Annotated in this window: 52 protein-coding genes, 2 tRNA genes and 1 pseudogene (2 of these 55 cut by a window edge); 32 read left to right on the top strand and 23 right to left on the bottom strand. The window is 40.4% G+C overall.

Translation table 11 applies throughout. The annotated features are described in order from the left end of the window. The 5 genes from V7K56_RS05145 to V7K56_RS05125 form a co-directional block, all read left to right on the top strand. On the top strand, positions 1-57 hold the end of the coding sequence (locus V7K56_RS05145) for an Rrf2 family transcriptional regulator (RefSeq protein ID WP_292786631.1). It extends 384 nt beyond the left edge of the window; only the last 57 of its 441 coding nucleotides appear in the window; the start codon falls outside the window, past its left edge; its stop codon occupies positions 55-57. A 69-nt stretch (positions 58-126) separates the two neighbouring features. Beyond that, a complete protein-coding gene (cbiB, locus tag V7K56_RS05140; RefSeq protein WP_334908238.1) occupies positions 127-1,101 on the top strand; it encodes an adenosylcobinamide-phosphate synthase CbiB in 975 nt (324 codons plus the stop codon). Positions 1,102-1,214: 113 nt separating this feature from the next. Continuing rightward, positions 1,215-1,751, top strand: a complete 537-nt coding sequence (gene pyrR, locus V7K56_RS05135; protein ID WP_334908236.1) for a bifunctional pyr operon transcriptional regulator/uracil phosphoribosyltransferase PyrR — start codon at positions 1,215-1,217, stop codon at positions 1,749-1,751. A 439-nt stretch (positions 1,752-2,190) separates the two neighbouring features. After that, positions 2,191-4,773, top strand: a complete 2,583-nt coding sequence (locus V7K56_RS05130; RefSeq protein WP_334908234.1) for a GAF domain-containing protein — start codon at positions 2,191-2,193, stop codon at positions 4,771-4,773. Positions 4,774-4,885: 112 nt separating this feature from the next. After that, positions 4,886-5,746 (top strand): isocitrate lyase/PEP mutase family protein, encoded by an 861-nt coding sequence (locus tag V7K56_RS05125; protein ID WP_334908232.1) that lies wholly within the window; start codon positions 4,886-4,888, stop codon positions 5,744-5,746. A 25-nt stretch (positions 5,747-5,771) separates the two neighbouring features. Here V7K56_RS05125 and purN read toward each other — a convergent pair whose 3' ends face one another. Next, positions 5,772-6,434 (bottom strand): phosphoribosylglycinamide formyltransferase, encoded by a 663-nt coding sequence (gene purN, locus V7K56_RS05120; RefSeq protein ID WP_334908230.1) that lies wholly within the window; start codon positions 6,432-6,434, stop codon positions 5,772-5,774. Positions 6,435-6,681: 247 nt separating this feature from the next. On the opposite strand from purN, the gene V7K56_RS05115 reads away from it, so the two are divergent. The 4 genes from V7K56_RS05115 (at position 6,682) to V7K56_RS05100 (ending at position 11,444) form a co-directional block, all read left to right on the top strand. Continuing rightward, positions 6,682-9,747 carry a caspase, EACC1-associated type gene (locus V7K56_RS05115; RefSeq protein WP_334908228.1) on the top strand — a complete coding sequence of 1,022 codons (3,066 nt, stop codon included), beginning with the start codon at positions 6,682-6,684 and terminating at the stop codon, positions 9,745-9,747. Positions 9,748-9,875: 128 nt separating this feature from the next. Next, entirely contained in the window at positions 9,876-10,112 is a 237-nt protein-coding gene (locus V7K56_RS05110; protein ID WP_334908226.1) for a hypothetical protein, read from the top strand. 4 nt (positions 10,113-10,116) lie between these two features. Then, positions 10,117-10,491 (top strand): DUF3368 domain-containing protein, encoded by a 375-nt coding sequence (locus V7K56_RS05105; RefSeq protein ID WP_334908224.1) that lies wholly within the window; start codon positions 10,117-10,119, stop codon positions 10,489-10,491. A 71-nt stretch (positions 10,492-10,562) separates the two neighbouring features. Beyond that, positions 10,563-11,444, top strand: coding sequence for a carbohydrate ABC transporter permease (locus tag V7K56_RS05100; protein ID WP_334908222.1), 882 nt, complete (start codon positions 10,563-10,565; stop codon positions 11,442-11,444). Positions 11,445-11,548: 104 nt separating this feature from the next. Here the strand turns inward: V7K56_RS05100 and V7K56_RS05095 are convergent, their stop codons facing one another. Then, positions 11,549-12,115, bottom strand: coding sequence for a thermonuclease family protein (locus V7K56_RS05095; protein WP_334908220.1), 567 nt, complete (start codon positions 12,113-12,115; stop codon positions 11,549-11,551). 171 nt (positions 12,116-12,286) lie between these two features. On the opposite strand from V7K56_RS05095, the gene V7K56_RS05090 reads away from it, so the two are divergent. After that, entirely contained in the window at positions 12,287-13,030 is a 744-nt protein-coding gene (locus V7K56_RS05090) for a ferritin-like domain-containing protein (protein ID WP_334908218.1), read from the top strand. Positions 13,031-13,214: 184 nt separating this feature from the next. On the opposite strand, the gene V7K56_RS05085 is transcribed toward V7K56_RS05090, so the two are convergent. Together V7K56_RS05085 and V7K56_RS05080 are read right to left on the bottom strand one after the other, a co-directional pair. Continuing rightward, positions 13,215-13,379, bottom strand: a complete 165-nt coding sequence (locus V7K56_RS05085; RefSeq protein ID WP_334908216.1) for a hypothetical protein — start codon at positions 13,377-13,379, stop codon at positions 13,215-13,217. 440 nt (positions 13,380-13,819) lie between these two features. Further along, positions 13,820-14,092: a hypothetical protein gene (locus V7K56_RS05080; RefSeq protein WP_334908214.1), complete on the bottom strand. Its 273-nt coding sequence runs from the start codon at positions 14,090-14,092 to the stop codon at positions 13,820-13,822. A 498-nt stretch (positions 14,093-14,590) separates the two neighbouring features. Between V7K56_RS05080 and V7K56_RS05075 the strand changes: the two genes are divergently transcribed. Beyond that, entirely contained in the window at positions 14,591-15,052 is a 462-nt protein-coding gene (locus tag V7K56_RS05075) for a hypothetical protein (RefSeq protein ID WP_334908367.1), read from the top strand. Between the two features lie 413 nt (positions 15,053-15,465). On the opposite strand, the gene V7K56_RS05070 is transcribed toward V7K56_RS05075, so the two are convergent. The 3 genes from V7K56_RS05070 to V7K56_RS05060 all read right to left on the bottom strand — a co-directional run bounded on the left by V7K56_RS05070 (position 15,466) and on the right by V7K56_RS05060 (position 18,057). Next, complete coding sequence (locus V7K56_RS05070) at positions 15,466-16,275, bottom strand: prohibitin family protein (RefSeq protein WP_334908365.1); 810 nt, start codon at positions 16,273-16,275, stop codon at positions 15,466-15,468. 201 nt (positions 16,276-16,476) lie between these two features. Then, positions 16,477-17,412 carry a phosphoribulokinase gene (locus tag V7K56_RS05065; RefSeq protein WP_334908363.1) on the bottom strand — a complete coding sequence of 312 codons (936 nt, stop codon included), beginning with the start codon at positions 17,410-17,412 and terminating at the stop codon, positions 16,477-16,479. Positions 17,413-17,622: 210 nt separating this feature from the next. Beyond that, the gene (locus V7K56_RS05060; protein ID WP_334908212.1) at positions 17,623-18,057 is read right to left on the bottom strand and encodes a CoA-binding protein; all 435 of its coding nucleotides are present in this window, start codon (positions 18,055-18,057) and stop codon (positions 17,623-17,625) included. 280 nt (positions 18,058-18,337) lie between these two features. Between V7K56_RS05060 and V7K56_RS05055 the strand changes: the two genes are divergently transcribed. Further along, a complete protein-coding gene (locus V7K56_RS05055; protein ID WP_334908361.1) occupies positions 18,338-19,000 on the top strand; it encodes a class I SAM-dependent methyltransferase in 663 nt (220 codons plus the stop codon). Between the two features lie 18 nt (positions 19,001-19,018). On the opposite strand, the gene aroA is transcribed toward V7K56_RS05055, so the two are convergent. After that, positions 19,019-20,299 (bottom strand): 3-phosphoshikimate 1-carboxyvinyltransferase, encoded by a 1,281-nt coding sequence (aroA, locus tag V7K56_RS05050; protein ID WP_334908210.1) that lies wholly within the window; start codon positions 20,297-20,299, stop codon positions 19,019-19,021. A gap of 308 nt (positions 20,300-20,607) precedes the next feature. Here aroA and obgE point away from each other — a divergent pair, with 308 nt between their 5' ends. Further along, positions 20,608-21,636, top strand: a complete 1,029-nt coding sequence (obgE, locus tag V7K56_RS05045; protein ID WP_334908208.1) for a GTPase ObgE — start codon at positions 20,608-20,610, stop codon at positions 21,634-21,636. 276 nt (positions 21,637-21,912) lie between these two features. Here obgE and V7K56_RS05040 read toward each other — a convergent pair whose 3' ends face one another. Next, positions 21,913-24,912, bottom strand: a complete 3,000-nt coding sequence (locus tag V7K56_RS05040; protein WP_334908206.1) for a PAS domain-containing sensor histidine kinase — start codon at positions 24,910-24,912, stop codon at positions 21,913-21,915. Positions 24,913-25,227: 315 nt separating this feature from the next. Here V7K56_RS05040 and V7K56_RS05035 point away from each other — a divergent pair, with 315 nt between their 5' ends. Genes V7K56_RS05035 through V7K56_RS05025 form a run of 3 tightly spaced genes read left to right on the top strand, consistent with a single transcriptional unit; the run spans position 25,228 to position 26,921 of the window. Next, positions 25,228-25,833: a vWA domain-containing protein gene (locus tag V7K56_RS05035; protein ID WP_334908204.1), complete on the top strand. Its 606-nt coding sequence runs from the start codon at positions 25,228-25,230 to the stop codon at positions 25,831-25,833. Positions 25,834-25,892: 59 nt separating this feature from the next. Then, positions 25,893-26,498, top strand: coding sequence for a vWA domain-containing protein (locus tag V7K56_RS05030; protein ID WP_334908203.1), 606 nt, complete (start codon positions 25,893-25,895; stop codon positions 26,496-26,498). 27 nt (positions 26,499-26,525) lie between these two features. Then, positions 26,526-26,921 carry a salt stress protein, Slr1339 family gene (locus V7K56_RS05025; RefSeq protein WP_334908201.1) on the top strand — a complete coding sequence of 132 codons (396 nt, stop codon included), beginning with the start codon at positions 26,526-26,528 and terminating at the stop codon, positions 26,919-26,921. 84 nt (positions 26,922-27,005) lie between these two features. On the opposite strand, the gene V7K56_RS05020 is transcribed toward V7K56_RS05025, so the two are convergent. The 6 genes from V7K56_RS05020 to pyrE all read right to left on the bottom strand — a co-directional run bounded on the left by V7K56_RS05020 (position 27,006) and on the right by pyrE (position 31,935). Next, positions 27,006-27,347, bottom strand: coding sequence for a winged helix-turn-helix transcriptional regulator (locus V7K56_RS05020; protein ID WP_334908199.1), 342 nt, complete (start codon positions 27,345-27,347; stop codon positions 27,006-27,008). Between the two features lie 466 nt (positions 27,348-27,813). Then, a complete protein-coding gene (locus V7K56_RS05015; protein WP_094347280.1) occupies positions 27,814-28,293 on the bottom strand; it encodes a plasmid segregation centromere-binding protein ParR in 480 nt (159 codons plus the stop codon). Positions 28,294-28,298: 5 nt separating this feature from the next. Further along, complete coding sequence (locus V7K56_RS05010; protein WP_334908197.1) at positions 28,299-29,465, bottom strand: ParM/StbA family protein; 1,167 nt, start codon at positions 29,463-29,465, stop codon at positions 28,299-28,301. A 239-nt stretch (positions 29,466-29,704) separates the two neighbouring features. Next, positions 29,705-30,328, bottom strand: coding sequence for a DedA family protein (locus tag V7K56_RS05005; protein WP_334908195.1), 624 nt, complete (start codon positions 30,326-30,328; stop codon positions 29,705-29,707). Positions 30,329-30,965: 637 nt separating this feature from the next. Further along, positions 30,966-31,295 carry a hypothetical protein gene (locus tag V7K56_RS05000; protein ID WP_334908193.1) on the bottom strand — a complete coding sequence of 110 codons (330 nt, stop codon included), beginning with the start codon at positions 31,293-31,295 and terminating at the stop codon, positions 30,966-30,968. A gap of 16 nt (positions 31,296-31,311) precedes the next feature. After that, entirely contained in the window at positions 31,312-31,935 is a 624-nt protein-coding gene (gene pyrE, locus V7K56_RS04995; protein ID WP_334908191.1) for an orotate phosphoribosyltransferase, read from the bottom strand. A 106-nt stretch (positions 31,936-32,041) separates the two neighbouring features. On the opposite strand from pyrE, the gene V7K56_RS04990 reads away from it, so the two are divergent. Next, complete coding sequence (locus V7K56_RS04990) at positions 32,042-32,473, top strand: hypothetical protein (RefSeq protein WP_334908189.1); 432 nt, start codon at positions 32,042-32,044, stop codon at positions 32,471-32,473. Positions 32,474-32,576: 103 nt separating this feature from the next. Here V7K56_RS04990 and V7K56_RS04985 read toward each other — a convergent pair. Continuing rightward, positions 32,577-32,649 (bottom strand) — tRNA-Ile (locus V7K56_RS04985). A gap of 296 nt (positions 32,650-32,945) precedes the next feature. Here V7K56_RS04985 and V7K56_RS04980 point away from each other — a divergent pair. Together V7K56_RS04980 and V7K56_RS04975 are read left to right on the top strand one after the other, a co-directional pair. Beyond that, the gene (locus V7K56_RS04980; RefSeq protein ID WP_334908187.1) at positions 32,946-33,647 is read left to right on the top strand and encodes a hypothetical protein; all 702 of its coding nucleotides are present in this window, start codon (positions 32,946-32,948) and stop codon (positions 33,645-33,647) included. Positions 33,648-33,836: 189 nt separating this feature from the next. Then, the gene (locus V7K56_RS04975) at positions 33,837-35,249 is read left to right on the top strand and encodes a hemolysin family protein (RefSeq protein ID WP_334908359.1); all 1,413 of its coding nucleotides are present in this window, start codon (positions 33,837-33,839) and stop codon (positions 35,247-35,249) included. 42 nt (positions 35,250-35,291) lie between these two features. Here V7K56_RS04975 and queC read toward each other — a convergent pair whose 3' ends face one another. Beyond that, entirely contained in the window at positions 35,292-35,966 is a 675-nt protein-coding gene (gene queC, locus V7K56_RS04970) for a 7-cyano-7-deazaguanine synthase QueC (RefSeq protein ID WP_334908185.1), read from the bottom strand. A 338-nt stretch (positions 35,967-36,304) separates the two neighbouring features. Between queC and V7K56_RS04965 the strand changes: the two genes are divergently transcribed. Next, a complete protein-coding gene (locus V7K56_RS04965) occupies positions 36,305-37,387 on the top strand; it encodes a Gfo/Idh/MocA family oxidoreductase (RefSeq protein ID WP_334908183.1) in 1,083 nt (360 codons plus the stop codon). Between the two features lie 214 nt (positions 37,388-37,601). Here the strand turns inward: V7K56_RS04965 and V7K56_RS04960 are convergent, their stop codons facing one another. The 4 genes and pseudogenes from V7K56_RS04960 to V7K56_RS04940 all read right to left on the bottom strand — a co-directional run bounded on the left by V7K56_RS04960 (position 37,602) and on the right by V7K56_RS04940 (position 43,099). Beyond that, a complete protein-coding gene (locus V7K56_RS04960) occupies positions 37,602-38,759 on the bottom strand; it encodes a cysteine desulfurase family protein (RefSeq protein ID WP_334908181.1) in 1,158 nt (385 codons plus the stop codon). A gap of 6 nt (positions 38,760-38,765) precedes the next feature. Beyond that, positions 38,766-42,189, bottom strand: a pseudogene (locus V7K56_RS36940) (ATP-binding protein); the annotation flags it as partial. After that, the gene (locus tag V7K56_RS04945) at positions 42,174-42,494 is read right to left on the bottom strand and encodes a DUF4007 family protein (RefSeq protein WP_334908177.1); all 321 of its coding nucleotides are present in this window, start codon (positions 42,492-42,494) and stop codon (positions 42,174-42,176) included. The gene V7K56_RS04945 and the pseudogene V7K56_RS36940, both read right to left, overlap by 16 nt. A gap of 533 nt (positions 42,495-43,027) precedes the next feature. Next, positions 43,028-43,099 (bottom strand) — tRNA-Thr (locus V7K56_RS04940). Between the two features lie 366 nt (positions 43,100-43,465). Between V7K56_RS04940 and argF the strand changes: the two genes are divergently transcribed. The 10 genes from argF (at position 43,466) to V7K56_RS04890 (ending at position 53,636) form a co-directional block, all read left to right on the top strand. Beyond that, complete coding sequence (gene argF / locus V7K56_RS04935; protein ID WP_334908175.1) at positions 43,466-44,386, top strand: ornithine carbamoyltransferase; 921 nt, start codon at positions 43,466-43,468, stop codon at positions 44,384-44,386. A 241-nt stretch (positions 44,387-44,627) separates the two neighbouring features. After that, a complete protein-coding gene (gene lexA, locus V7K56_RS04930; protein WP_334908173.1) occupies positions 44,628-45,233 on the top strand; it encodes a transcriptional repressor LexA in 606 nt (201 codons plus the stop codon). Positions 45,234-45,327: 94 nt separating this feature from the next. Further along, the gene (locus tag V7K56_RS04925; RefSeq protein WP_334908171.1) at positions 45,328-46,809 is read left to right on the top strand and encodes a DNA phosphorothioation system restriction enzyme; all 1,482 of its coding nucleotides are present in this window, start codon (positions 45,328-45,330) and stop codon (positions 46,807-46,809) included. A gap of 328 nt (positions 46,810-47,137) precedes the next feature. Beyond that, on the top strand, positions 47,138-47,311 hold the full coding sequence (locus V7K56_RS04920) for a hypothetical protein (RefSeq protein ID WP_194043855.1): 174 nt from the start codon (positions 47,138-47,140) through the stop codon (positions 47,309-47,311). Further along, a complete protein-coding gene (locus tag V7K56_RS04915) occupies positions 47,308-49,380 on the top strand; it encodes an AAA family ATPase (protein WP_334908169.1) in 2,073 nt (690 codons plus the stop codon). The genes V7K56_RS04920 and V7K56_RS04915 overlap by 4 nt, the downstream gene beginning before the upstream one ends. Before the next feature lie 264 nt (positions 49,381-49,644). Further along, a complete protein-coding gene (locus tag V7K56_RS04910) occupies positions 49,645-50,214 on the top strand; it encodes a Uma2 family endonuclease (protein WP_334908167.1) in 570 nt (189 codons plus the stop codon). Between the two features lie 38 nt (positions 50,215-50,252). Beyond that, positions 50,253-50,804 carry a Uma2 family endonuclease gene (locus tag V7K56_RS04905; RefSeq protein ID WP_334908165.1) on the top strand — a complete coding sequence of 184 codons (552 nt, stop codon included), beginning with the start codon at positions 50,253-50,255 and terminating at the stop codon, positions 50,802-50,804. A gap of 115 nt (positions 50,805-50,919) precedes the next feature. Beyond that, positions 50,920-51,387 carry a DNA phosphorothioation-associated protein 4 gene (locus tag V7K56_RS04900; protein ID WP_334908163.1) on the top strand — a complete coding sequence of 156 codons (468 nt, stop codon included), beginning with the start codon at positions 50,920-50,922 and terminating at the stop codon, positions 51,385-51,387. 27 nt (positions 51,388-51,414) lie between these two features. Further along, on the top strand, positions 51,415-51,975 hold the full coding sequence (locus tag V7K56_RS04895) for a GIY-YIG nuclease family protein (RefSeq protein ID WP_334908161.1): 561 nt from the start codon (positions 51,415-51,417) through the stop codon (positions 51,973-51,975). Next, a complete protein-coding gene (locus V7K56_RS04890; protein WP_334908159.1) occupies positions 51,975-53,636 on the top strand; it encodes a DNA sulfur modification protein DndB in 1,662 nt (553 codons plus the stop codon). Before V7K56_RS04895 ends, V7K56_RS04890 begins: the two co-directional genes overlap by 1 nt. A gap of 85 nt (positions 53,637-53,721) precedes the next feature. Here the strand turns inward: V7K56_RS04890 and V7K56_RS04885 are convergent, their stop codons facing one another. Continuing rightward, entirely contained in the window at positions 53,722-55,323 is a 1,602-nt protein-coding gene (locus V7K56_RS04885) for a DGQHR domain-containing protein (protein WP_334908157.1), read from the bottom strand. Between the two features lie 160 nt (positions 55,324-55,483). Between V7K56_RS04885 and dndC the strand changes: the two genes are divergently transcribed. After that, positions 55,484-57,151 (top strand): DNA phosphorothioation system sulfurtransferase DndC, encoded by a 1,668-nt coding sequence (dndC, locus tag V7K56_RS04880; RefSeq protein ID WP_334908155.1) that lies wholly within the window; start codon positions 55,484-55,486, stop codon positions 57,149-57,151. Here the strand turns inward: dndC and V7K56_RS04875 are convergent. Continuing rightward, on the bottom strand, positions 57,148-57,393 hold the full coding sequence (locus tag V7K56_RS04875; protein WP_334908153.1) for a helix-turn-helix domain-containing protein: 246 nt from the start codon (positions 57,391-57,393) through the stop codon (positions 57,148-57,150). The genes dndC and V7K56_RS04875 overlap by 4 nt on opposite strands. Positions 57,394-57,514: 121 nt before the next feature. On the opposite strand from V7K56_RS04875, the gene V7K56_RS04870 reads away from it, so the two are divergent. Next, a protein-coding gene (locus V7K56_RS04870; RefSeq protein WP_334908151.1) for a hypothetical protein crosses the window boundary here: on the top strand, positions 57,515-57,671 show its 5' portion. 98 nt of this gene lie beyond the right edge of the window; the window shows 157 of its 255 coding nt (coding positions 1-157); the start codon lies at positions 57,515-57,517; its stop codon lies off the right edge, out of view.

The raw sequence follows: 57,671 nt of genomic DNA, 5'->3' as shown, positions 1-57,671 counted from the left end.
TACGATGCTCGTAGCCGGCAAGCTTCCCTTGGAGAAGAAGCTAGTTTTGTGGTTTAGTCAAGAGCAAAGCCGGAGACTTTGAAGCTCCGGTCAATAGTCGAAATATTAACTCTTGACTTGTGACTTATGACTAATAATATCTATATCTTAATAATTGCAGCATTTTTAGATTACTTAATTGGCGATCCTTGGGATTGGCCTCATCCAGTGCAAGTTATGGGGTGGGTAATTTCTCGCCTGACCAAATTTTTTCTTCACTTGTGTCAAAATTCTCTAACACAACGCCTAGCTGGAATTGTACTAGGTATTATCTTAATAATTGGTAGCGGTCTTGTTGGCTTTTTGATTATTCAAATTGCCAGATGGGTTCATCCACTCTTAGGAATTGCAATAGATAGCATTCTTTTGGCTAGTTGTTTTGCCGGCAGAAGTTTGCGAGCAGCAGCGGAGGCTGTTTTACAACCTTTAACAGCAGGAAATTTAAAGAAGGCTCGGAAGATTTTAAGTAATTACGTTGGTCGAGATACCCAAAACCTTTCACAAGCAGAAATTTCCCGAGCGGTTTTAGAAACGGTTGCAGAAAATGCCACTGATGGGGTAATGGCTCCACTTTTTTATGCAATTATTGGTGTCTTTATCCCAGTTGTGGGGCCAACTCCCTTGGCTTTAGCATATAAAGCTAGCAGTACCCTCGATTCAATGGTGGGCTATCGGGAAGCACCCTATACTTATTTAGGATGGTTCTGTGCGCGGTTAGAAGATTGTTTGACTTGGCTACCTTGTCGGTTAACAGTGGTAACTCTGGCGCTGCTATCGGGTAAACCGATGCATATTTGGCAAATTTGTCGTCGGGATGCAATTAACGATCCTAGTCCCAATTCTGGCTGGAGTGAGTGTGCCTATGCTGCTTTTTTGGGTGTGCAGATGGGGGGTACAAATTGGTATCGGGGGGTAGCTAAGTACAAACCACTGCTAGGAGATGCTATTTATGCCATTACTGCAAATTCTATTCAAAATGCTTTACAGCTGACTCGATATTGTTTTTTGCTATGGTTAGGGATAGCGATCGCTATATTCTTAATTCTTAATGCTCCCAAATAGGTAATTGTAAATATAAAGTTAGGAGTTAGAGACGCGATTAACCCTTGTCTGTACAGGAGTTAAGAATAAAAACTCCTAACTCTTAACTTATCACTCCTAACTTCTGACTCGCTATGTCTGCTAAAGTAGTTGAAATTCTCTCATCCCAAGAAATCCGTCGTACCTTGACTCGTCTTGCCTCTCAAATTGTCGAAAGGACGCGTGATTTGTCTCAACTGGTGCTTCTTGGTATTTATACCAGAGGTGCGTTATTAGCCGAATTATTGGCGTGTCAGATTGAGACGCTCGAAGGTGTAGCAGTGTCAGTCGGTGCTTTGGACATTACATTTTATCGAGATGACCTTGACAAAATTGGGTTGCGGACTCCAACGAAAAGCGAAATTCCTTTTGACCTTACCGGGAAAACGGTTGTACTCGTGGATGATGTGATTTTCAAAGGACGGACGATTCGCGCTGCTTTGAACGCAGTCAACGATTATGGTAGGCCAGAGGTGATTCGTTTAGCTGTGTTAGTAGACAGAGGTCATCGAGAATTACCAATTCATCCAGATTTTATCGGCAAGAAGTTGCCTACAGCTAAAGAAGAAATTGTCAAAGTTTACTTACAAAATTCTGATGGACGAGATGCAGTAGAGTTGATTGCAGATTAGGCTATGGAGGCAGGAGGCAGGAAGTACAAACTTTTTGTGTCTGATGCATGAATCCTGCATTTTGTCCCTGATGTACTTGAAAATTAATGTAAGTAATCAAGCGGACATGAGATTACGGGTAAGGGTAACTGTGAAAAGAAGTCTGTAGAACCTCGTTAAAAAATAAAGATTGTTTAGCTGTCTTGCCAGAAAACCACAACTTCTAATGAGAAAATAAGACATCCAAGCAAGAGATCGCCATTTGATTGTTAACAAACCTGTTAATCAGATCCAATTTTTTCGAGTTGAAAGCAAATAAAAATATACATTATGGGAGATGACTAAAAGATTAGTGCTCAAAATACTCCTGAAAGCTAGTCCTAGTTTAATAAGGTTTGTGTAGAATTTGGTGGTGAGGTTATTTACTTGATTCTCAATTGCAACAATCCAGGTTTCATTTATGAGTCAGTCTTTTTCTCAAAACCAAGCAAGACAAAATCGTCAACAGAGACACTGGCAACCAAAATGGAGTTTAAAAACTAAAGCAATAGTTTGGGCACTAAGTATCAGTGTGCTTCCTATAGTTGCAATTGGAATAGCTACTTACAACTATGGCACTAATTTAATTAATACAGAAATTCCGCAAGTTAGACAAGACAGGGCAAAAAGTTTTACAGAAAGTGAACTTGATCTACAAACACAATTGTCACTCCTGTTAATTGGTATGGGAGTGACAGCAATTTTAGCAGGTGCGATCGCTGTTTTTGTGACGAATCGAGTTATGAGTCGAGTCAGCAACGTTGCTGCAATCTCTAATAATATTAAAAAGAGGCTACGTCCAGACAGTGAGTTTACTCAAGTCTTCATCGCTAGCCAAGATGAATTAGTGATGTTAGAGAGAAACATCACCTTATTCACAGACCTGCTTTCGGTTTTGGTACAGGAGAAAGAAGCCGAAGCTGATTACTCTCAAATATTAATCAAAATTACCCGTTGGGTTCGAGAATCATTCAATCAAGAAGATGTTCTCAAAACTACCTCAGAAGAAATTCGTAAAGCTTTAAGCATTGATCGCGTAACTATCTTTTGCTTCAACTCGAACTATAATGGAACCTTTATCGCCGAATCAGTAGCACCTGGCTTACCGAAAATGTTGGGGGTTACAGTCTCTGAGCCGGGATTTGAGGCAGGGTATATAGACAAATATTACAATGGTAGGATACATGCTATTGATAATATCCATCAAGGCGATCTCAGTGATGGTGATATTGAGTTGCTGGAGCAATTTGCTGTCAAATCTAATTTAGTAGCACCTATTCTTAGAGGCAAACAGTTATTCGGTTTATTGATTGCACATCAGTGTTCTAGACTTCGCTTTTGGCAACAGTCTGAGATTGATTTGTTCGCTCAGATAGCCATGCAAGTAGGATTTGCCCTTGACTACGCCAAGCTTCTACAAAAAGTAGATACCAAGGCAGATAAAGCTCAGGTATTTATCGAAATTACCCATAGCATTCGCCAATCGCTCAACGAAGAAGATGTCCTCAAAACGACGGTCGAAGAGGTTCGTAAGGCATTGAGTACTGACCGAGTACTGGTTTATAGCTTTTACCCTAATTGGTCTGGAATTATAATTGCCGAATCAGTGGTTCCAGGTTATCCCAAAGTTTTGCGGTCTGAAATCCAAGACTTATGTTTCGGTCAGGGTTATGTAGAAAAGTATCAGTCTGGTCGCATTGTAGCCACAAACAACATTTATGAAGCTGGTTTGGCTGACTGCCATATTAACTTACTCGAATCCTTTGCTGTAAAAGCAAATTTGGTCGCCCCTATTCTCAAAGATGAACAATTATTTGGTTTATTAATTGCACATCAATGTTCCAGACCCCGTGATTGGCAACAATCTGAGATTGATTTATTTGGTCAGATAGCCATGCAAGTGGGGTTTGCTCTCGACCATGCAAGACTCCTACAACGCATCGAGGCTGAGGGTGTGCAAAGTCAGTTGTTAGCAGATACTATCGGCATTATTCGCCAATCACTCAACGAAGAGGATGTCCTCAAAACGACGGTCGAAGAGGTTCGCAAAGCTCTAAGTACCGACCGAGTGATGGTTTATAGCTTTGATGCTAATTGGTCTGGAACAGTAATTGCTGAATCAGTTGTTCTCACTTACCCAAAAGTTTTGCGAGCCGAAATCCAAGACCCATGTTTCGGTCAAGGCTATGTAGAAGAGTATCAGTCTGGTCGCGTTCTCGCAATCAACAACATTTATGAAGTCGGTTTAGCTGATTGTCACATTCACCTGCTTGAATCTTTTGGTGTGAAAGCAAATATAGTCGCCCCTATTCTCAAAGATAAACAGCTATTTGGCTTGTTAATTGCACATCAATGCTCTAGACCCCGTAATTGGCAACAATCTGAGATTGATTTATTTGGCCAGATAGCGATGCAAGTAGGATTTGCTCTCGACCATGCAAGACTCCTACAACGCATCGAGGCTGAAAGGATGCGAAGTCAGTTACTAGTGGATATTATCCGCAGCATTCGCCAATCCCTCAAGTCACAGGATATTATCAAAACTACTGTGGAAGAGGTTCGCAAAGCACTGTGTACTGACCGAGTGTTAGTTTATAGCTTTTACGCTAATTGGTTCGGAATTATCATTGCTGAATCGGTGCTTCCAGGTTATCCCAAAGTTTTGCGGTCTAAAATCCATGACCCCTGTTTCACTCAAGGCTATGTAGAAAAGTACCAATCTGGTCGCGTTGTCGCAATCAACAACATTTATGAGTCTAGTTTGGCTGATTGTCATATTAAACTGCTCGAATCTTTTGGTGTGAAAGCAAATTTAGTAGCACCAATTATCAAAGATGAGCAGCTATTTGGCTTGTTAATTGCACATCAGTGTTCTGAACCCCGTGATTGGCAACAATCTGAGGTTGATTTATTTGCCCAGATAGCGATGCAAGTAGGTTTTACTCTCGATTATGCTAAGCTCCTACAAGCGTATCAAACTGCTGAAGCTAACTCTGATGAATAAATAGCTTTGTGAGAGATTAGCAAAAGTAGCGCCGTTATTAGCAAGAATTGGTAGAGTGTGCGTAAATCCTACTCAAGTTTCTACAATTTTGAATTTTAAATTTTGAATTTTTATGTCTTCTTCTCAAAAACTGCGGCAGTTACTTGCACGTCCTGAAATTATCGTCATCCCAGGTGTTTACGATTGTCTGGGAGCCAAGCTAGTTGAACAGACAGGTTTTGAAGTAGTGGTTACAAGTGGCTTTGGGATTGCCGCTTCCACGCTGGGTTTACCAGACTACGGTTTTGTTACCGCTACCGAAATGCTCTATAGTGTGGGACGAATTGCTCAGTCGGTGAACATTCCCCTAATTGCAGATTTAGATACTGGTTATGGCAACGCTTTAAATGTTGTCCGCACGATTAAGGATGCTGTACAGTTGGGGGTGGCTGGTGTACTACTAGAAGACCAAGAATGGCCAAAAAAATGTGGACACTTTGAGGGCAAACGAGTTATTTCCCAGGCAGAACACGTTGGTAAAATCAGGGCAGCTGTGGAGGCGCGGAGTGATAGCGGTTTAGTGCTCATTGCTCGCACTGATGTACGTGCGTCACTAGGTTTAGAGGAAGCGATCGCTCGTGGTCGGGCTTACCTTGCCGCTGGTGCAGATATACTATTTGTAGAGGCTCCCCAGTCTATTGAAGAATTAAAAGCGATCGCCGCAGCTTTCCCGGATGTGCCACTAGTAGCTAATATCGTTGAAGGTGGTAAAACTCCCGAAGTTTCTGTGGCAAAGTTACAACAGTTGGGCTTCAAAATTGTGTTTTTCCCTCTGACTGCCCTACTAGCTGTCACAAAGGTAATGACTGCTTGTTTTCTTCATTTAAAAGAACAAGGAACCACTGAATTACCTGATTTGGTTAGCTTTCAAGATTTTCAAGAACTCGTCGGCGTTCCTGAATATCTGCAAATAGAACAGAAGTTTAAATCATGACTGTTGTTCCTCGTCAATTGAAAATTTACGTTACGCTTAGTGTAATTTTTGACGAAGAAGCTGCTAGAGCGATCGCTAATGGTAAAATTCGATGTTCTTGAATTTGAATCCTGGCGTGGAGTGTTTCTGCTGTATCATCCGGCAGTACTGGTACTGCGGCTTGCATTAATATTGGGCCGCTATCCATTTCTAAACAAGCTAGATGCACTGTACAACCAGTAATTTTTACCCCAGATGCCAAGGCTTGTTCTACAGCATGGATTCCCTTGAAACTAGGTAACAAACTAGGATGGATATTAATAATTTTATCAGGAAAGGCATCAATGAAAACTGATGTTAACAATCGCATCCAACCTGCCAAAATTACCCATTCCACATTGTAGTGCTGCAATGTCTGCACAATTTTTTCATCAAACTCTTTTCTGCTTTTATAGTTGCGGTGATTCAATAAAACTGCTTGTACACCTTTATTGGCTGCTCTTACGGCTGCTTTCGCCGAGGGGTTATTGTAAATTAAAACTTGAATTTGGGCATTTAGCTGCCCATCTTGGATAGCTTGAGCAACTACATCAAAATTGCTGCCATTCCCAGAAGCCATAATTCCCAGTTTTAAAGGAGCGACTTGTTGGCAAATATCGCTAGTGCTAGGAGAAACCAAGCTCAGGGTAGAATCAGGGCACAGGGTCATAACCGCTAAGAGGAAAAATTATAGATGCCAAAAATATATACTAAGTCGTGGTTAGATAATGATACAGCAGCAGCCTGGATTTTTATTACATAAATAGGTAAATTTTCATCCCTTAATTAAATTTGGCTGTCAAGGTTTAGATCATAATTAGTCCAATTGATATAGGTGATATTCTAAAACTTGGTATGAAAGAAACAACATAGAGATTAAAGCCGCATAGGATTTGATCGCAGCATAGGTGAGTTAAATGGTAAAGGTAGCGTTGCTGATTGGGGTCAGTGAGTATGAGCCAGGGCTGAACCCATTGCCCAGTGCAGTTAGAGATGTGGAAGCAGTGTACGAGGTACTGCTGCATACTGAAATGGGCGGATTTGCTGCCTCAGATATTAAGCTGCTAAAAAATCCTGAACGACAAGTTGTAGAAATGGCGATTGAAACGCTGTTCTCCAATCGTCACAAGGATGATTTGCTGCTGCTGTACTTTTCAGGACACGGCATCAAAGACGATCGCGGTAGGCTGTATCTGGCAACTCGCAACACCAGTAAGACACAGCAGGGTGAATTGATTCGCTCAACGTCGGTGTCTGCCAATTTTATTCACGAGCGCATGAGTGAAAGCCGCTCCCGTCGGCAGGTGGTGATCCTAGATAGCTGCTTTAGTGGCGCGTTTGCTGAGGGGATGTCTGCCAAAGATGACGGCACAATTGACATCCGGCAGCAATTGGGCGGTGAAGGACGAGCCGTGTTGACTTCTTCTACTTCGACTCAATATTCCTTTGAGGAGGAAGGGCAAGATTTATCGATTTACACTCGTTTTTTGATTGAAGGTATCAAGTCGGGAGAAGCCGATCGCGATCAGGATGAGTTTATCTCCGTCGATGAACTCCATGAATACGCCAGTCAGAAGGTGCAAAAACTTCAACCTGGGATGAAGCCGGAAATCTATGCAATTCGAGAAGGCTTTAAAATTAGACTGACAAAGGTGGCTCCGGGTGATCCCAGGCAGGGATACCGTAAAGAGGTAGCACGATTTATTCATCGAGGCGAAATTTCCTTTGTTGGTCGTCGCACATTGGATGTACTGAGGACTCGCTTGGGATTGGAGACAACTGAGGCGAAGGCGATCGAAGATCAGGTGTTAGAACCGTACCGCAAGGAGTTCCACGAAAAACTCCAGCAGTATCAGCAGGTGTTCACCGAGCTACTGGAGCGAGACGAGACAATTACCGATAGCGATCGCCACGATCTGCAAAATCTCCAGCAAATTTTGGGACTGCGGAATGAGGACACGATGCCGATTGAGGCACAGGTGACTGCACGGTTTAAGACACATCAGCAAAACCTGCAAACATATCAACAGGAGTTTACAACGGTACTGCGGCAGGAGTTTCCGCTAAGTACGGCAAGCCGCGATCGCTTACGGCAAACCCAGCAGCAATTAAAGCTTGCGGATAGAGATATTGCCGCGATTGAATCTCAGATTACGGCTGAGGTAGAGGCATATCACCAGAAACTCCAGAACTACGAACGGCTGTTTTTTACTGCCACGCAGCAGGAATATCCTCTCAGCAACGCAACCCAAAATAACTTACACCAACAGCAGCAGCGCTTGGGACTGACGGATGTAGATGTTGCACCAATCAAAGCACAAATCACAACGCAGATTGAAAGCTATCATCAAAAACTCCAGCAGTACGAGCAGGCGTTTGTGAAAGCGACGCAGCGCCAGCATTATCCAGATAAGGTGACGCGGAAGCAGTTGCAGCAAACGTGGCAGACGTTGGGGTTGAGTGATGGCGACGTGGGGGGAATCGAGAGGCGGATTAATGCGGAGATTGAAAGGCATCAAGCAAACTTGCGGCAATATGAGCAGGAATTTACAGAAGGTGTTCAGCAAGAATATCCGCTCAGTGCTTTCAAACGCTCTCAACTAACGCAACTTCATCAAGCGTTAAATCTGACTGCTGAGGATGTGACTGCAATTGAAAATCCAATTGTTGCTGCGATCAAGGAACATCGGCAAAAGCTGCAACAGTATGAAGAGGTGTTTAGAGAGTCGATGCAATTTGAATATCCTCTTAGTGATGCTACTCGTGAAGACCTTCAACGTTTTCAACTAATTTTACAACTAAATGATGCGGAAACATCTGCGATCGAAGCAATTATTATTCAATCATCTTCAGAAGCAGAATCCCGGAATCAGCAAGAGAGAATCAGAGTTGTACTAAGCCAGCAATTGATTAATTCACCGATTCAGCAGCCAATTTCTGCTCAACCCATTCAACCGCCTCAAGAGCGACTTAGCCGACAAAAATTTTTGAAGTGGGCTGGCTTGGGAGGCGTAGGTTTGGTGACAGCAGTAGTAGGCCGTGAAATTTTTAAGAGTCAATCACCGACTACTAAATCTACTAATCAACCTGCTAATAAATTGATAACTATCTCTGTAGCTGAACCCAAATATATTCCTGTTAAGTTTGAAACGGTAACAGTAGATAACAAGGGAAAGGTAATTAAACGAGATCCTAATAATCAAGCTAAGTTCTTTGAAGAAGGCTTAGGTAATGGCATAACTCTGGAAATGGTTGAGATTCTTGCTGGTTCATTTAATATGGGTTCACCACCCGGTGAAACTGGTGAAACCAAAAATGAAGAACCACAGCACGCTGTGAATGTACCTGCTTTTTTTATAGGCAAGTTTGAAGTGACTCAGAAACAGTACAAGCAAATAATGGGTACCAATCCGTCCAACTTCAAGGGAGTAAACCGTCCTGTAGAGCAAGTGTCTTGGAAGGGAGCAAACCATCCTGTAGAGCAAGTGTCTTGGGATGATGCAGTAGACTTTTGCGAAAAGCTGAGTCAAAAGGTTGGGCGTAAATATCGCCTACCTAGTGAAGCAGAGTGGGAATACGCCTGTCGTGCAGGAACAACGACACCATTTCACTTCGGTGATACGATTACAACTGAGTTAGCCAATTACAATGGGAATTACACCTACACTTCTGCACCAAAGGGCAAATATCGTCAAGAAACAACAGAAGTAGGAAGTTTTCCACCCAACGCCTTTGGATTATACGACATGTACGGGAATGTCTGGGAGTGGTGTCAAGATACTTGGCATGATAGCTATGAAGGAGCGCCTAGTGATGGAAGTGCATGGATAGACAATGATAATCAAAGTTTTTGTCTGCGGGGTGGTTCCTGGTTCAACAATCCTAAAAGCTGTCGTTCCGCGTCCCGCAACTTTAACCTCCGCAACAACCGCTATGATCGCATTGGTTTTCGTGTTGTCTGCGTGATTAGGAGGACTCTTTAGCTCTTTTGCCCTTCTTGACTTTACCCTTTTTCAGTGTAGCGAAGCGGAACAATCTAATCTTTTTTCAAAAAACAGAATGGATAAAATTAGGATTAGGTTTAAGCTAAAGACTCCAAGTAGAGATAATTATGAACCAAGAGCTTACCCAAGCGATCGCCTTAGAAGTTCAGCTATTCCACAGCATCGAACAGAAAGAAAATTTTCTCTTTTTACTTGGTGCTTTACTTGCTAAAGTAATCAGTCTTCAAAAAGCCGCAGAAGTTATGCAACTGGAGCCAGCAGAATTCCTTAAAATTTTAGACCTGATGGGAATTGAATTTTCTTACCTTTCTAAAGAAGATGTTGCTTCAGAAAAAAACTGGTAAATGAATGCAAATTGTTCTCAATTCATCACCACTGATTTTTCTCGCTAAACTGAGCTACCTAAATCAATTTATCGAATATCCTGATGATTTCTACATTCCTCAATCTGTTGCTGAGGAAATTAGCGCTAAGTCAGATCCAGCTAGCCAAACCATTCAAACGCTAATCAATACTGGTAAACTTCAAGTTCGCACATCCAGTCTTAAAACTCTCCTCAACAGCTTAAATCAACGATTGGGTAAAGGAGAATCGGAAGCGATCGCTTTAGGGATTGAGTTGAATGCAGATTATATTTTGTTAGATGACTCAACAGCTAGAAGAGAAGCTAAAAGACTTGGTTTGAGTATCAAAGGAACGTTAGCCGTTATCAAAAAATTATGAACCAAGAATTTATGCAAGCTAAGGGTAGAATCAGGGCGGAAGGTTATAACAGCTAAAAGGGAAAATTATAGATGCAAAAAATATATACTAAGTCGTGGTTGGATAATGATACAGCAGCCGCGTGGATTTTTCTTGCACCAGCATTAATTTTGCTGGGCGTTTTTATCATTTGGCCGATTGCCTATTTGTTCTACCTCAGCTTCACTGCTGGTAGTTTCACCTTAAAAGGTATTTATTGGATAGGCTTAAAAAACTATTGGCGCTTGCTACTTAACCCCGACTTCTGGCAAGTTCTGGGTAACACCTTTTATTTTACGGTTGCCACTATCATTCCCAGTTTAGTTATCTCTTTGGGATTGGCAATACTATTAAACCGCTCCATTCCCTTGCGGGGCATCCTGCGAAGTGCTTATTTTTTACCCTCAATTATTTCAATTGTGGCAGCGGGTTTAGGATTTCGCTGGCTGTTTCAGACATCAGGGCCAGTTAACGGACTTTTAGTTTTTTTTGGCATTTCAGACATACCCTGGTTAGGAGACACATTTTGGGCAATGCCAGTAATTATTTTAATGAGTATTTGGAAACAACTAGGTTTCAATATGGTGGTTTTTTTAGCAGGGTTGCAAACAATTCCTCCTAGTCGTTATGAAGCAGCAGATTTGGATGGAGCAAATGCTTGGCAACAATTTTGGTATATTACTTTGCCCGGATTGCGCCCGACTGTGATATTTGCAATCATTACTACCGCAATTTTTACATTGCGGAGTTTTGAGCAAATTTATGTGATGACTGGCGGCGGGCCACTGAATTCGACTAATTTGCTGGTTTACTACATTTACCAAGAAGCTTTTGGCCAGTTTGATTTTGGTTATGCAGCAGCAGGAGCGACGGTGTTATTAGCAGCAACGTTGGTACTAGTTTATTTGCAACTGCAAACTTGGGGAGGGGAGTAGGAAGGCAGGGGAAGCAGGGGGGGAATTTTGGAAGTTGCTAAATCATACCGCAAGTATGCAATGCTAAAAAATGTTGTGCATTCAATTAGAAACAGCTAGAGTTTTTACTTTTTATATAGGCTGCGATATTCCCAAGGATTTACAAATTTAGTATCGCTCCAAACGCCGAGCCGTTGTGCCTTCGCCTCAGTTTCGGCTTGTTGAACTAAGTTTTTACTAGGACACTTGTTTAAATAGGGACGATACACTTTTGCTAAACCTTCTTGCAACAATACCTGTTGTATAAAAGTGCCATTTTTTAAACGGACTTCGGCAATTTTACGCCCATAGCGATCGCTATCTGTAATATTCAAAGTCACGCGATCGCCTCCTTGTTGCAGCAGTTGTTGCACCCGTTCTCGTGCTTTCACACCCCAAGTAAATTGATTGTGATCGCTAATGCGTTTACTCTGCTTTTCTTTATTAGTATGAGCTATCTCTGGCGCATCCACACAAGCAAAGCGCACGGTAAAATTTTTACCATTGGTATCTTTAACTACTAAAGTATCACCATCACTGACTCGCTCAACAGGTTCTCCAGAATTACCGATAAAGCGATCGCAGCCTACCAAACCCAAAATCATGATAGTTGTACAAAGCCAAAATCGCACTGGTTTAGTTAATTTCTCCATCCAAACTTCCTTGCATTACCTCTGTGGGATGATATTAGCAAAATCAAAAGATATATTTGTTAACTGTAGGCAATTCCAAATCCCCAATGGTAAAACCCTCTGGCGACAACCGAATAAAAATGCGGATTAGTATAAGAATTGTAACCTTCCAATTGTCAGCGGTAATTCCTGATGAACTTCTTGACTAACCTTTTGCATCTAGCTGGTTCAGGTGTCTTTGCCTATTACTCTGCTGCTCAAATTCGTGATTTGAAAACCCGCCCCAACATCCTTGCGGGGTTTCAGTTGGCGGAATCTGGCTCTGTGTCGTTTTTATCTGCACTTAGCGAGCGCGCAGCTGCTGAAGGCGATACATGGCTAGCCGAAAAACTAGCAAAACATGCATCAGATGAAACTAGACATGGTAAAATTTTTGCCCACGCCTTACAACAGCTAAATAAACAAGTTATAGATTTCAAGCATCAACCCCAAACTACATCTACAAAAAAATCACAACAGCGTAGTCCCTTTTTCGCAGCATTCTTTGAAGGCTACACCCAAGAACAGCTAAAACCAGCTGTGATTGATTGGGATGTGTTTATGGCTAGCACATACATTCTGGAGTTAGATGCAAGTAAAGACTTTGCGCGAATGGCGAAAGTATTACCTGATAATGAGCCAACCGCTCGGAATTTGAAGTTAGGAATGCTAAGTATTGCCCAAGATGAAACTGGACATGCTGCTTATCTCTACGAAGCGATGATGCGACGGATGTCTGCGACTAAGGTAGAAAAACTTGTAGATATGTGGCGAACTCGCAAGGTAAACGCCTTATTGGCAATGATTGGCGGTATCCTCCAGCGCAACGGCGAAACGCGATCGCTAGTCCAAGATAGTGCGCCGTCGGAAATCGATTCTGAGTTGGTAGCTACATAATTAATAGATGTCTTGAGTATCTAACGATCAACTACCCTTGGCTCAAACTTTCCTTAGCCAGGGGTTCTATATTACTGATCACAACTTGAGACAGCTGAAGCATTTATTTATGTTGCGATGATTCGATTGATGTTCAAGCAACTTGCGTAATTAAAATCACATATCTAAAACTTCTTAGAGATCCTTAAGAGCGATCGCAATCTAATAACGTTAAATAACTGGAGTTTAGACTATCATGCAGGCGATCATTAACTCCAGAAAGCATGTGTTGACAGTGTGAGCGGTGGAGTAATTTGATGCCGATGATTACTTGGGAGTTGTAGTTGGCAGGTGATATTGTTACTGACAATCCCCTACCTTCTCCCAAAAGGAGAGACTAGCGCCAAGGCAGAAGTCAATAGACAAAAATTAACCCTGGAAGGGTGGCTTAGGCTCTGGGAGGAATTTTAACGGCAATTAGTACTCCTGCGCGATCGCCCAAACCTCGCGGAAAATCCCCAAGCTGGAAAGCAGGGCTACCACGACAACGTAGAATTCGCTATCCAATAGTCAAAACAAAGTACAACAAAGTCCCAGAAACAGAAAGCAAAATCTGCTTAATCTCAAAGATTTTCATTTTTGAAGGATGTGTTTTATCAACTCAGTACTGCTGGGTCGTTTCTTCTTGCTTAATCTAAATTCTAGTCAATTACATTACCGAAGATAATGCCTTCAGTTGGTTCAACCACTGTGGTCTATTTTCCTGAAAATTGCTGTAATATGCAGATAAAAAAGTTTATTTATAATCTATTATGAACCTTGCAAAAGGTCATTAATTGAACTTATAGTCTGTTTTATTTGTTCTGTCAGAGAAGTTCTTAATAAATCCAGGTTTACTGTTGATAAATTGAGTAGTCCTAAAGCATATAATAGGCTCGAAATACCAATAATTAAAGCCAAAATCCTCCCAAAACAACCAGGATTTATTTCAATAAAAGCTAATTTAGATTGCCCGATGATAGCAATCGTTATAAAAACAATTCCTACTATTAAAAAGGTACTGTTTGGAGTTAAATCTGTCATTTTTTGATTAAGATACCTCACCACTTTTATTGTAGCTATTATTAGTTCAAATTTTTGCCTCTGCAATATCCAAAAATATAAAAACTTTGCAACTCAACATTTATCCCAACCTAATAAGGCTCAGGCTATTGCATTATCGGTGTTGGAACTCATCGTGTGCTATGATTTAGGAAGATATATATTTATTTTGAAACTTATTTAACAAAATAAATAGGGTTGATTGTCTTAATTGTGTATAAATTGTTATATCTCACTTAGATATTCAAGAAAAAACCTAGATTCTGCAAAAAGCGAACTAACTGATGTGTCTCTAGCAGAAATTCAGATATCGTGAAGTTGCAGCTGATTTAAACTCAATTTTGCTTTTTACAATTTTGCTGAGACTATCTAGTGGTAAAACTTTCAGCATTAAAAAGCCAAAATATCATCACTCGTGTACTAGACGTTAATTTAGTTTATATATTAAACTACACTAAGACGATAGAAATAGTGTTTTTTATGGAAAGCGTCCAAAACGTTAGTCAAAAGTCGAATGTAACAAGAGACACAGCACTAGAGCAATTACAAGAGTCTACTCCAGTAGACTTTAAAAAAGACATTTTCAAAAAACTCAGAGGTGGATTTTTTCTAGTACTAGGATATTTATTATCACCATTATGTTGGTGGAATGACTTATTATTCAATTTGCCCATAGCTTATGGTTTTGGGTATGCATGTAGTTTGCTTTCCCCAAAATTGCTTCTACCTTGTTCAATTATCGGATACTGGCTCTCTAATATTGTGGGAATTCTCTTGATGCAATTCGGTTCTAAGGACATTTTTCAAAAAGAGCCTCAAGAGCATAACCTCAAAAGAGAATTGTTCACAGGTTTAATTTCTTCGACAGTTTATACCCTATTGATTATGCTGTTGATCCAGTTGAAGATTCTTGATTCTCCTATTTTATTCTCCAACAGTTAATTTAGCTTATACCTTTCTACAAGGGTCAGAATTCAGGAGTCAGAATAAATGAGACAGCCAGCAAGGAGCAAGGATATTTCAAAACTTGATAGTTTGCTAAAAAGCACATGGTTTTGTTTTATCTGTCTACAAATTTACTGAACTATTTCTTAGCACCCATACTATGTATATATAGCAGATATAGCAATAGGTGAAGGAGTTCTATCATGTCCGGTTAAAGACTTATCATTAAGACCGCAGTTATTGGTAGAGGAGCTTCAAATGTACAGGGGAGGGGTTTTTGGGCTTTCTGCATAGAGAAAGGAAATTATAACTAATTAGCCGGACATAATATTACGAACAAAAAAACTGACTTATTCAAGCAATCTGGGTTCTAAGTCTCTGGATGGAGAGCAAATCATTTAGCAAGAAAATCAATTTTCGTCAAATTTTAAAAATTCACTTAAATTCAACAATTTTGGAGGTTCCTTACTTACAATTAATGGCAACTTACCATTCCATTTTTCTATTGTTTGCCTTTGCAAAATTTCTGGAGTTAAACCATCACGTAATAATCTGTGTGCCTCAGCTTCTCCTTTGGCTAAATTAACTTTTGCCTCAGCCTCTTTTGTTGCTTTCAGTGCAATAAACTCTGCTCGTTTTGCTTCTTGTTCAGCAATCTGCTTCGCCTCCACCGCCTCACCAAATTGTTCTGAAAAATGCACATGAACTAAAGAAATATCATCAACTGCAACGTGATAGTTACCCAGTCGTGTGGACAATGCATCATCTACTCCACTTTTGACTTCTCCTCGTTTAGTAATAATTTCTTCGGCAGTATACTTTGCCATTACTGCTTTTAGTACTTCTTCAACTGCTGGATTAATAATCCGAACAACTACATTTTGTTCATCTCCAACTTCCTGAAAGATGGCATTTGCTTCCTGGGGAATAATATGCCAATTAAGAGCTACATCTGCGAAAACATTTTGTAAATCTTTGGAAGAAGCCTCAGCAGAAATTTCCTCCTTTTGGACTCTAATACTCAACTTTTTCACAGTATTGACTACAGGAATAATTAAGTGAAGTCCTTCTCCTAATATCTGGTTTTGTACTTCGCCAAATTTCATTAATACACCACGTTCTCCTGCATTTACAATTACACAAGGTGTGAGGAAGAGAGTTATCAGGAACAAAAAAGCGGTCAATTTACCGGCACTGCTGAAATTTGTAATTTTTATCATATGTGTGAACCATGTATGCATCTTATTTAGAGACACATATTTAGGAGTTATAGGCTACCTTGGCTGTTGACTACAACTCGACCACCGCGAGAATTGTCTGATTTAGCGCTGATGTGGCATTTTCTAAAGCAATCACAATTTCTCAAACCAAAACTAAAAGCCCGTCATTATCCAACAAATTCGGCACAGTCTCTATATCAATTACTGATAAATTTGCGTTGCTTTGAGCATGTGGTAGGTAATGATCAACTGAGTCAAAGCCAGAGGATAACTCTGGAGTGTTTCTCCAGTTGTACCAGCAATTTTACCCAGTTCTGGATTACTTTCGCGATCACAAATGTTTCGTAAATGAGGCATATCAGAACAAATAATATGCTCTAGCTTATTTACCTGTTCTAAGGTGGCATGGCCATCAACTTCTAAGACATCCACAGGTTTACTCATATCCCTGTCTAGTCCCAGACGGATGGCTGACTCGGAATTCCAGCCAGAAGTAGTAATTGTAGTGAAATCTGGGTGAGGAATTGTCGGACGAAGTACCAGTCGGACATTCAGGTGTCCATTGGTTTCATCAGCTTCATCAATGGGTGGGTAGAAACTGATTACTATATCAGACCATTGCCGTTGCGGACGGATAAACTGTGCTGAGTCTGGTTCGCGCTTTTCTAGTTCCGCTAGCACTTGTTCCGGTGTATAGCCACGCTTTTGCGTATCTCGCTTGACTTTCCAGTTAGCACGTAATTCTTCAGGAGGCGCAAGGTAGACTTTAACATCATAAGAGTCACGAGCAGCACGAGTAGAATAACCGAGTAATCCTTCGATAATCACGAATTTATTCGGCTTGATATACTGTGGTGGCTCGAATGTGCCGGTTTTATGGCTGTAGACTGGCTTAAGAATTGGTTGTCCTGTGCGTAGCAACGACAGATGTTGCTGCATAATATCTAAGTGATTGCAGTCGGGGTGAAGGGCAGTGATGCCAATTTCTGCACGTTGTTGGCGATCATAACGGTGATAATCATCTGTACAAATGAGCGTGACATTTTCTGGGCCCAGTACCTGAGCAATTCCTCGCGTTAGTGTTGTTTTACCAGCCGCGCTGTCGCCGACAATACCAAGAATTATTGGACGGCTCATCATAACCTCCCACAATAAAAATAACTTTAGCAATGAAATTACCTACAATATTTTTTATTCTAAAAGGGTTTAAGCAAGTAACTCAAACAAACACTTAGTATGCAATATCTCTACACATAAAATGTTTGTGCGTAGGCGCAGCCCGTCGTAGACATCGCTTTTTGCATAATAATTACGAGTTATTTGTACGCATAATTATGGGTACTCCCACTAGATATCCCCGGTTGAACCTACTCTTAGCCGCAGATATTCAATTTTAATACAAGCATCCATAACCACATTTAGTCCTGCATCTATAGCTTTTTGTGCTGATGGTTGATGCCAGATACCCAGTTGTGTCCATACAGTTTTCGCATTGATAGAAATTGCTTCATCTACAATTTCTGGCAAGTACTCAGAACGGCGAAACACGTTAACAATATCCACGGGTTCGGGTAATTCCTGGAGTGCAGCATAACTGGATTGACCGTCAATTTCTTTAATTAGGGGGTTGACGGCATAGACTGTATAGCCTGTTTGCCGCAAGAATTGGGCGATTTGATAACTAGTGCGTTCGCGTTTATCAGAGTGACCTACAACAGCGATGGTTTTGGCTTGGATTAACACCTCACGCAAGGCGTTATCATCTTCTTTAATATTTGGCATGATTTAAAATATCCTCAGCGATCGCTTTGTTTATCATACTGAGTTGCATTTAAATATAATTTTGACTTTTAAAAAATCATTCACGAGTATCAAAGACTCATTCACAAGTAAAAAAGACTCGTCCACGAGTATCAAAGACTTGTCTACGAGTAAAAAAGACTCATTCACGAGTATCAAAGACTCATCCACGAGTAAAAAAGACTCATTCATGAGTATCAAAGACTCGTCCACGAGTAAAAAAGACTCGTCCCCTATTCTCCATGCCCAATGCCCAATGCCCATGACAACAAAAACATTAGGACTCAAACAAAACCTCCACGATTATTTACTGTCAGTCTCTCTCCGAGAACCGGAAATTTTAACCCAACTGAGACAGGAAACAGCCCAGTATCCGATAGGGAGAATGCAGATTGCTCCCGAACAAGGGCAATTTTTGGCGTTACTGGTGCAATTGTTAGGAGCTAAGAAAACTTTGGAAATTGGGGTATTTACAGGTTATAGTTCCCTAGTGGTGGCATTAGCATTACCGAGAGACGGTAAAGTGGTAGCCTGTGATATTAGTGAGGAATTTACAACGATCGCTCGGCGCTATTGGCAGCAAGCAGGAGTGGCAGATAAAATTCAACTGTACATTGCCCCAGCTTTGCAGACATTGGATCGGCTACTGGCAACAAAAGAAGCAGAAACTTTTGATTTTGCCTTCATTGATGCAGATAAGAGTAACTATGATCGCTATTATGAGCGATCGCTGCAATTAGTGCGTCCGGGGGGATTGATTGCGATCGATAATGTTCTCTGGTCAGGTAGGGTTGCTGATCCCCAGGTGCAAGATAATAGAACTAAAAGAATTCGTGCCTTTAATCAAAAGCTGCATCAAGACCAGCGAGTTAGTCTTAGTTTAATAGCGATCGCAGATGGCTTAACTCTGGCACTGAAAAAGTAAGTTTGGCGAAAATAGCTCTTATTGTTCTAACATTTGAAAGAATCGGGTAAAGTAATCTGGAAAAGTCTTTGCTGTACAACCAGGATCTTTAATTACAATCCCTGGAACCTTCAAGCCAGTGACAGCAAAAGCCATTGCCATTCGATGATCGTGATAGGTTTCAATTGCTGTCGGGGTAATGGGGCCAGGCTCAATTTTTAGTCTATCTGCAAACTCTTCAACCTCAACACCTAGCCGACGCAACTCTGTGACAACAGCTTTAATTCGGTCGGTTTCTTTATATCGAATATGTTCCACGTTACGAATAGTAATTGGGGAACTGGCAAAGGGGGCGATCGCTCCTAATGTTTGCACTAGATCCGATATATCATTCATATCAATGTCGATGCCTTGCAATTGCTTCGGCCCCGTCACTTCGGTATATTCATCCGAATCCTTAATTTGGCAACCCATCTGTTCTAAAACATTCAGCCACAGAATATCACCTTGACAAGATTGTTTAGTCAAATGTTTTACCCGCACCCGTCCACCCGTGACGGCGGCGGCGGCAAAAAAGTAAGAAGCATTTGACGCATCAGGTTCTACTGTGTAATGTCGAGCTTGGTAACGTTGACCTGCTTTAATCTGAAACTGATTATCGCCGATTTGAATCACCTCCACGCCAAAGTCTGCCATCAGACGACAAGTCATTTTGACGTAAGACTGAGAAACCAACGTACCTTCAACCTCAATAATTGTGTCTTGTTGAGCATAAGGCGCAATCATCAGCAACGCCGAAAGTTGCTGACTTGTTTGGTTAGCTTTCAACCGAAAATTTCCGCCAGCGAATCCCTGACTATAGACGGTGTAGGGCATAAACCCGGAGTTTCCCTCAAAGTTAACGGTTGCTCCACCCGTTTGCAGCACCGTCAACAAGTCGCCCATCGGTCGTTCTCGCATCCGGGGAACCCCATCTAGGCGATATTCGCCATTCCCCAATGCCACCAGCGCCGAAATAAACCGTGCTGCTGTACCTGCCAAACCCACAAATAAATCTGCCTGTTTAGCTGGAATGTCGCCTCCTTTGCCCGCCACTTGAATTTGTGCCAACTGAGGATTCAAAGTAATAGGAATGCCCAATTGCTCTATACATTTGGCAAAATACTCGCTGTCTTCACTAAATAAAGCATTTTCTAAAATTGAGTCACCTTGCGCTAACGCCGCGACAAGCAACGCTCGATTGGTAAGACTTTTAGAGCCGGGAATTTCTACCGTGGCATCCACTGGCCGATTCAGAGCAGGAATTGCAATGGTATCCACTTTAAACCTCTACGTAGGCGATTAGCTACAACTTTCTTTATATATTCCCATATCTTGAGCAAAAGGGGCAGAGGAGTAAAGAGTATGAGTTACAAGTAAATAGTGAGGAATAAAATTTTATAGCCGTAGTCACATAGGTTAGGACAGTATTGATCGCTCAAAGCCATAATAAAACTGGGTTTTACTCAGCACGGGTTAAACGCCCCGCTTCCGCTAACAGCATTTTGCTATAAAACTTATAATTTATAACTTGTCTATAACTCAGCACTGGCTCAACGCCAGCTATCCGCTAACAGGACTCTAGAAAGATGCAATTTATCGATCAAGCAAAAATTGAAGTTGAAGCTGGTAAGGGCGGCGATGGTATTGTCGCTTTCCGGCGAGAGAAATACGTGCCGACTGGTGGTCCCTCTGGTGGTAATGGGGGACGAGGTGGTTCGGTATTTTTCGTTGCCGAAGAAAACCTACAAACTTTGTTGGACTTCAGATATAACCATCGGTTTCAGGCACAAAAGGGTACTCGTGGCGGGCCAAATAACTGCACTGGGGCAGCAGGAAAGGATTTAATTATCGAAGTTCCTTGCGGTACAACCATTTATGATGCTGAAACTGGCGAACTGCTAGGAGATTTAATTGAACCTCAGCAGACTTTGCTGATTGCCCAAGGTGGTAAAGGCGGACTGGGAAATCAGCATTTCTTGAGTAACCGTAACCGTGCCCCAGAATATGCCCTCCCAGGATTACCAGGGGAAATAAAACAGCTGCGTCTGGAGTTAAAACTTTTGGCAGAAGTGGGGATTATTGGCTTACCAAATGCTGGTAAATCCACTTTAATTTCATCTTTATCAGCTGCACGTCCAAAAATCGCAGATTACCCTTTTACTACTCTGATTCCAAATTTAGGTGTAGTGCAAAAACCTACTGGCGATGGTACTGTTTTCGCCGACATTCCCGGACTAATTGAGGGAGCAGCTCACGGGGCAGGGCTGGGACATGATTTCTTACGCCATATCGAGCGCACGCGGGTGCTACTTCACTTAATTGATGCTACTAGTGATGATGTGGTTAGAGACTACAACACAATTAAGGAAGAATTACAAGCTTATGGACGGGGTTTAGCAGAACGTCCGCAAATTTTGGCGCTGAATAAAATTGATGCAGTTGATCGGGAAACTGTCGATTTGGAGGCGTTAGCCACCCAACTTAATCATCTCTCGTACGCGCCGATTTTTGTGATTTCAGCAGTTACTCGCACCGGGTTAGAGCCGATGTTACAGGAAATTTGGGGAATACTCGACCAAATGAAGGTTCCTGAAGAAGTGGAGGCATTTAGATAATTAACGCCGTGTGCAACTTAATTTTGTTAAACCTTGATTCCATTGTAGGGTAGGCATCTTGCCTGCCCAGAAAGGACGGACAAGATGTTCATCCCATAAGAAGAAAAAAAGTTGCACATCGCGTTAATTACTAATTTATAATTCGTAATTACTACTTTCCTTCTGATAGTAGTTGTTGGCAGCAGAAATACTTTTTTTTACTCACGGGATCAAACTTTCAAAATTACGAATTACGTAGCTTGCTTCTGGCCAGAGGCGAGTATTATCAATTACGAATTATGTTGATGTATCCTGGATCAGGGGAATCTTAATCACAAACTCAGCGCCTTGTCCTAGCTGCGAAAAACATTCTAAGGAACCGCCGTGTCTTTCTGTAATAATTTGGTAGCTAATGGCAAGACCCATTCCTGTACCTTGACCGATGGGTTTGGTGGTAAAGAAGGGATCAAATAGTTGTTTTTTAACATCTTCTGGTATTCCCAACCCATTGTCGGTAATCCTAATTGTTACCTGATTTGGCTGTTGTAGTTGGGTGCGAATGCAAATTTGTGGGGAAGTTCTTTGCTCTGTGTTTCCGGCATTTTCCCAGATGAATGACTCTTCCAAGGCATCGATCGCATTTGACAAAATGTTCATAAATACTTGATTTAGCTGCCCTGCGTAACATTCAACCAGCGGTAGCTTGCCGTATTCTTTGATTATTTCAATTGTCGGGTGGTGGTCATTACCCTTAAGGCGGTTTTGCAAAATCATCAAAGTACTGTCGATTCCCTGATGGATATCAACAGCTTTCATTTCGGCTTCATCTAAGCGCGAAAACGTTCGCAGGGAAAGTACAATCTCGCGAATACGGTCTGCCCCAACTTTCATTGAATTGATTATTTGTGGCAAATCTGATTTCAAAAAGTCTAGTTCGATTTGGTCTGCAAAATCCTGAATTTCTGGCACAGGTTTAGGATAATGACTTTGGTAAAGCTGCAAAAGTGAAAGTAAATCTTGAGTGTATTCTTTGGCAGGGCTGAGGTTGCCATAGATAAAATTAACTGGGTTGTTGATTTCGTGTGCCACTCCTGCAACTAGTTGACCCAAACTGGACATCTTTTCTGTTTGAATTAAGTGAGTCTGGGTGTGTTGAAGTTCGCGGAGTGCAACTTTAAGTTCTTGGGCTTGTTGTCGTAGTTGCGCTTCCGACTTTAGCAAGGCTTCCTTGGCTTGTTTACGTTCTGTAATGTCCCTAACAATAGCTACCCGACAAAAAGGCTCTCCTGTTTCAGGATGTTTAACCATAAACAGGCTGCAATCAGTGGGAATTTCTATACCTGTTTGAAAATGCTTATAGCGAAACTCGCCTTGCCAGAAACCATGTTGAAATATCAAAGGAGTAATTTGCTCTATCAACTCTGCAAAAGCTTCTGGGGAATAAAAATCAACCAAGGATTTGGTTTTGGCTACTTCCAGGCTATTAAGTCCCACCATCTTGAGTCCGGCAGGGTTCACATAGAGAATTTGTCCTTTCATTGAAGCAATACCAATAAAGTCGCTACTATTTTCAATCAAGGCGACAAATTTTTGCTGTTCCTCTTCAGCTCGTTTGCGTTCTGTGATGTCTAACACCATTGAGGCAACACCAAGCACCTGGCCATCAGCAGCCACTAACGGGTTGTTATACCACTCACCGATTATCGTCCTACCATCTTTAGTGACGTTCTCATTAACACTAAAACTCCCTCCTTGTTGTGTTAATAGCGCGGTGATAATCTCATTTACGTGCTTTCTGGCGTTTTTAGGTACTATGATCTCAAAATAATTTCCCAGCATTTCCTCTGTGGTATAGCCAAAGATTCTTTCTGCTGCCCGATTCCATGTCTGAACCTGAAAGTTGGTATTCCATTCAATAATGGCTAAAGGTGTTTGTTCAATCAGCAACGCTAGTCTTTGCTTTGAAGCCCTGAGTTCTGTATCTGCTTGTTTATGTTCGCTAATGTCGCGAAAATACCAAATTCTACCGTAATAGTCTCCTAAAAGTGATGTCTCACTACAAGCCCCTTGCTGCTTACGCACGGGTGCAGAATAGCGCTCAAAAATCTTTCCAGACTTGAGGAAAATTTCATCCCGGCTGCTTTCCTCTGGATGCTGATAAAGATATTTCACCTTAGCTAGAAATTCCTCTGGATTTACTAGTTTGTCTAGTACCCATGCCAGAAGTTGGCGATCGTCGCGTGTTTCGAGGATTGCAGCAGGAATTTGCCATAACTGGGAGAATTTCTGATTGAATGATGTAACTGTACGATTTTCATCAATAATCAGAATTGCGTCGATGGAAGCTTCTTGTTGAGCTTGGAGTACAGCATTCATGCGGTGTAGGTTTTTCTCTGCTTGCTGGCGGTCGCGCAGTGCAGCTTGCTGTTCGCTGATGTCGTCAAGTAACCAACGCCAGCCGACCTGCTGACCCTGTGTATACATTGCAACCATCCTGATCCGAGCCGTAAAGGCTGTACCTCTTCGTGGCTGTAGATAGACTTGCCAATCCTGTACCTGCTGCAAATTTGCCAGTTGGTTTATGAAGGTTTGGCGGTCAGATTCAGCGATAAACAGGATAAATGGTTTACCTACCAGAAATTTTTGTTTCACAGATAGTAAAGCTGCGGCTACATAGTTAGCCTCTTTGATGATGCCGGCTAAATCAGTAACTAAGTAAGCATCTGGGGCGAGATTAAACAAATCCTGGTAACGCTGATGCTCTAATTGAGCCGTTTCACGAGCGATCGCTAATTCTTCGTTTTGTTGACGCAGTTCTTCTAAGGTTTCCATCAGATTGGTAATATCAGTACCTCTGCCAGTCACAACCGCAATCTCGACTTCTTTATGTAAAATGATGTCACGAATACTACCTACCAGAAATTTATTACCAGTCTCATCCTCAAAGCAAGACCTTTTTGTAGACATGAAATGGGTTATACCCTGAGCATCAGTAAAAATATTCAGGATCTCATTAGTAATATTTGTGGTGAAAACCAGTTCATCTTTTTCCCGAAACACATCAGCTTCTGCTTGGGGAAAAAAATCATAATCTGACTTGCCAATTAATTCTTCTCGGCTATGACCGACGAAATCACAGTAAGTATCGTTAAGTAATACCCAGCGATATTGACGGTCTTTGACAAAAATTGGGTCAGATATACCGTTGATTGTCTGATACAGAAATGCCAAAGAAAAGTTTTGCTGCTGTGTGTTTTGTTTTGGCACGGGCTTATTTAAAAATTTAGGATGGTTCATACCCGAATTTATCTTTAAAATTGAGCTAAATAACTTTTGTTTAGCTCCGTGTGTGTCAGCGTGAGTATAATTTATTATTCCCAGACTAAATATTGATACAACAGGGGATTGGGGCTGGGAAGATTTTGTTCTCTAGGGAAATAAAGAGATTAGGTTTGGTTAGGCAATGCTAGCAGCGGGCTACGCCAACGCATTCATCAACTGTGGCGCGGCTTTTTTGAGTAGCATAATTGATACAAAACCTTAAAATGCTTGCCGTATGGTCAAATTCGTAGATTAGACTATAACCATCAGGGTAACAATCAGAGGAAGATTATGATGAGCGATCGCGACTATACCTTAATCATTGACAAAAGCGGTAGTATGTCTACACCCGACCAAGTGGGTGGTAGAAGTAGATGGGAAATCGCCCAAGAGTCTACTCTGGCTTTGGCCAGAAAGGCTGAACAGTTTGACCCTGATGGCATCACCGTTTACGTGTTTTCTGGGAGATTTAAACGCTACGATGATGTCACCTCAGCCAAAGTCGCCCAGATATTTCTCGAAAATGACCCTTCTGGCACAACAAACTTAGCAGGTGTACTCCAGGATGCCCTTAATAACTATTTTCAACGCAAAGCAGCCGGTAAAACTAAGCCAAACGGAGAGACAATTTTAGTCATCACCGATGGTGAACCAGATGATCGCAAGGCTGTGTTTGAAGTCATCATTCATGCTACTCGCCAGATGGAACGTGATGAAGAATTAGGAATTTCAATCATTCAAGTAGGTTCAGATGCCCAAGCAACTAAGTTCCTCAAAGCTTTGGATGACCAGTTACAAAGTGTTGGTGCTAAATTTGATATTTGCGATACCGTCACTTTAGACGACTTAGAAGACATGAGTCTTGTAGATGTATTGACGAACGCAATAACTGACTAATATGTTTGTCGCTCGCCTATAGTCCAGTAACTGTTAATTCTTAATTGGAGAATTGAATAATGCTAGAAAATCGTGATTATACATTGATTATCGACAAAAGCGGTAGTATGGCAACCCAAGATCAAAAGGGTGGTAGAACTAGATGGGTTGCAGCCCAAGAATCTACTTTAGCTTTAGCTAGTAAGTGTGAGCAATTTGACCCAGATGGTATTACTATCTATGTATTTTCTGGTAAATTCAAGCGATACGAAAATGTCACATCCAGCAAGGTATCACAAATTTTTAGAGAGAACGATCCCTCTGGTACAACTGACTTGGCAAGTGTGTTAAAACATGCAACTGATGATTACCTTCAACGCAAAGCAGCTGGTCAAACCAAGCCAAATGGTGAAACAATTTTAGTAGTTACCGATGGTGAGCCGGACGATCGCAAAGCAGTCATGAAGGTGATTATTGAAGCTTCTCGTCGCATTGATCGAGATGAGGAATTAGCTATTTCTTTTATTCAAGTTGGCACAGATCAACAAGCTACCCGCTTTCTCAAAGTCTTAGATGATGAACTCCAAAGTGCTGGTGCTAAATTTGATATCTGTGACACCATTACTATGGAAGATATGGAAGATTTGAGTCTATCGGAAGTGCTACTCAATGCCATTAATGACTAACTATACTATTTATAAGGAATTGCAAAAATGGATTCCATTGATAAGCTATTAGCTGAACTCCAAACTGAATGCAAAGAAATACAACCACAACAGCAGCAGTCAAAATCAGTTGTAGCCAAATCGTTTATTTCATCATCGCCAAAATCAGCATCTTTCATAGATAAGCTTTTGGCAGAAGTTAAGGCTGATTTTGCCGAAGCAGATGCTGCTATTGAGTTAAAAAGAGAGCAAGAAGTAGAACAGGAACGAATTCGACAAGAACAACTCAAAGTCAAACAACTAGAAGCTTTAAAAGTGCAGGCGAAAGAATGGTTAGCCAAAATCGATCCACTTTCGTCTGAAGGACTTTGGTTTGAAAGATTTGCTGAAAGTTACCCTTCCAAATTAGAGGCAGCGATTGAATATTTAAGAAGCAATGAATAAAATAATTTGTAATTCCTAATTTGGAGAAATCTGCTAGCTACAATTAGCAGGTAGTTAATTATTAATTATTATCTATACTCAATATTAATGGTGATTTGTTCGAGCTAAATGTTGCACAGCCCATTCGTGCATAGCATAGAGAATTGGTTGCAAAGTTTCTCCTAAAGGCGTTAGTGAATATTCTACCTTGGGTGGGATTTGAGGATAAACTTCTCGATGAATAATGCCGTCTTCCTCCATTTCTCTGAGTTGCTGGGTTAGCATCTTTTGCGTAACTCCAGGTAAAGCTCGTTGCAACTCACCAAAGCGTTTGACGCCTGCCATTAATTCTCTAATAATCAAAACTTTCCAGCGTCCGCCAATCACTTTTAGGGTAGTTTCTACTTCACAAGTCAGCCTGAAATGGTTTTCTGCTTCAGCTTTCATAGTTTTTTTTGTAGGAATCACCTGACTTAGGTTTGCTGGATATACCGCTAATTATCTGATTATTACTTGTTTTAGGTTTTACATCACTAGTGTAGCAGTTGTGAGAATATGAAAAGTTTTTCACAAGCTTAAGCAAGGAAAAACTGCCTATTATATTGAAAAATTACGCAATCAATCTTATTTAGTGGAGTTCAGTAAATAATACTTTATCCCACTTTCAGCGCACACTAAAAATTGATGTGCGATCGCTCGTTTTACATAACTTGATTAGCCGCGCAAATGCATTAACGCAAAGCGGCTTCCCATTCGCGTAACGTCTTTGAAGAAAAAAGGTAGCAGATCGCTCGTTGCCAAATCCAAGTATTGTATATGTACAAAATATATATAAATATTAATAATCCTTAATAGTATTAACTATTAAGGATTGTTAACATGAGCAAAAACTGCTCATAAACCTGATTTTTCCTTAAAAATCATCGAGAAACTGACTAAGGCGACTGATTACGGGGTCAACCTCTTGAGGAGGGGTAGCAACAGTATAAGAAGTATTATTTACTACTTCTAATTGAGTTGGAGACGGAATGAATGATCGATCATTGACTATGAGCGCCAGTTGTGCAACTTGTTGAGAAAGTTGCAGTAGATGATGTTCCATCGCCTCCAAACGATTAGATCCCTTGGCAAAAAAACGTTCCTCAAGTCCAGCCACTTGACGTTGCAGTTCACCGATTTGTTGATCGATGGGTGTTGTTACTGCTGTTTGTGGAGCAGGTTGTACAGGTTCCGGTACACATAAAGATTGCCACAAGGCTTCTTTACAGAGGTCGCTGAAAGTCTTGTCTGGTTGTTTTTCCAAATAACTTTCTACTTGCGCTAACAAGCTTTCATCAGCAAGCTCTGGGTTGAACGTGACGGATTTAACTACCTTTTTTGACCATTGGAACATCAGCTTTATGCCCTAGCAGCGCGATTGGAGGATAATTGTGCCTCTCCATAAATATACTGCCCCAAAGCATTCGCCTGTCGGGAAGGTGCTGCTAAATGAGCATTAATCTTTGCTTCTTTGAGTAGACGTTGAATGTCGTCCCAGAAAAACTCACCACCCCCGCCAGTCAGAATCACATCGGTGACGCGTTCTGGCAACCAGGCTAGCACACGGCTACAGATTTCGCGCGAAAACATCTCTGTGAGGTTGGGAAGAAAATCGTCTAGGTTGGTGGGCTTGCTAGCGCCTTTAGGACGATAAAAGCGTTCGCCTCTGGGTTTGTTCACAGCAGAAATCAGCGCTAGAGATTGACTATCTGCTCCCTCAATTTCGGCAGACACCAATTCATAAAACTTATTCATCCCGAAGTCTTCGCTCTTAGAAGCACCTCTGGCAAAACGGAAGTTATCTACCATCAAAAGATCGACAGTTTGATGTCCAATATCGACGATCGCCACCGATATTTTTGTAAAATCGGGACTGCCAGGGTTTTTCTTAGGTTGAGCTTCAGACCACAGCAAGCTGCCGTAGCCTTCTGGCATTACCCATACCTTACTGACGTTCAGCGACACAGATTCGCCTCGGAAGTTCAACACATGAGGGCCACCGACTTGGCTAATTAGCTGTGCTTTTTCCTTTTCAAATTGCTCTAAGGAAAGAAAAGGCAGACCCAGTACGACTGAGATATCATCTCTGAGTTTGAAGTAGCCAGCACTTGCTAAAACTTTTACCAATGCAGCTTCTACCTTAGATTGTCCAACTCCTAAATTCGCCCCAAAATCGGCTGCCAGTTGACCAACAGCATATCCATTTCCTTGATACTCCAGCCACAAATCCATTAAGGGGTCAGTAGCTCTGGCTTCAAAAACACCACCGCGTACTTGTTCTATCGACATTTGCTTGACGTTGGCAGGTACGAACACCACACTGCCTGGTTCACGACTCACACAAGTTTTTGTGGAAGTTCTGCCTAAATCAACACTGAGAATGGTTTTCCCTGGAACACCACCTGTCTTGATACCGGCAGGAGGATTATTATTAACAGCATTTATGGGAGTCGATGCTAACGGCTGCCTATTCATGGGTATAGCAGCGGCATTGATGGGGGTAGCGGCGGAAGGTTGGTCTGTCATGAAAGCTCCTAGTTCAAACTTAACTGTAAAAAGTTGTCATGCTCATCTTACAAAAATGCGAGCAACCAGAAATTCTAGGTTGCGTCAAGTGTAGCTAGAAATACGCCAAAAATTAATTCCGGCGATACCTCTGGTAGGTTTTGCCAACGTACATCTAGTATTATTTGGCATAGTGTAGGCGAATTTTGGCCAGATGTAACCCCTGCTTTCACTGTTTTCAAACCAAAAGCGTCCGTGTTTTATCTTCTAGTGCGTCTTAACTGGCGCTTGAATATCCAGAAAACAAATGCTAGAACCAAACCGCCAAGTACGATTTTAGATACAGGAGCTAGGTACTTGTCCACAAGTTCATACTGACTACCCAATATGTATCCTGAGTATGTTAACAAACCCACCCAAGCAGCGCTACCTAAGGTTGTGTAAAACAAAAATGGTAACAAAGGCATATTGCCAATACCTGCAGGAACAGAAATCAAGGTGCGGATTCCTGGCACAACACGACCAATTAATACTGCTGTTCTACCTTGTCGGTCAAACCACTCTTTGGCCTTGGTGATGTCTTTACTGGATATCGCCAGCCATTTGCCATACTTGTCAGCCCAAGCTTTCAAACGGATTTCACCCAAAAACTTACCCGGATAGTACCAAATAAGTGCGCCCAATACAGAACCCAAAAGTCCTGCGAAAAACACACCAATGATATTCAGCTTTGCCCCTCCTGGTTGATATGGACTTGCTGTAAATCCAGCCAGTGGCATAATCAATTCTGAAGGAATGGGAGGAAAAAGGTTTTCTAAAAACATTAGTAGGGCGATTCCCCAATAGCCAAAATAGTTGATAGTATTAGTTATCCATTCAAGCATTGAGTCAATTCCTGAAATTGCTGGACTAGTACCGCAAGGCGGAAGTCAAAAGTCAAAAGTCAAAAGTCAAAAGGTTTTAATTTTGGGCTTTCTGGCTGTTTTGAATGGTAGGTTTATTTCTGTCGAGCTGGACTAGTCTTATTACTAAATTTAGCTTTAGCTTTTTTAAAGGGTATAGGAGTAGCCCTTTAAAAGTGAACGTTTGTACTACATAAAAACAATCAATTTCAACTTAGTTTCCTACTATTGAGGATGCGATCGCTTATTTTATAGTCCAAAAATTTGGGGTTGAATGCAGCATTTCTTTGTTTAATTGCAGTCGATGCCTGAAATACCGTCAAAACTTTGATAGTACATATGCTCACCTTCGTAAAGGTCTGAAGGCTGGCAATTAAACAGTTCATAAAGTTTAGCAACCTGCACAAACATTTTGACCCCATCACAGCTTTTTTCCCCAATTATGAGCTGTTAAGACATCAATTCCTAATGCCTCAGCAATCTGCCGTTGATCAAGTTTTCGCTCTTTTTTTGTCTTGTTGCGACGACCACAATAGGTATTTACACAAACCCTCTTGAAAATTTTTCAGGAGGGTTTTTTTGATTTGTTTAGAGCGATCGCGCAAGCTCATTGCATTGGTTAATTCAAAGCATCAGCAATCTTAATACCAAGGTGCTGCAATGCTTTTTCTTTCACAAATTCAGCTGCACTACGAGCCGATTCTGCCAAAATAGTATCGGTGTTTGGAGTCAGTTTCAGCGCTCCTCCCAGGTATCCCAAAGCTTTGCAATAATTATCACTCAGGTTGGTAGATGCCAGTCTCTTTACAGTTTGATGATCGCCACTCTGAAAAGCTGTTAGCGCTTTGTGGTGTAAATCATTTTCTGGCTTTCCTAGTACTTCAAGAATTGCACTCACAGCTTTATCGACTTTTTCTTGTGTTAGTTCTGTGGATACTATTGCTTGCATGTTTATCTCCTTTTATTCATGAATTCGCAAGTTGTCGGTAGCGTTCTTGAACTTCCCGAATCGAAAACAAAGTTTCAAACTTCAACCCTGCTGACTGGTACAACTCACTTCCCCCTTGTTGCCTATCTACCAGTGAAATTACTTGATTTACGGTATAACCTGCATCTTTAAGACGCTCAACTGCTTTTAGAGCAGATTGCCCAGTTGTTACTACATCTTCCAAAACTACTACTTTTGCGCCCTCTGGTAAACTGGGACCTTCTATATAAGCTCTTGTTCCATAACCCTTGGCTTCCTTGCGAATAATCAGCGCTGGTATCGGGCAGTTTTCATAAACTGAAACTATGCTCACTGCTGTCACAATTGGGTCAGCCCCCATTGTTAAACCACCTACAGCCTGTGTATCTACAGGTAATAAAGGGAATACTAATCGTCCGACTGCTAAAGCGCCTTGAGGATGAAGTGTTACCTGTGTTTTATTAACGTAATAAGAACTACGCAGCCCAGAAGAGAGGAGAAAATCACCCTCTTGATAAGCAAGTTGGCAAAATAAATCTAGTAGCTTATGGCGCAAAGTGGTTAACTCAGAAGTGGTTGCCCAAATATCTGAGTGGGTAAGAGTTTCAGTAGGATACGTCATTACAAAACATTAAAAGTTGTGCTACACCAAAGGTTGAACTCATCAGAGTTCTGAATTTCAGCATAAATTAAGATTCGCCCAAAGCAAAAGTTGAGGAGTCAAAAACGTGCGTATAAAATTTAAAACCTTTGGCGGTTTATTGGTACTGCTTACTGCTGGTATTGCTTTTCCCTCTATTGCATCTGCTCAAACGGCAACACCCAATACTGAAACTACGAATGATGTATTTGAACGAGCTTATTTTCGTCACGATCGCAATTTCTACGAAAATGGCAGCCTCAAGCGTCAGCTAGACTCATTTCTCGGATCTGGTTTTGGTTTCGGTGGTTCCTTCCCAGAAAATGAAATTGCTCGCGATGCCGAGTTGGTTAATACTTTATATCATGATGCCCTGACTCAGCAAGTTGGCAAAGATCCTTATATTCGTACTCCTGATTTACCAAATCCTTATGACACATCGCTAATGATGTCTCCTCGCTATAGCAACAAACTTAAAGTCGGAACTGAATTCCGATTTGAAACTTTACCATCTCGGTAAAATTGGGGAGTGGGGAGTCAACAAGGGAATAGGGTACAAATTATTCCCTATCACCTCTCCTCTAATCCCAATGCCCTTCTATTAGTAGTTTTTGATGATTCAGTGCGCCCTGCTGGAATCGAACCAGCCTGAAGACGAATTATGAGTTCGTTGCCTCCCCAATCGGCCAAAGGCGCTTGTTTTGTAAGGTTGTAGGTTGCTACAAGTTAATTACATTAATTCTTAAGTCAACTTAATTTACTAATTTTAGAGTGAGAAAAATACATCACGCACTGAGTTTAGCCAATTCCATGAATATAGCATAAATTTACCACGTGTGAATACTGGACAATAGTTTACTAGATTTTTATACTACATAATTTGATCATAGATATAGTGCAAACTAATATTGATTGAGTTCCTTTAAGGATTGAGGTCAAAAGCTTCACCATTCTTAAATAGACCAGCATTCTATTGTGATAGCTTGTCAGCGATGAAAATAAATTCTACTGTACTTCTTACTTTGATTTTGTTAATTCTGATGATGGGAGCAGGTTCTGTAAGCGCGTTTTTGGGCTTTGAACTGGGGAGTTCAGCACTTAAAGGCGTGACTACACCAGATGGGCGTCCTACAACCAAATTTGCCAGCAATAAGGCAAATAACTCTCAACAGGGAGGGCTGATCCTATTAAAAGAGGAAGAGATTCTAAAAATTGTCAAGGCGCGAATTGAGGGCAAGACCAAAGCCGCTAAATCGGAAAAGCCAGAAGAAGATGATGAAGAAACCAATAGCAGCAAGCAGAAGCCAGAGGAAAAACCTCCAGAAGTAGTTGAAGAAAAGCCCCAACCAGGTTTTCCGGTTACAGCCCAAAGTCAGGGTGTAACAATGACTGTGCAATCTGCTCGCTACTCTGGCGGTGATTTACTACTGAAAGTGAAAATGCAGAACAAAGGTAAGGATTCTGTGCGCTTCTTGTATAGTTTTTTAGATGTTACCGATGACAAAGGACGAACCCTGAGTGCAAGTACAGAGGGTTTACCAACAGAATTGCCTGTAAATGGACCAGTATTTTCAGGTACAGTGAGTATTCCTACAGCTTTACTTGATGATGTCAAGAAAATATCACTTGCTCTGACTGATTATCCCGCTCAACAATTGAAGCTAGAGGCATCGAATATTCCTGTAGAAAGGTAGAAAGGGCATTGGGCATTGGTAATTATCTGTTATTTTTTACTATTCCCTATTCCCTCTAAATGGAGGACATGAGTTTTACCGAAGAACACTCATGATACAAGCCCCTAAATTTATTTATGGGGATTATTAATTTTGAATTTTGAATTTTGAATTTTGAATTCCCCGAAGGGGTTGACACGAGCTTTGGCGGTGAGTGGTTTTCCTAATTTAAGTTTGATAGAAGTGGCGCTGCGGTTGTTGTCAGTGTTACTACTGATTGCCATAAATGCCTTTTTTGTAACGGCGGAGTTTTCGATGGTGAGCGTGCGACGATCGCGTATTCACCAGCTAGTTAAGGCTGGGGATATTCCAGCGATCGCTGTAGAAATGTTACAACGCAGTATTGACCGACTGCTATCTACCACCCAGTTAGGCATTACCCTCTCTAGTTTGGCACTGGGATGGATTGGCGAAAGTACCATTGTCGTGCTGGTAAATGCCTGGTTAAAATCCTGGCCTTTACCCAGTGAGATGACTACCTTGCTCGCCCATTCCCTATCAATTCCTATCGCCTTTTTCTTGATTGCCTATTTGCAAATTGTGATCGGAGAACTATGTCCCAAATCCTTAGCTATGCTGTACTCAGAACAGCTAGCGAGGTTTTTGGGGCCTCCGGTAAAAGCGATCGTGCGTTTTTTTGGCCCCTTCATCTGGATTCTTAACCAATCAACTCGTTGCTTTTTGCGGATTTTTGGTATCCAATACACAGGTCAAGGCTGGCGACCGCCTGTGACTCCCGAAGAATTGCAACTGATTATCTCTACAGAATGGGGATCTACTGGTTTACAGCGTGCAGAGCGAGAACTTCTCAATAATGTCTTTGAGTTTGGGGATGTCATGGCCCAAGATGTGATGATCCCCCGCACCAGTATTATCACACTACCAAAAGATGCTACCTTCCAGACATTACTCAGGGAAATGGCTTCTACTGGTTACTCTCGCTATCCCGTGATTGATGAATCTTTGGACGATGTTCGCGGTATTGTTTATTTTAAAGATTTAGCACAACCTTTAGCTGTAGGAAAGCTCAGTTTAGAGACACAGATCCAACCTTGGATGCGTCCGGCCCGGTTTGTTCCAGAACATACGCCCTTGAGTGAACTTTTGCCCATGATGCAGCAAGAGAAACCCGCTATGGTTATGGTAGTGAATGAATTTGGCGGTACTGTGGGACTAGTGACAATCAAAGATGTGATTGCCGAAATTATTGGCGATCCCAGCGAACCTGAAAGCAATGAAGACTTACTGATTCAAATGTTAGATGAGCAAAAATTTTTGGTGCAAGCACAAATCAACCTTGAAGACCTCAACGAAGTTTTGCATCTCAATTTACCCCTGACTAGAGAATACCAAACACTAGGGGGTTTTTTGCTGTATGAGTTACAGAAAATTCCTGCCAAAGGCGAAACCTTTTGTTATCAAAATCTCGAATTCACCGTGGTATCGATTGTTGGTCCACGCCTACATCAAATTCAACTGCGACGGTTAGAGGAAGAGGGGGGAGCAGAGGAGCAGGGAAATAGGGGAGATGAGGAGACAAGGGGGACAAGGGGAAATTATTGAACAAGTCTCTACCTTGTCTCTTCTCAATGCCCAATGCCTCTACTATGCATACGCCAGTGGATCGACAAGTCCTAATTCGGCAAAAGCTGCTAGCCGTAAGCGACAAGAATCACACACACCGCAGGCGACATCTCCACCAGTATAGCAAGACCAAGTTAGTTCCCAAGGAACTCCCAATTGGTTCCCCAATTGGATGATTTCGGTTTTTTTCAAGTTGATTAGAGGTGCAACAATATTAATTGGTCGTCCCTCACGCCCTTGTTTGGTTCCCAGGCGAAAAACTTCTTGCATTGCTTGGATATAGTCGGGGCGACAATCAGGATATCCTGAGTAATCTAGGGCATTAACGCCGATATAGACGCGCTCTGCGGCGATCGCTTCGGCGTAACTAAGAGCAAAGCTTAAAAAGATGGTATTACGAGCGGGAACGTATGTTACAGGAATATTTTGAGACATTTCATCCAGCGATCGCTCCTGGGGTAAATCAATGGCATTATCGGTAAGGGCGGAACCGCCCCATTGCCGTAAATCAAAGTTAACTACTTGATGTTTTGCGATCGCAGCTTTTTTAGCGACACTGAGCGCTGACTGTAACTCTCGTCGATGTCGCTGCTGGTAATCAAAGGAAATAGCATGACATTCACAGCCATCAGTTTGAGCTTTGTACAGAATTGTGGAAGAGTCCAATCCCCCAGATAATAGAATTACAGCTTTCATCTCGGTTGCAAATTTTGGATTTCAAATCACTAAATCAAACCTTAACAAGATGCCAGAAAGTAATGCCAAGGAAAATTTATACTTAGGTCTTACAGAAAGTTTTAAAGTTAATAAAAATACATATATTTTTGTAGAAAGTGTAAAATCCAAAGCAAACTCGAAATATCTATACAAAAGAAATTTAGATTACGGGAACCGATCACAAACTTTGAAATTCTTCATAAACATAGGCTCTATGTTACCATCTGGATGGTTTTAGACGGATCGTAACCGGCTTTCGAGTATAAACGCCAACGGCCGTAGCGTCTCTAAATTTGGTGGTTGAGGAGAGAATAATAGTGCAAAATAGCATGTCAGTGGCAGAACCGAATCCATATACACAGCGCAACCAGCCACGACCAATCCGCATAGGCGTGATTGGAGTGGGTAACATGGGACAACACCACGCTCGCGTGCTGAGTTCAATGAAAGATGTTGAACTAGTCGGAGTGGCAGATATTAACGTCGAGCGAGGATTAGAAACTGCCAGCAAGTACAAGGTGCGTTTTTTTGAAGATTACTGCGATCTGCTACCCCTTGTGGAAGCAGTTTGTGTAGCTGTTCCCACCCGTCTGCACTATGCCGTGGGCATCAACTGTCTGTTAGCCGGAATTCATGTTTTGATTGAAAAACCGATCGCAGCCAGTATTTCTGAGGCAGAGTCTTTAGTAAATGCCGCAGCTGAGTCTGGGTGTATCCTGCAAGTAGGTCATATTGAGCGTTTTAACCCAGCTTTTAAAGAACTGAGCCAAGTTCTAAAAACAGAGGAATTACTGGCGCTAGAAGCCCACAGAATGAGTCCTTACTCAGATCGAGCAAACGATGTTTCAGTTGTGCTGGATTTAATGATCCATGACATCGACCTACTTCTGGAATTAGCTGCTTCCCCAGTAACGAAATTGACTGCTAGCGGTACTCGTTCCCTAGACTCTGGTTATTTAGATTACGTAACCGCCACCTTGGGGTTTGCCAATGGTATTGTTGCTACTCTGACTGCCAGTAAAGTCACCCACCGCAAAATTCGCCGAATTGTCGCCCATTGCAAAAATTCATTTACTGAGGCAGATTTTCTCAAGAATGAAATTTTGATTCACCGACAAACGGCTGCCAATTCTCTCACCGACCACCGACAAATACTTTATAGACAAGATGGTGTAATTGAAAAAGTTTACACCAGCAATATTCAACCACTGAGCGCAGAACTAGAACATTTTGTCAACTGTGTACACGGTGGCAATCAACCCTCAGTAGGTGGTGAACAAGCTCTCAAAGCCCTGAGACTTGCAAGTTTAATTGAGCAGATGGCGCTGGAAGATCGAGTTTGGAATCCTTTAGACTGGCAATCGGAACCAAGGGTACAATCTTTGACCCCTACAGTCTAGAAGAAGAGGGGATGAGGGGATGAGGGGGACAAGGTGAAATTTTCTCCCTTCTCTCTCCGTGCTATCCCACAGCCCCAACTTCAGTAGAAAATCTAGAATATGTTTTTGAATTTAGCCTATTGTGATTTGATGGATAGTGTAGACATCAGAAGGCTATTAGAAAGTTTTTTAGATATGGAGAGCAACTGACGATAATTCGTTTTTTTGTATATTTTTAGAGAAGTTGATGAATTTCATTTACTGCACTGACGATCACAGAAGACGCTTTTTCGATTTCTTCTTTGGTTGTGAATTTCCCAAGACCAATTCTTAACGCTCCCTCAATTATATTTTCTACAAGATTCATAGCTTGCAGAACGTGAGATGGCGCGACAATACTTGATGAACAAGCTGCACCTGTAGAAATAGCTAATTGATGGCGAACTCTAGCAATTATGGCACTATTAGGGATGTTAGGGATAGAAATATGTAAGTTACTTGATAAACGGTTGTTTAAGTCTCCATTCACCAGTAAATTAGGAATTTGAGCTTGCAGCAAGTTTTGCAGTTGATCTCGCAAAAGTGCGATCGCATTTTCATCTGCTTCCATTTCTAATCGTCTCAATTGACAGGCTTCCCCCAAGCCAACAATTCCGGGGACATTGAGTGTACCCGATCTGAGTCCTTGTTGATGTCCACCACCGTAAATCAGTGGTTGAAGATGATAACCTTTTTTCACGACTAATGCACCAACGCCTCTAGGTGCATAAAGTTTATGTCCAGAAATAGCTAGATAGGTAATACCCCAGTCTTGGAAGTTAAGAGGAATTTTACCGACTGCTTGGGAAGCATCACATAAGAAAGGGATATTATATTTTTGAGCGATCGCCCCAATTTTTTGTACTGGGTAAATTGTCCCTACTTCATTATTAGCAGCCATCACACAGAGTAAGGAAGCACCGCCAGAGCAGACTTTTTCTAGATATTCTAAATCAATTTGGGCTTGTTGATTGACATTTAACCAAATAATTTCTGCAAGTCCTTTTTTGGCTAATGCTTGACAGGTATCTAAAACTGCTTTGTGTTCAACTGGCGAAACAATTATTGTGGCGGGAGTATTTTGTTGAGAAATATGTCCTTGAATTGCTAAGTTAATGCTTTCTGTTGCACCAGATGTAAAGATAATTTCCTTGGGAGAAGTATTGATTAATTCTGCTATTTTTTGACGGGCTTGTTTAACTGCTTGTGCTGCTTCATCTCCATAACTATGATCTACACTATTAGCATTACCAAAAGCAGTAGTCATATAGTACATGACTTTTTCTGCTACTCTAAAATCAACTGGAGTAGTTGAATGATAATCAAGGTAAATTATATTTTCTTGTGTAGTCATTTTATTTCATAACTCATTCTCTAAAAATCTTCTAGCAACTCTCCCCCAATCAATGCGATTATCTTGAGCATTTTCTTTGCGTTTACCTTCTAGTTCATCTTCATACCTGGCCCACGCCATTAGTAGTAGTTTCAATCCATCTAAGGAGTTAATCAACCGAGAACGTAAAGTATCTATATCGGCTTGATCCACCTCATCCTCTAGGATTTCTACTAAATTTTGATAAGCAGGATGGTTGGTATTTAATGTAACAATAATTGCTCCTCCTCTAGATTTTACAGAGAAGAAAGCAGCAGTATCAAGAGGAGATTGTGCAAAGGTATATTTTAAGCCATCATCTACTGTAGTAGCTGCTAATAATTCTGCTTGGGCTTCACTAACTCCCTCTTCTTTTAAAGTTTCTTTAATGACTTGTTTGCGTTCTTCTTTTGGTAATTCTTCATCTGTATCACTTTTACCTTTGTAACCCTGTAATTTACGTTCTTGAGTCACAGTAGTAGCTACTTTTTCAGGTTTATACAGGTCGTGTCCGTGCCGTTTTTCACTGGTACGAGTGCCTTTTGTTTGGGCTTTGATTAAGCGACGAATCAGGCTTAATTGACTACTAATTTTATGAGCAAGTTCTAAAAGAGGAAGTTTTGGATCTTCATCTTGAAGCAATTCTTCCTTGAGTTGAGCAACAGTTTTTCCTTCTTCTAATAAAGATTCAATATCTAGTTGTAAAATTTCTCCAAAATTACGGGCTGATTGCTTGTTATTTGTAACTCCAAAAATATCATCAAGAGATGGTGGAAACTCTACTTCAATACCCCACCAGCGTTCTGTTGGATCATAATTATTAACTAAGTTTTGGTCTAATTCTAATTCTCGTTCAGCACGCACAACGGAAACTCCTACGTTTTTAGCTGCGTGTTGTCCGTGTGGTAAACTGCCAGGATTCTTTCCAGGTTCGGCTATACGTGCTTCTTCTTTGGCGTAGGAAAAACGCACTTTTACATCATGTTCTTTATCTTGAAAATTAATTTTATAGGTGGCTTCATAAGATGTATCGCCTTCCCAGGGCCGGAACATTACCTGATTATCAAATGGTTGAGGACAGGAGGTTTTTTCGATTAGATAACCAGGGTCGTTAGGTAGAGCATATTTTTCTATAATTATGTCATATAAAGCATCTAAATCAAATGCTACCATGCGGATTTTGACTTCACTTCTATTGATAAATTTGCGATACATTCTCCCGATTACAAATTGAGAATTATCAATAATCGCTTTTCCTGTCCGCCACATACAACGGTCGATTTTTGACCACACTATTAATGTGCCACTGTCACCAAATTTCTGACCGATTTTTGTCCAAGTCATGGGAATTTGTCTAGCGGTAGGTTCAGGTACTTCAGTCATCCGCCGATTTTTGATTTCATCTAAGTCAAGGTAACTGTGCAGTACATTTTCTATGCCATTTTGCCATGACCATACATCTACCCGTTGACATTGGGAAATGGAGGAAGATGGTAAACCCATACCAAAACGTCCGATTCCGGTGTGTTTGTCTTCATCTAAATATGTACCGTTGCCAAATTGCAGGGCTAGACGTAAAACGTTAGCATCCATACCACGACCATTATCTAACACTGCGATTTGTTCAATGCGCGATCGCCTCCTCCCCTCCACTTGTTGTTTGCGTTCGCCACACAGTAACTCTACTTGGGATGCACCTGCTTGAATGGCATTATCCATTAATTCGGCGATCGCATCCTCATCAGTCCATGATTCCGCCGGTTTATCCGCTACAATCATCACCAAAGCTTCCAACCACTGAGAATCACTCTTCGTTTCATCCGATGCTGCGCGAATGAAGCGTTTTAGTAAAGGTTCAATACATTTTCCCGCTAAATAATTCGCCCTTACTCGCAAATCTTCTCTAAGTTTTGTTTCCTGACTTCTAACACCAAAGGCTTGATAAATTAATTTTTGGCAGTCACTCAATAAGCGATCGTAAGCTGTATGAATTTCTCTGAGGGCATGAACTAATTTAGTACGTAAACTTTTCGCAGTGACACCATCATCTCCGGCTTCAGTGCCAATTGGAGGTAAATTACAAGCTGCTGGTAAAGCTTTAAACAACAATTCATCGGGTTCAACAGTAGTTTGTAATGCCTTTAAAATTGCTCTAGGTTCTTCGGCAAGCTTTTTGGTTTGTTGAGTATATTTAGGTAGTTTTTTAACAAATTGATAAAGCGGAGTAACCACTGTTAACAGAGTGGCGTTACGCACTTTCCCCAATTTTTTTAACTTCGGGGCCATAACCTTCTAAGCCTAATTTATTCTCATATTGATGTTCTAACATTGCCTGAATCAATTCGCGTCTAGCTTTCACCCCTTGGGAGGTTAAATCTCGACGGTTAATTAATTCATTCCATAAAATTGCACTGCGATGATAAACGCGATCGCAAATATCGGAAAGCTTACTATTAAAATCAGTAATGTTATTGAGGGTTTCGGACTGTCCCTGAATCCAACATTGCTTATTTACCCCGATACTAAATGACTGATTGAGGGTTTCATCTAAAAATTTTTCAGCTTCTTGTAAACGATAATTTACCTCTTTTCTCGCTACCCCATCAGTTTGTAACTCTTTGGCTGTTTTTTTGATATTATTTAAAACCACAAATTCCAAGGTACGAATTCGCAAAATATCTAATTTAGCTGCACTTAAAATAACTAATGGTTTACCATCGCTAGTTGTGGAAGGGACAAAACTAGGAATTTCATCATCTACCCAATACCCAACAAAACCATCTGCATCTACACTACAATTTAACTGATTTAAATTTTGAGAATTATCTAAATAATGGCGTTCAAAATAACGTAAAGTTCCGGTTTGATAACTATGACGTTGAGCTACTAAAGGTTTCAAAGGATGGTATAAAGATAATAGCTTAACTAAAAGCGATCGCTCTTGTTCTATATATGTACTTAATTCACTATCAACATTAAAATCAGAACCTTGCCAAATCCGTAACTCGTCTAATAGACGACGATGAGTAATGAGGTTCTGTTTTAGCAATTTATCTATAACTTGCTGCCAATAATTAATCTGGGTTTCTGAAGGGCGATCGCACATTGCTAGAGATACTAAATTTCTTGTCGCCCTCATCGAACCTGTGGGTGTAATCAGGTTCAAAATTCCAATAGTTTTTAGTACTCTGAGACTATCTTCTTCTAAACGTTTAGCATCGCTAATTAAATCTTGAACCTCTATCCATCTTTGCAAATTAGGGCGAGAAGCTAAACCCATTCCGGCAGCTTCAATAAAATAGTCGTAAACGCGATCTAGCTTAAGACTTGGCAAGTTATCATCTTTAATTGTTACTTCTTCTAAAAAATTCCGAAACGATAAAGGTTCACTACTAGTTAAAAATATAATGATGCCGGATCTTCTAAATAACAATCCCATCCATTATTTCCTAAAAGTTTTTCACCAAATATTGTTGGTAAATTATTTTTATCGATAATTTTAAAAGCACTACACCAATAGCGAATAGCGCGTACCATATTTTTACCAACACCTAAACGTACAGGAGCATCATCCTGTGAGAAGATATCTGAATTTTTTTTGGCTGCATCAAATCCTTTTTTCAACCAACTAAAACGAGGGTGGAAAGTTTCATGGTTGGCAAATATTGGATTTACTGGATTTTCAAAATTTGTAAATTTAAGACTAGTTTGGATCATGCTAGAGTAAATATAATAACAACTGTTTATTATGGCTTAAATGAGAACAATTTAGTGAATTATGAGCATTTCAACATTGACAGAAATTTTACCTTGTTTTATACATTTAGGGTCGTCAATCTAATCTTTTGAAATATTAAGTGTAGCTTATTCTCTTTGATGCAGAAACTTCTGTTTTTACCAATTTTACAAATTAAATGTCACTTTCTTGTTAGTACAAGAGTTTATTTTACAAAGGAAGCTCATAATACTTAATAGTCTAAAAGCGCACAAAATGCTGTGATGTTAGTACAGGCTTCATCTACATAAAAGATTTACTATTTTAATCTATTTCAGTGTATATATATAAAAGTTATACTAATCTTACATAATAGGTTTAAGTTGTGTCATTTGAAGTTAAAGATATTCTGGAGGATGCCCATTCAATTTGTCCTTTCCTTCCAGAAGTTTTAAGACATGATGCACTCTAGTAAATCGCCAATTTGCTGAATTACTGTACACAATCGAGAACTCAAATCCTAATGTATACTTAAAGCCAGCAGCGGGATTTGAACTCGCGACCTTCCGATTACAAGTCGGATGCACTACCACTGTGCTATGCTGGCAACTTTGACGAGGACTTTTTATTAGTAACCACGATTTATTATTGTACCATAATCCATTTATTTGTCTAGCAGTAAATTCTAAAAAATATCTACCTCTCCATAAATAAGGCTAAAAGACCAGGAATTTTAGCAATATCATTGCTTATGTACGCCTGGATAGTTTTTCTGGCGTTGCCATTGTGATGAACCAGAAAAAAATCAGTGATTCCAATCGCTGATAAAGTTGATAAATTAATATTCATAACAAAAGCTAACTCAAATCCTGGGCTGAACCCAAAAATACCTGATCAGTTCTAAAACTATATTTTCTTAGCACGGCTGAATAAAGGAATAGAAATATATAATTATTTTTTACAGATTACAAGCATGGCAGCATTGCTCGGACGAGACTTATTAAGTCTAGCGGACATCAGTTCTACGGAACTTCAAGAACTCCTGCAATTGGCAACTCAACTTAAATCACAACAGTTGAAGTTGCAGTGTAATAAAGTTTTGGGGTTGTTGTTCTCCAAAGCTTCAACTCGTACACGGGTCAGTTTTACTGTAGCGATGTACCAACTTGGTGGACAGGTAATTGATCTCAACCCTAATGTCACTCAAGTTAGTCGTGGGGAACCTTTGCAGGATACAGCGCGGGTGTTAGATCGATATCTGGATATTTTGGCAATTCGCACTTTTGCCCAGCAGGATTTGGAAACTTTTGCTCACTATGCCAAGATTCCGGTGATTAATGCGCTTACCGATGCAGAACATCCTTGTCAGGTATTAGCAGATTTATTGACGATTCAAGAAAGTTTTGACACTCTTGCTGGGTTAACTTTAACCTACGTGGGTGATGGAAATAATGTGGCTAATTCTCTGATGTTAGGTTGTGCTTTGGTGGAGATGAATGTCAGAATTGCTACCCCTATCGGATATGAGCCAGATTCTAGGATTGTAGAGCAAGCAAGAGCGATCGCTAATAACAAAACTGAAGTCCTCCTCACTCACGATCCAGAATTAGCTGCTAAGGGATCTGCTATACTTTACACTGATGTTTGGGCGAGTATGGGACAAGAGGCAGAAGCCGATAACCGGATGCCAATTTTCCAGCCTTACCAAATTTCGGAACAGCTATTGAGTCTTGCCGATCCAGAGGCAATTGTTTTACACTGCTTACCAGCCCATCGCGGTGAAGAAATTACCGAGGCAGTTATTGAAGGTTCCCAATCACGAGTTTGGGAACAAGCAGAAAATCGCCTCCACGCGCAAAAGGCTTTGCTTGCAAGTATTTTAGGGGCAGAATGAAAGGAGTTAGGAGTTAGGAGACACGCGATTAACCCTTGTCTGTACAGGAGTTAGGAGTCAGAATGGCGAGTCTACAGCTGACTCTTGACTACTTAATTTGTAAAAAATTCAAAAGAAATGGGTAAAAGAAAAGACAATATTTTTGCTTTTACCTTTCATAATTTTTACTTTTCTCTTGTTATGGGGAGTTTTTTGTAGTACTAATGTTCTAAAGACATTTATAATTACTTCCCGCAAATTTATGGAACGTCTAACGGAAGCTCAACAAGAACTTTACGAATGGTTGGCAGAATACATCAGATCGTACCAGCATTCGCCTTCTATTCGGCAAATGATGCAAGCAATGAACCTGAAGTCACCAGCACCAATTCAAAGTCGTTTAGAACATTTACGGACTAAAGGATATATAGAATGGACAGAAGGCCAAGCGCGAACGATTCGAGTTTTGCGTCCTGTTAAACAAGGTGTACCAATTTTGGGCACGATCGCTGCTGGTGGTTTAATAGAACCGTTTACTGATGCTGTAGATCATTTAGACTTTTCTAATTTCGATTTACCTCCCCAAACTTACGCTTTGCGGGTAGCTGGCGATAGCATGATTGAAGATTTAATTGCTGATGGCGATGTGGTATTTCTGCGTCCAGTAGCAGAACCAAATCATTTGAAAAATGGTACTATCGTCGCCGCCAGAGTAGATGGATTTGGTACAACATTAAAACGTTTTTATCGCCAAGGCGATCGCGTTACCCTCAAACCAGCAAATTCTAAGTACAATCCCATTGAAGTCATGGCTCAACAAGTGCAGGTGCAAGGTTCACTCATTGGTGTTTGGCGTGGTTACAACTGAGTAATGGGGAAGGTGGGGCCCCCTCTGGGGATAAGGGGTAATGGGGAATGGGAAAGATAAATACCAATAGCCAATGACTAATGACTAAATAAATATGTACCTGACGAAAAATTCAGTGCAGCAACTGCCCACTTTCCGGTTGAAATTACCGTTTACAAAAGAAAGTAAGGGCAGTTATTACCCTTTGCAACCATTACCAGGATGCCCAAGAATGCCTGTGTCTCTGCAATTGCGGCAATATCAGCGCCAAGCGATCGCTAGCTGGTTTACCAACAATGGCAGAGGGACGCTGAAAATGGCTACTGGTAGTGGTAAAACTATTACTGCATTAGCGATCGCTTGTGAACTTTACCAACAGATTAATTTACAAGTTCTGTTGGTAGTGTGTCCTTATCGTCATCTCGTTACCCAATGGGCACGAGAATGTGAAAAATTTAATTTGCAACCCATTTTAGCTTTTGAGAATTTACGCACTTGGCAAAGTCAACTTTCTACTCAAATTTATAATCTACGTTCTGGTTCTCAACGGTTTGTGACTGTGATTACTACCAACTCTACATTAATTGGAGATGGGTTTGGGTCTCAACTCAAATATTTTCCCGCCAAAACTTTAATTATTGGCGATGAGGCGCATAATTTAGGTGCACCCAAGTTAGAAGAAAGTTTGCCGCGCAGTGTTGGGTTGAGACTAGCTTTATCTGCCACACCGGAGAGGTATTTTGATGATTTTGGTACGCAATCTCTATTTGATTATTTCGGCCCAGTTCTCCAGCCAGAGTTTACTTTGAGGGATGCGATCGCTCAAGGTGCTTTGGTACATTATCTCTATTATCCGGTGTTAGTAGAGTTAACTGAAGCAGAAAGTATTGCTTATTTAAAGTTAACTAAAAGAATTGGGCGATGTCTGCTATATCGAGAACGAGAAAATGGATCGGCAGGAAATTTTGAAGAAAATGAAGATTTAAAGCCGTTGTTGATGCAAAGAGCAAGGTTAATTGGTGCGGCGGAAAATAAATTAAATGCTTTGCGGGATTTAATGACCACTCGTCGCGAAACTACTCACACACTTTTTTATTGTAGTGACGGTTCCCAAGATGTGGGACAACGTTCATCTCTACGCCAACTTAAAGCTGTTGCTAAAATTCTCGGAGCAGATTTAGGGTATAAGGTAAGCACCTATACAGCTCAAACAACTTTACAAGAAAGGGAAATATTGCGCCATCAATTTGAAAGTGGTGAGTTGCAAGGTTTAGTCGCAATTCGTTGTTTAGATGAAGGTGTTGATATTCCAGCAATTCAAACTGCGGTAATTTTATCAAGTTCTGGTAATCCCCGCCAATTTATTCAGCGACGGGGACGAGTTTTACGTCCTCATCCGGATAAGGAACGCGCAACAATATTCGACATGATTGTTTTACCACCAGATTTAGATAGAGAAACTATAGAAGTTGAGCGCAATCTGTTGAAAAAGGAATTGCATCGTTTTGTGGAGTTTGCTGATTTAGCTGATAATGCAGGCGTTGCAAGAATGAAGTTACTTGATTTACAAAAGCGATATGGTTTATTAGATATTTGATGATGGATTATATAGTTGTATTATTTTGTAAAATTTTTCGAGTTTTGAAAAAAGAGGCATTAAGTATGAAATAATAAAATTATGACTTTGATCATAATGGCATGTAAGCAAGTTTAAAAATTTTACTTATATCCCATTATGATCTAGATTGTTAATATTAATAATACCAGAAAATAATTCAATAATAAAGTCTTTTTTCAAGTAAAATTATAAATATTGAAAAAATAGTTTTTGCAAAATTCAAAATAACGCTAACAGTGGCTTTACGGAGGTAAATGCACTACTAGAGAAAGTTAAAATATAGAAAAACTATATTTCCAAACCGAAGATGTCACAAGATGCGAATATCGATGATGTGCAAGAGCCAATAACTAGCGCTCCGCCGGAAGTACGGCAAATTATTGAGCGGGTATGGAAGCTAGAAAAAGGCAGGCTAGATAAGAAGATTAACAGCCATATAAATGATAATATTTTGGACATTATTAAGGAAGAGGTGCGATGAAGCTGACTTCAATCAAGCTATGCAACTTTCGCTCCTTTTATGGTACGACACCAGAGATGATCCTAGCTGGGGGGGATGCTCAGAACACGACAATTATTCATGGCAATAATGGTTCTGGAAAAACCAGTTTATTAAATGCCTTTACGTGGGTATTATATGATAAATTTAGTGCGGCATTTGCATCGATAGAACAGTTGGTAAATAAGCGTGCGATCGCAGAAACCCAAAAAGGTCAAGCTGTAGAATGTTGGGTAGAGATTGGCTGGGAGCATGAAGGTAAACGCTATCGAGTTAAACGCGCCTGTCGGGGTTATAAAAACGAAGGTGATTTTGACGCTGGTAAAACTCAATTAACCATGTGGGTTGGTGCGGATGATGGTAGATGGAATATACCAATTCAGCAACCAGAGGATATAATTAACCAGATTTTACCCGCTACTTTACATCAATATTTTTTCTTTGACGGCGAACGAATTGAAGAAATAGTCCGTTCTGACAAAAAAGCTGAAATTGCCGAAGCGACAAAAATTTTCTTGGGCGTGGAGGTAATCAACCGTTCCATCAGACATTTGGGAGATGCTAAAAAAACTCTAGAAAATGAGTTAAAAGCTATTGGTGATTCTGAAATTAAACAACTATTACGACAGCAAGAAAAGATAGAACGAGAGCGCGAACGCATTATCAAACGGCAAACTGAAATTAAAGAAGAGTTAGAATATCAGCAAACTTTTAAAAAAGAGACAAGTAATCGTTTACGAGAACTGAGTGCTGCTAAGGAATTACAAGAAAGATGGCAGGATTTAGAATCGCAGAAGACGGCAAATCAAGAAGAATATAAAAAAACCAAGGAAGCGCTGAAAAAAGTTATCTCCGCGCGGGGTTATACAGTTTTACTCTCAGAAACTACATCCCAGTTCCGAGGAATTATCAATGATTTGAAGCAACGCGGCGAGTTAACATCAGGAATTTCGCGGGAATTTGTGAATGATTTACTCAATTCTCAACGCTGTATTTGTGGTGCAGAATTACAAGAGGGGAATCATTCTCACACTCATGTAAGTACCTGGTTAAATAAAGCAGGTTCCTCGGTGGTAGAAGAAACTGCAATTCGGATGAGCGCACAAGTAGATGAAATTGATAAGCAAGCCATAGGTTTTTGGGAAGAAGTTGATAGAGAACAAACTAGGATTAATCAGTTAAGGCAAAGCATATTTCAAATTGAAGGTGACTTAGACAATATTCAAGAACGGTTGCGAAAAGATGCTAATGAAGAAATTAGCAGTTTACAAAAACGGTTAGATGAAATTGAAAGTAAAATTGATGAATTAAATCGAGAACAGGGTGCAAATCAGCAGCAAATTGCTCAACTCACAACTGAGATTGAAGGTTTAAACAAACAAATCGCCAAGCAAAAGCTGAATGAAGACAAGCAAACTTTAGCACAGCGACGAATTAACGCCACTCAAGATGCAATCGAACGGTTAACGGAAGTTAGAAATCGTCAAGAACAACAATTTCGTCTGCAATTAGAAAAGCGAGTACAAGAGATATTTATGGAGATTTCTGTGACTCCATACATTCCTAGAATTAGTGATAAATATGAACTGACATTAGTAGAAAATACTACAGGGATAGAAGCACCTGTTGCAGCATCTACTGGGGAAAATCAAATTCTCAGTTTATCCTTTATTGCCAGCATCATAGACAAAGTACGGGAATGGAGTGAAAAGCGGAAAATGATGATGATTCCAGATAGTAGCACTTTTCCAATTGTCATGGATTCACCCTTCGGTAGTTTGGATGAGAATTCGCGGCGACGCATTGCGAAGACAATTCCCCAATTAGCGAATCAGTTGATAGTTTTAGTTACTAAAACTCAGTGGCGGGGTGAAGTGGAAGCAGAAATGACAAATAGAATTGGTAGAGAATATGTGCTTACGTATTATTCATCTAAACCAGATTGCGAACAAGATTATATTGAGTTGGGTGGGGAAAAATATCCTTTGGTGAAACAAAGTCCCAATGAGTTTGAGTATACGGAAATTATGGAAGTTGAACGGGATAGGTAATTATTACGCACAGACGCAGAGAAAGACTTTTGCAAGGAATCTTATGATTTTGCGCATTCGCTGTTAGGCGTTCTTGTAGAGTAGGCGCAAAGGTTTTTTACAGAACTGACGGAAAATAACTCTCAAACTCTTATTTCTCCGTGTTCTCTGTCCCTCTGTGGTACCCTGCGGGAAGCCGCTTTGCGTCTACGATTTTCTATTACTGCGCGTAAGTCCAATTTTAGTTAAAGTTGAGAAAAGTGACTTTTGAGAAAAAATCAGGTTATGGTTGCGAGTCCAAACATAAATTATATGTCTCCTCACGAATACCTAGAATGGGAACAAGGCCAAGAAATTAAATATGAATATATTGATGGTGAAGTTTTCGCCATGACTGGGGGTACTCTTCCCCATAATGATATTGCTTTAAACTTAGCTTCAGCGTTAAAAAGTCACCTGCGAGGAAGTGGGTGTCGTGTGAATATGGCGGATGGGAAAGTAGGTGTATCTGAGAACGGGCCTTTTCATTATCCCGATGTTGTGGTGAGTTGCGATGAACGGGATAAACAAGCTATTCAATTTCTCCAATATCCTTGTTTAATTGTTGAAGTTCTGTCCCCAAGTACGGAAGCTCACGACCGAGGTAAAAAATTTACGCGGTATCGTCGCATTCAGACTTTGCAAGAATACGTCCTCATCGATGCTGAAAAAATTGGTTTAGATTGCTTCCGGTTAAATGATAGAGGACTCTGGGAGTTGCACCCTTATGAAGCAGGGGATGAGGTTGATTTAACCAGCGTTGACTTCCGCTTTCCGATATCTTTGGTGTATGAAAATGTTCAGTTTCCTATTTAAATTAGGATTATCCTAGATTCTTCATTATTAGGGGTTTAATGAGTATTAAAACTGAAGCAACTATTGAAGATTTGTACCACTTACCTGACAATTGTAAAGCAGAGATTGTCAATGAGAAATTGATGCTGATATCTCCAACTGGATTTTTACCAGGACGTGCAGGTGGTGAAATTTATGCAAGTCTACGGGATTATGAACGTCTGACAAAAAGTGGTTACGCTTTGCCTGATAATGTCGGCTTTCTTGTCAATCTCCCTAATCGTCGTTCTTTAAGTCCTGATGCTGCGTTTTATACTGGAAAACCTACAGGCGGGAAGTTTCTTAATGGTGCGCCTGTGTTTGCTGCTGAGGTGCGAAGTGAAAATGATTACGGTGATAAGGCTGAGAAAGATATGGCTAGTAAACGCCGTGATTATTTTGCGGCTGGTACATTGGTAGTTTGGGATGTAGATGTACTAAAAGAGGAAGTTATTAGAGTATATCGTGCTAGTAATCCTGAAGAACCGCAAGTTTATCGCCGTGATGAGGTGGCTGAAGCTGAACCCGCAGTGCCAGGATGGACTATGTTAGAGGGTAATTTGTTTGTTTAGCGATCGCTTGCATTCTAGTATAAAATAATGCGCTAAAAGGTGCATAAGCGTAGCCAGCCGTAAGCATCGCTTTTGGCTGTCAGTTAAAATAGCAACAATGTAGATATTTAAGATCATGGCTGTAAATAGAATCAGGGTTGCTAAAGACAAGGCTGAGTTGGTGAAATCTCTAGTAGCATCAAAAGACACAACTGGGCCTTTTCAAACTTATGTTGATGTGCTTGTATTTAGTGCAGCATTGGGGGCAAAGCATAAAAAGCGAATTGCTTTAGAGGAGATATCTAAAAGAGATCCCGATCCCATACCCCAAGAGCATTTTGTATCAAAAGGATATGATATGCTGATCAAACTACTGGCAATCACTGCGAATAAAGATATCAGTATTCTTTCATCTAATGACGAAAATTATGACACTCAACGTATTCGCATTTTCGAGGAATATGCTAATGGTGGACTTGAGTTATTGCAAAATGAATTTCGTGGTGCAGTAGACTATTCAGAAAGGTTGCTATTAATTTTAAGCCACGATAAATTTCAAGAGAATTCAGTAGAAGTTGACTTTGATTTAAGTAAATTTATTTAAAAAATGTGGTAGAGATATCTAGTTTATATGGCAATAGAAGAAACAATACATGACGATTTTTTTGAAAATTTTATAGTAGCCACAGCAACAATTTCTGCAATTTATGACATCCCAGATAAATCAGGAATATATGCTTTTTACCACGCATTCGATTTTGCAGAAAATAATTTAGCTATGGATATAAATGAACGGGTTACTAAAACTGTATTTACAACCAAGTTCATTGAAGATGATTCGCGCAAAAAATTTACTATAGATATATGTGGAAAACCAGTTACTTTATCAGATACTATGCATAGTTTTATCAAAAGTGTATCTATGCCAAAAGACAGACGTAATCTCAAAAAGCTTCTTTTAACCTGTAGTATTTTACAATCTCCAGATTACATTGGTTATGCTTCTAGTTTACAAAAAAGATTTCAACAACACTTAGAGAGTGATAATGGTTTCTTTGCAAAATATGGTAATTTAAGACCTCAAGATGAATTTTTATTTATATGTTTTCCTTGCTCTGGGAATATTGCCAGAGAACTTGAAAGCTTACTAATTCAGCTTTGCCAGCCAAAATTTAATACACAGAGGAGTTAATGATGGAAGAATTAGATGATCAATCACCAGAAACTATTGAATATAAAGCTATTACAGGTACTTTTGGTGAAGTGCGCTACTTTCTTACAACTCTTGATCATAGTGACGCAGCAGAGAATATTAGATTTGCTGGTGAGCTTCAGGGTAAATGGGGATTTTCTGAGAGAGTTCAACGAAAATTAGATGAAAAAAGGGCAGAAACAGAACTATTTGCATATTTAGCCAAAAACGGAATTAGGTTTTTCAACTCTTTGGTTATTGTTCTTCTTCCTAACTCAGATGAACAAACAGAATTTTGGGATTTTTCCCATGTTATGAGTAAAGGTAAACCTCTTGAAAAATGGGTTAACTTAAAATTATATAAAGGTGTTTCTCGAATAGTTATAGATGGTCAACATCGTTTGTTATCATTAAAAAAATACTGGAATATACATATAGACAAACAGCCTTTATCTCCCCAAGAAATATTAGAAGGTTGTGCTTGTGATGAACCTTTTGATATACCAGTTGTCTATTTAGTTTTTGGAAATTTAGGCAGAGTAGGACACTCTGAAAAGACAATTTCAATACGGGATGAAGCGATTAAGGCTACTCGTAATATATTTACAGTAATAAATAATACTGCTAAACGTATTGATCGACAAACTCAACTTCTATTGGATGACACAAAACTTTCTGCACTTATACCTAGAAAACTTTTAGAAGAAGATGTCTTAGAGGATAAAATTGTAAAATGGTCATCTAAATCCACAAATTTGACACAGACTGATCCTTATCTCACAACAATAGATTTAATAAGTAAATGTGCTGTAGAAATTTTAATAGATTATAAAAAGACAGCTTTGAAAAAGACTTTAAATTCTCCAATTGACAGAGAGAATGCAATGAAGCTGTATTATGAATCACATCCTAAAATTCCTCATATAGGAACTAGAAATATTTTTAAATGGTTTTTTTACCAACTCCAACCATTTAAGGATTGGCTTAATCAACTTGAACATTTGGGTATAAGTGTTCCTCCTCAACCAGAAGAAATTAAACTACAACCTATTCAAAAAGAGCAACTTAAAAAGTTAAGAGAGTCAAATATTCTATATACTGTCCTTGGGCAGCGTATTGTTTTTTTTGCTGTTTCAAGATTTCTATTGAGAATAAAAGCTGAATATCGTATCCCAGAGATTTTGGATGCAATTGCTAAAAGTATAGAGAAAATGCATGATAAAGGCTTTTTGGATAGAAATGCACCTCATTGGAAAAACTTGATTGTACAGCCTAACGAAAAACTTACTATGATTACAACTGGTGCTGGTAGTGATAAATGCATAGAACTCCTTAGAATGATATTTCTTAATACCTCTGAGGGAGTACGTGAACTGATAAAGAGTACTCGTGAAGATGTAGATAGTGAAGTAAATTGGACTATAGATACAATAGCTAGCTGGAGAAAAGAATTTTATGTCGAACTGCCTGTAGTTAAATTTCTAGAAGATGACAGTATATCTGAAGAGAATAATTATACACAAGCAAGTGTGGTTGATGATGAAAATATCTTTAGTACAAATATCACAAATTCTCTAACTGAAGGAGATGAAGAAAATGAGGAAGAAATATTTGATGAGATAGAAGATGAAATAGAAGACGAAAGTGACATTGATGAGTAAATATTAATTTGTCGCAGTAGGACTAAATTGTAGCCTACTGCAATTCGGCAATTTCTGAATGGTATCAATTGTCACTATGATTTAGCTAGTTCAGAATGGATGGAAGCCCGACTTGCTTGGGTTCAACAAACTTGCCATCAAAACCTATTGTTTTATCTTCCACAGTTCTTGCATCTGCCAAAGCCTTACGAAGTTCAGCACGTTCCATCTGTTCCTGAATTCCACCCAGAATATAAACCAATAACTTCGCCGCCAAATCTCGTCCAGTAACTTGCACCCGCTTTTTATTTGGGTCATACAAAACCCCATACCAAAGAGATTGGGGATATTCCATACCACTAAAGCCGCCTTGCTGGTCAAACTTCCGCAGCTTCTTAAAAATATCTGCTAGGGAAAAGCCTTTTTTAAAAACCAAAATTCCTAAAGCTTGCGCTAATGCAACTTGAGCAACCGGACGGAAAAGCATATTTCCTTCACCTCCATCTTTCTCAAAGCTGAAGCGCCGTAAAGCTGGTGTATCCTCATGTTCTAAAATTTTATAACTTGAAAGACTAGCTAAATTATCAAATAGCTTGCTAAATTCCTCAATTCCCTGCTTAAGTTCTTCATCCTCTGGACGCATTGGAATTAGACCTTTCTCCAAGGGTTTCCAGTGAAAGAACTTTTGACCCAAATATCGCTCAGACATATCTTGCAGAGCTTGCAAAGTCGTCAAAACTGTAGAATTAGAAGCCACCGTTGCACTATTCCAATTGACGCGGGGATTGCGCTCTTGTCGTTGTTCTAATAGTGGATGTGTAACTGCAATTTTTCTAGCAATGATCGCAAAACCATCATCTTCATTCAACTGTGTTAGCTGACCTTTAGTCAACGGTGCAGCCATCAGGTTAACATGAACAAAAATCGATCTCACCCTCCGTCTCGCCTGGGTGCGAGTTTCCCCAGCTGCTACCGCACAGATAAACTCAATACCAATTTTTTCCTTGGGTAAATTTTGCAAGTAAGCAAGGTCTACTTGGTACTTGTCAATCAAATCATTTACTGTAATAAAACTGTCATCAGCACCTTTATCTTTTTTATAGCGCTGAAGCTTACGAGTTTTGATTAACTCCATCAACCCTTGTACACCCATTAATCGGTGTTGGCCATCTAAGGCATAAATAGTCACATCATCCTCAGAAATATTTAGCAGACCTACCTTACCGTCTTTATCTAAGGGGATGAAATCAGTAGTAGACTTTGTAGCGCGTTCTTTACTATCCCACTCAGCAGCTTTAGGATTATCCACCCACGGTTGATTAATTACTACCAGCACCGGCGGAAACTTATGGTTGTGTCGAGCCGCTAAATACTGGACTAGCGGTGCTTGACGTGACCAATCAAGGGGACGCTGCTGAATTTCATCAATACTATCCGCGTCAATCTCGATGTTATCTGTCTCTGGATTGTACTTTTTTTGAAACAGAGGTAAGCCAGAGGCAAAGTGAACCCGACCTGCAAACCATTCCAGTGTAACAGAGCTAACATAAGCCTCAGTACCACCCATCTCGGTTTTTTGAACGAGAATCTGATCTTTTCTTCCTAAAAACTTCTCTAGGAGTAAAGCGAGTGACTGTTTTTCGTCATTTTCCCGTTCCGGGTACTCTCTAGCAATGTCAGCAGTTGGGTCAGATGTACTATTTTTCATGTTAATTTTTAAAACTTGTGTATAAAATATGAAATTACAATTCGTGTTACGATTATAGGTTTATTAATTTTTTGCCTTAAAGTCTGTAAAATACAAAAGCTACCCTCAGAGCAATTCAAGGAAGGGTGAAAAATATCCATGTTTCAATAGGTAAGGAGAAATGGCTACAGCACAACAGCAAGAAGATAAAAATCAGCAAGTACGTACTGTAGCAGAGTTAGTGGACTATATCCAAGCTCTCACCATTGAAATTCAAGAATTGTACAACTTGGATCAGATACCTTGGGTGGTAGGGTATTCAGGTGGCAAAGACAGTACCGCTACCTTACAGCTTATCTGGAATGCGATCGCAGCATTACCAGCTGAAAAGCGAAAAAAGACTATTCATGTTATTACAACTGACACATTAGTAGAAAACCCTGTAGTCTCTGTTTGGGTACGCAAATCCTTAGAAAGGATGAGGGTTACTGCAAAAGAACAGAAAATGCCCATTGAACCTCATTTATTACAACCAGAAATCAAAGAGACATTCTGGGTAAGCTTAATTGGTAAAGGTTATCCAACGCCGCGAGGAAAATTTCGTTGGTGTACAGACCGTCTGAAAATTCATCCTTCTAACCGCTTTATCCGTGATGTGGTTAGAGTAAATGGGGAAGTTATTCTTGTTTTAGGTACGCGCAAGGCTGAAAGTATCAAACGTGCTATCTCAATGGAAAAACATCAAGCAGGTAGCCTAAAAAATCGCCTCATTTCTGATTCAAATTCACATACATCTCTGCTTTACCATAGTCCAAGCTTGCCTAATTCTTTAATTTATAGCCCTATTGAAGATTGGCGTACTGATGAAGTTTGGATTTACCTAAATCAGTGGCAAAACCCTTGGGAATACAGCAACAAAGATTTATTCACCATGTATCGAGGTGCTACAGCAGATAATGAATGTCCTCTAGTTGTTGATACTTCCACTGCTAGCTGTGGTGATTCTCGATTTGGGTGCTGGGTTTGCACAATTGTTAGTAAGGATAAATCAATGGAGGCAATGATTCAAAATGATGAAGAGAAAGAATGGATGCAGCCTCTATTAGATATCCGTAATGAATTAGATAATAGAGATGACCGTGATAAAAGAGACTTTCGTCGCATCTGGGGAGAAGTCCAACTTTTTGAGCGTCATGTAGATGGTGAAGCCTCTATTGAACCAATTCATGGCCCTTATACCAAATATTGGCGGGAACATTGGCTCAGACGATTATTAGAAGCGCAAACAAAAACCCGTCGTACAGCACCAGAAAATATGCGCGATATCACTTTAATTACTCTCGAAGAAATGAGCGAAATTCGCCGCATTTGGCTAGAAGACAAACATGAATTTGATGATAGCTTACCCCGCATTTATCAAGAAGTAACTGGTGAAGAATTTCAAGATCCTCGTCCTGGTGCTGACCTTAGCTTATTAGGTAGCGATGAATGGGCTGTATTAGAAGAAATCTGTGAAGGTGACGCGATGCACTTGGAACTCATGGCGAAATTGTTAGACACAGAACGCCAATTTCGTAAAATGTCGCGGCGCGTAGGAATCTATGACAAATTAGAAAAATGCTTTATTACTAGTTCGCGTTCTAAAGATGAAGCGGTGAAAAATGCTCATTTGAAACGGGATTTGAAAACAGCAGCTGAACAAGGTGATATTGCAAAGGTTAAGCAGCTAACTTTAGCAGATTTTGTCGTCACAAATGCACAAGCTGACGTAACCAATACTACACAATCTGCTGATGATGCTAACACTTGGGCAAATATAAAATTTAAAAATAGAGAGACGAAGCTTTAAGTTTGCTGTTCATCTTTGTCAGCATCTCCCAAGTACAGCCTGATAAACTCTTCTGCTGCGGCTGGATTAATTTTCTTGAGTGCATCCCGAATTTCTAGCACTGTCTCAGCAACAGGATCTCTAATCTCGTTTACCCATCGGTGAACATTTGGCCGTCCTGTTCCTATCGTTACTGCTAACTTGTTTTGGCTAATACTGTAGATTTCCAACACCTGTTTCAGCGCTTTTCCTGCTTTTCCCATGCCTTTGATTGTGTCAAAGGCACATAACCAAGTAAATGTTACCTATTGGTAACTAAGAGTGTAAGATAGTTATGTTACCTAATGGTAACAGAGTATCTCACTAACAATCAGGTAAATCTCAATGACTAAAAGCTTTTTGGCAGATACCTTTCCAACAACCTCGCCGCTTGTTTTTGCCAACGAATCTCAAGGAACAACACCAACGAGAGAGTCTATAAAAGTAGTAATTTATGGTTCTAAAACAGGTGTTAACAACACAATTTTCACCCTTTACAAGC

Origin of the sequence: Nostoc sp. (assembly GCF_036917535.1) — a bacterium.
Lineage (GTDB): Bacteria > Cyanobacteriota > Cyanobacteriia > Cyanobacteriales > Nostocaceae > Nostoc.
Note: the sequence above shows the minus strand (reverse complement) of the source record. Positions and strands in the feature narration are given on the sequence as shown.

Bases quoted from the DNA above. Each gene is read 5' to 3' on its own strand.
- cbiB (WP_334908238.1), top strand. From the start codon at position 127: ATGACTAATAATATCTATATCTTAATAATTGCAGCATTTTTAGATTAC.
- pyrR (WP_334908236.1), top strand. From the start codon at position 1,215: ATGTCTGCTAAAGTAGTTGAAATTCTCTCATCCCAAGAAATCCGTCGT.
- V7K56_RS05130 (WP_334908234.1), top strand. From the start codon at position 2,191: ATGAGTCAGTCTTTTTCTCAAAACCAAGCAAGACAAAATCGTCAACAG.
- V7K56_RS05125 (WP_334908232.1), top strand. From the start codon at position 4,886: ATGTCTTCTTCTCAAAAACTGCGGCAGTTACTTGCACGTCCTGAAATT.
- purN (WP_334908230.1), bottom strand. From the start codon at position 6,434: ATGACCCTGTGCCCTGATTCTACCCTGAGCTTGGTTTCTCCTAGCACT.
- V7K56_RS05115 (WP_334908228.1), top strand. From the start codon at position 6,682: ATGGTAAAGGTAGCGTTGCTGATTGGGGTCAGTGAGTATGAGCCAGGG.
- V7K56_RS05110 (WP_334908226.1), top strand. From the start codon at position 9,876: ATGAACCAAGAGCTTACCCAAGCGATCGCCTTAGAAGTTCAGCTATTC.
- V7K56_RS05105 (WP_334908224.1), top strand. From the start codon at position 10,117: ATGCAAATTGTTCTCAATTCATCACCACTGATTTTTCTCGCTAAACTG.
- V7K56_RS05100 (WP_334908222.1), top strand. From the start codon at position 10,563: ATGCAAAAAATATATACTAAGTCGTGGTTGGATAATGATACAGCAGCC.
- V7K56_RS05095 (WP_334908220.1), bottom strand. From the start codon at position 12,115: ATGGAGAAATTAACTAAACCAGTGCGATTTTGGCTTTGTACAACTATC.
- V7K56_RS05090 (WP_334908218.1), top strand. From the start codon at position 12,287: ATGAACTTCTTGACTAACCTTTTGCATCTAGCTGGTTCAGGTGTCTTT.
- V7K56_RS05080 (WP_334908214.1), bottom strand. From the start codon at position 14,092: ATGACAGATTTAACTCCAAACAGTACCTTTTTAATAGTAGGAATTGTT.
- V7K56_RS05075 (WP_334908367.1), top strand. From the start codon at position 14,591: ATGGAAAGCGTCCAAAACGTTAGTCAAAAGTCGAATGTAACAAGAGAC.
- V7K56_RS05070 (WP_334908365.1), bottom strand. From the start codon at position 16,275: ATGATAAAAATTACAAATTTCAGCAGTGCCGGTAAATTGACCGCTTTT.
- V7K56_RS05065 (WP_334908363.1), bottom strand. From the start codon at position 17,412: ATGAGCCGTCCAATAATTCTTGGTATTGTCGGCGACAGCGCGGCTGGT.
- V7K56_RS05060 (WP_334908212.1), bottom strand. From the start codon at position 18,057: ATGCCAAATATTAAAGAAGATGATAACGCCTTGCGTGAGGTGTTAATC.
- V7K56_RS05055 (WP_334908361.1), top strand. From the start codon at position 18,338: ATGACAACAAAAACATTAGGACTCAAACAAAACCTCCACGATTATTTA.
- obgE (WP_334908208.1), top strand. From the start codon at position 20,608: ATGCAATTTATCGATCAAGCAAAAATTGAAGTTGAAGCTGGTAAGGGC.
- V7K56_RS05040 (WP_334908206.1), bottom strand. From the start codon at position 24,912: ATGAACCATCCTAAATTTTTAAATAAGCCCGTGCCAAAACAAAACACA.
- V7K56_RS05035 (WP_334908204.1), top strand. From the start codon at position 25,228: ATGATGAGCGATCGCGACTATACCTTAATCATTGACAAAAGCGGTAGT.
- V7K56_RS05030 (WP_334908203.1), top strand. From the start codon at position 25,893: ATGCTAGAAAATCGTGATTATACATTGATTATCGACAAAAGCGGTAGT.
- V7K56_RS05025 (WP_334908201.1), top strand. From the start codon at position 26,526: ATGGATTCCATTGATAAGCTATTAGCTGAACTCCAAACTGAATGCAAA.
- V7K56_RS05020 (WP_334908199.1), bottom strand. From the start codon at position 27,347: ATGAAAGCTGAAGCAGAAAACCATTTCAGGCTGACTTGTGAAGTAGAA.
- V7K56_RS05015 (WP_094347280.1), bottom strand. From the start codon at position 28,293: ATGTTCCAATGGTCAAAAAAGGTAGTTAAATCCGTCACGTTCAACCCA.
- V7K56_RS05010 (WP_334908197.1), bottom strand. From the start codon at position 29,465: ATGACAGACCAACCTTCCGCCGCTACCCCCATCAATGCCGCTGCTATA.
- V7K56_RS05005 (WP_334908195.1), bottom strand. From the start codon at position 30,328: ATGCTTGAATGGATAACTAATACTATCAACTATTTTGGCTATTGGGGA.
- V7K56_RS05000 (WP_334908193.1), bottom strand. From the start codon at position 31,295: ATGCAAGCAATAGTATCCACAGAACTAACACAAGAAAAAGTCGATAAA.
- pyrE (WP_334908191.1), bottom strand. From the start codon at position 31,935: ATGACGTATCCTACTGAAACTCTTACCCACTCAGATATTTGGGCAACC.
- V7K56_RS04980 (WP_334908187.1), top strand. From the start codon at position 32,946: ATGAAAATAAATTCTACTGTACTTCTTACTTTGATTTTGTTAATTCTG.
- queC (WP_334908185.1), bottom strand. From the start codon at position 35,966: ATGAAAGCTGTAATTCTATTATCTGGGGGATTGGACTCTTCCACAATT.
- V7K56_RS04960 (WP_334908181.1), bottom strand. From the start codon at position 38,759: ATGACTACACAAGAAAATATAATTTACCTTGATTATCATTCAACTACT.
- V7K56_RS04945 (WP_334908177.1), bottom strand. From the start codon at position 42,494: ATGATCCAAACTAGTCTTAAATTTACAAATTTTGAAAATCCAGTAAAT.
- argF (WP_334908175.1), top strand. From the start codon at position 43,466: ATGGCAGCATTGCTCGGACGAGACTTATTAAGTCTAGCGGACATCAGT.
- lexA (WP_334908173.1), top strand. From the start codon at position 44,628: ATGGAACGTCTAACGGAAGCTCAACAAGAACTTTACGAATGGTTGGCA.
- V7K56_RS04925 (WP_334908171.1), top strand. From the start codon at position 45,328: ATGTACCTGACGAAAAATTCAGTGCAGCAACTGCCCACTTTCCGGTTG.
- V7K56_RS04920 (WP_194043855.1), top strand. From the start codon at position 47,138: ATGTCACAAGATGCGAATATCGATGATGTGCAAGAGCCAATAACTAGC.
- V7K56_RS04915 (WP_334908169.1), top strand. From the start codon at position 47,308: ATGAAGCTGACTTCAATCAAGCTATGCAACTTTCGCTCCTTTTATGGT.
- V7K56_RS04910 (WP_334908167.1), top strand. From the start codon at position 49,645: ATGGTTGCGAGTCCAAACATAAATTATATGTCTCCTCACGAATACCTA.
- V7K56_RS04905 (WP_334908165.1), top strand. From the start codon at position 50,253: ATGAGTATTAAAACTGAAGCAACTATTGAAGATTTGTACCACTTACCT.
- V7K56_RS04900 (WP_334908163.1), top strand. From the start codon at position 50,920: ATGGCTGTAAATAGAATCAGGGTTGCTAAAGACAAGGCTGAGTTGGTG.
- V7K56_RS04895 (WP_334908161.1), top strand. From the start codon at position 51,415: ATGGCAATAGAAGAAACAATACATGACGATTTTTTTGAAAATTTTATA.
- V7K56_RS04890 (WP_334908159.1), top strand. From the start codon at position 51,975: ATGATGGAAGAATTAGATGATCAATCACCAGAAACTATTGAATATAAA.
- V7K56_RS04885 (WP_334908157.1), bottom strand. From the start codon at position 55,323: ATGAAAAATAGTACATCTGACCCAACTGCTGACATTGCTAGAGAGTAC.
- dndC (WP_334908155.1), top strand. From the start codon at position 55,484: ATGGCTACAGCACAACAGCAAGAAGATAAAAATCAGCAAGTACGTACT.
- V7K56_RS04875 (WP_334908153.1), bottom strand. From the start codon at position 57,393: ATGGGAAAAGCAGGAAAAGCGCTGAAACAGGTGTTGGAAATCTACAGT.